This window comes from Streptomyces sp. NPDC101132 (genome assembly GCF_044759225.1).
Lineage (GTDB): Bacteria > Actinomycetota > Actinomycetes > Streptomycetales > Streptomycetaceae > Streptomyces.
This window is the reverse complement of the sequence record NZ_JBIVYX010000005.1, coordinates 326,075-373,749: the sequence shown is the minus strand read 5'-3', so window position 1 is coordinate 373,749 and position 47,675 is coordinate 326,075. Positions and strand designations below refer to the sequence as shown.

General features: G+C 70.8%; 42 protein-coding genes and 4 tRNA genes. 37 read left to right on the top strand and 9 right to left on the bottom strand.

The genetic code is table 11. From position 1 onward, the window contains the following. Nucleotides 1-89: 89 nt before the first annotated feature. Nucleotides 90-1,391: a sensor histidine kinase gene (locus ACIQUR_RS14650; RefSeq protein WP_403663589.1), complete on the bottom strand. Its 1,302-nt coding sequence runs from the start codon at nucleotides 1,389-1,391 to the stop codon at nucleotides 90-92. Between the two features lie 187 nt (nucleotides 1,392-1,578). Continuing rightward, nucleotides 1,579-2,745, bottom strand: a complete 1,167-nt coding sequence (locus ACIQUR_RS14645) for a sensor histidine kinase (RefSeq protein WP_403663586.1) — start codon at nucleotides 2,743-2,745, stop codon at nucleotides 1,579-1,581. A gap of 147 nt (nucleotides 2,746-2,892) precedes the next feature. Here ACIQUR_RS14645 and ACIQUR_RS14640 point away from each other — a divergent pair, with 147 nt between their 5' ends. The 13 genes from ACIQUR_RS14640 (at nucleotide 2,893) to ACIQUR_RS14580 (ending at nucleotide 14,968) form a co-directional block, all read left to right on the top strand. Then, a complete protein-coding gene (locus ACIQUR_RS14640; RefSeq protein WP_399945914.1) occupies nucleotides 2,893-3,300 on the top strand; it encodes an NADH-quinone oxidoreductase subunit A in 408 nt (135 codons plus the stop codon). Further along, nucleotides 3,291-3,998 carry an NADH-quinone oxidoreductase subunit B gene (locus ACIQUR_RS14635; protein ID WP_403663582.1) on the top strand — a complete coding sequence of 236 codons (708 nt, stop codon included), beginning with the start codon at nucleotides 3,291-3,293 and terminating at the stop codon, nucleotides 3,996-3,998. Before ACIQUR_RS14640 ends, ACIQUR_RS14635 begins: the two co-directional genes overlap by 10 nt. Continuing rightward, nucleotides 3,995-5,185 (top strand): NADH-quinone oxidoreductase subunit C, encoded by a 1,191-nt coding sequence (locus tag ACIQUR_RS14630; protein ID WP_403663579.1) that lies wholly within the window; start codon nucleotides 3,995-3,997, stop codon nucleotides 5,183-5,185. Before ACIQUR_RS14635 ends, ACIQUR_RS14630 begins: the two co-directional genes overlap by 4 nt. After that, entirely contained in the window at nucleotides 5,182-6,150 is a 969-nt protein-coding gene (locus tag ACIQUR_RS14625) for an NADH-quinone oxidoreductase subunit H (RefSeq protein ID WP_403663576.1), read from the top strand. The genes ACIQUR_RS14630 and ACIQUR_RS14625 overlap by 4 nt, the downstream gene beginning before the upstream one ends. Continuing rightward, nucleotides 6,150-6,764: a NuoI/complex I 23 kDa subunit family protein gene (locus ACIQUR_RS14620; protein WP_403663573.1), complete on the top strand. Its 615-nt coding sequence runs from the start codon at nucleotides 6,150-6,152 to the stop codon at nucleotides 6,762-6,764. Before ACIQUR_RS14625 ends, ACIQUR_RS14620 begins: the two co-directional genes overlap by 1 nt. Next, entirely contained in the window at nucleotides 6,761-7,351 is a 591-nt protein-coding gene (locus ACIQUR_RS14615; RefSeq protein WP_403663570.1) for an NADH-quinone oxidoreductase subunit J, read from the top strand. Before ACIQUR_RS14620 ends, ACIQUR_RS14615 begins: the two co-directional genes overlap by 4 nt. Further along, nucleotides 7,351-7,725, top strand: coding sequence for an NADH-quinone oxidoreductase subunit NuoK (gene nuoK / locus ACIQUR_RS14610; RefSeq protein ID WP_403663567.1), 375 nt, complete (start codon nucleotides 7,351-7,353; stop codon nucleotides 7,723-7,725). Before ACIQUR_RS14615 ends, nuoK begins: the two co-directional genes overlap by 1 nt. Continuing rightward, a complete protein-coding gene (locus ACIQUR_RS14605) occupies nucleotides 7,722-9,752 on the top strand; it encodes an NADH-quinone oxidoreductase subunit L (protein WP_403663565.1) in 2,031 nt (676 codons plus the stop codon). The genes nuoK and ACIQUR_RS14605 overlap by 4 nt, the downstream gene beginning before the upstream one ends. 14 nt (nucleotides 9,753-9,766) lie before the next feature. Beyond that, nucleotides 9,767-11,347: a NuoM family protein gene (locus tag ACIQUR_RS14600; protein WP_403663562.1), complete on the top strand. Its 1,581-nt coding sequence runs from the start codon at nucleotides 9,767-9,769 to the stop codon at nucleotides 11,345-11,347. Beyond that, the gene (locus ACIQUR_RS14595) at nucleotides 11,347-12,897 is read left to right on the top strand and encodes an NADH-quinone oxidoreductase subunit N (protein WP_403663559.1); all 1,551 of its coding nucleotides are present in this window, start codon (nucleotides 11,347-11,349) and stop codon (nucleotides 12,895-12,897) included. The genes ACIQUR_RS14600 and ACIQUR_RS14595 overlap by 1 nt, the downstream gene beginning before the upstream one ends. 193 nt (nucleotides 12,898-13,090) lie before the next feature. Further along, nucleotides 13,091-13,954, top strand: a complete 864-nt coding sequence (htpX, locus tag ACIQUR_RS14590) for a zinc metalloprotease HtpX (RefSeq protein ID WP_403663556.1) — start codon at nucleotides 13,091-13,093, stop codon at nucleotides 13,952-13,954. Then, the gene (locus ACIQUR_RS14585; protein ID WP_403663553.1) at nucleotides 13,951-14,343 is read left to right on the top strand and encodes a YccF domain-containing protein; all 393 of its coding nucleotides are present in this window, start codon (nucleotides 13,951-13,953) and stop codon (nucleotides 14,341-14,343) included. Before htpX ends, ACIQUR_RS14585 begins: the two co-directional genes overlap by 4 nt. A gap of 88 nt (nucleotides 14,344-14,431) precedes the next feature. Continuing rightward, nucleotides 14,432-14,968 (top strand): SMI1/KNR4 family protein, encoded by a 537-nt coding sequence (locus ACIQUR_RS14580; protein ID WP_403663550.1) that lies wholly within the window; start codon nucleotides 14,432-14,434, stop codon nucleotides 14,966-14,968. 308 nt (nucleotides 14,969-15,276) lie between these two features. Here ACIQUR_RS14580 and ACIQUR_RS14575 read toward each other — a convergent pair whose 3' ends face one another. Next, entirely contained in the window at nucleotides 15,277-16,839 is a 1,563-nt protein-coding gene (locus tag ACIQUR_RS14575; RefSeq protein WP_403663547.1) for a SulP family inorganic anion transporter, read from the bottom strand. Between the two features lie 169 nt (nucleotides 16,840-17,008). After that, nucleotides 17,009-17,497 carry a YajQ family cyclic di-GMP-binding protein gene (locus ACIQUR_RS14570; RefSeq protein WP_399945955.1) on the bottom strand — a complete coding sequence of 163 codons (489 nt, stop codon included), beginning with the start codon at nucleotides 17,495-17,497 and terminating at the stop codon, nucleotides 17,009-17,011. A 202-nt stretch (nucleotides 17,498-17,699) separates the two neighbouring features. On the opposite strand from ACIQUR_RS14570, the gene ACIQUR_RS14565 reads away from it, so the two are divergent. Together ACIQUR_RS14565 and ACIQUR_RS14560 are read left to right on the top strand one after the other, a co-directional pair. After that, a tRNA-Tyr gene (locus tag ACIQUR_RS14565) sits at nucleotides 17,700-17,781 on the top strand. Nucleotides 17,782-17,924: 143 nt separating this feature from the next. Then, nucleotides 17,925-18,365 (top strand): DUF3574 domain-containing protein, encoded by a 441-nt coding sequence (locus ACIQUR_RS14560; RefSeq protein ID WP_403663939.1) that lies wholly within the window; start codon nucleotides 17,925-17,927, stop codon nucleotides 18,363-18,365. A gap of 18 nt (nucleotides 18,366-18,383) precedes the next feature. On the opposite strand, the gene ACIQUR_RS14555 is transcribed toward ACIQUR_RS14560, so the two are convergent. Then, nucleotides 18,384-19,040, bottom strand: coding sequence for an NAD(P)H-binding protein (locus tag ACIQUR_RS14555; protein ID WP_403663543.1), 657 nt, complete (start codon nucleotides 19,038-19,040; stop codon nucleotides 18,384-18,386). A gap of 33 nt (nucleotides 19,041-19,073) precedes the next feature. Next, entirely contained in the window at nucleotides 19,074-20,351 is a 1,278-nt protein-coding gene (locus ACIQUR_RS14550) for an amidohydrolase family protein (protein ID WP_403663540.1), read from the bottom strand. A gap of 286 nt (nucleotides 20,352-20,637) precedes the next feature. On the opposite strand from ACIQUR_RS14550, the gene ACIQUR_RS14545 reads away from it, so the two are divergent. From ACIQUR_RS14545 to ACIQUR_RS14505, 9 genes are all read left to right on the top strand, one after another. Beyond that, nucleotides 20,638-20,710 (top strand) — tRNA-Thr (locus ACIQUR_RS14545). Between the two features lie 50 nt (nucleotides 20,711-20,760). Beyond that, a tRNA-Met gene (locus ACIQUR_RS14540) sits at nucleotides 20,761-20,833 on the top strand. 88 nt (nucleotides 20,834-20,921) lie between these two features. Beyond that, nucleotides 20,922-21,086, top strand: a complete 165-nt coding sequence (rpmG, locus tag ACIQUR_RS14535; protein WP_003956487.1) for a 50S ribosomal protein L33 — start codon at nucleotides 20,922-20,924, stop codon at nucleotides 21,084-21,086. Between the two features lie 100 nt (nucleotides 21,087-21,186). Continuing rightward, a complete protein-coding gene (locus tag ACIQUR_RS14530) occupies nucleotides 21,187-21,639 on the top strand; it encodes a MaoC family dehydratase N-terminal domain-containing protein (RefSeq protein ID WP_403663537.1) in 453 nt (150 codons plus the stop codon). A 1-nt stretch (nucleotide 21,640) separates the two neighbouring features. Next, on the top strand, nucleotides 21,641-22,069 hold the full coding sequence (locus ACIQUR_RS14525; RefSeq protein ID WP_403663534.1) for a MaoC family dehydratase: 429 nt from the start codon (nucleotides 21,641-21,643) through the stop codon (nucleotides 22,067-22,069). A gap of 139 nt (nucleotides 22,070-22,208) precedes the next feature. Further along, entirely contained in the window at nucleotides 22,209-22,778 is a 570-nt protein-coding gene (locus ACIQUR_RS14520; protein ID WP_403663531.1) for a TetR/AcrR family transcriptional regulator, read from the top strand. Nucleotides 22,779-22,886: 108 nt separating this feature from the next. Next, on the top strand, nucleotides 22,887-24,407 hold the full coding sequence (locus ACIQUR_RS14515) for a DHA2 family efflux MFS transporter permease subunit (RefSeq protein ID WP_403663528.1): 1,521 nt from the start codon (nucleotides 22,887-22,889) through the stop codon (nucleotides 24,405-24,407). Nucleotides 24,408-24,484: 77 nt separating this feature from the next. After that, nucleotides 24,485-25,540: a UDP-N-acetylmuramate dehydrogenase gene (locus ACIQUR_RS14510; protein WP_403663525.1), complete on the top strand. Its 1,056-nt coding sequence runs from the start codon at nucleotides 24,485-24,487 to the stop codon at nucleotides 25,538-25,540. Between the two features lie 16 nt (nucleotides 25,541-25,556). Next, nucleotides 25,557-26,102 carry a hypothetical protein gene (locus ACIQUR_RS14505; RefSeq protein WP_403663522.1) on the top strand — a complete coding sequence of 182 codons (546 nt, stop codon included), beginning with the start codon at nucleotides 25,557-25,559 and terminating at the stop codon, nucleotides 26,100-26,102. Here the strand turns inward: ACIQUR_RS14505 and ACIQUR_RS14500 are convergent. Then, the gene (locus ACIQUR_RS14500; RefSeq protein WP_403663519.1) at nucleotides 26,015-27,040 is read right to left on the bottom strand and encodes an adenosine deaminase; all 1,026 of its coding nucleotides are present in this window, start codon (nucleotides 27,038-27,040) and stop codon (nucleotides 26,015-26,017) included. The genes ACIQUR_RS14505 and ACIQUR_RS14500 overlap by 88 nt on opposite strands. A gap of 187 nt (nucleotides 27,041-27,227) precedes the next feature. Further along, nucleotides 27,228-28,454: a pyridoxal phosphate-dependent aminotransferase gene (locus ACIQUR_RS14495; protein WP_403663516.1), complete on the bottom strand. Its 1,227-nt coding sequence runs from the start codon at nucleotides 28,452-28,454 to the stop codon at nucleotides 27,228-27,230. A 197-nt stretch (nucleotides 28,455-28,651) separates the two neighbouring features. Between ACIQUR_RS14495 and ACIQUR_RS14490 the strand changes: the two genes are divergently transcribed. The 9 genes from ACIQUR_RS14490 (at nucleotide 28,652) to ACIQUR_RS14450 (ending at nucleotide 40,913) form a co-directional block, all read left to right on the top strand. Further along, nucleotides 28,652-28,724 (top strand) — tRNA-Trp (locus ACIQUR_RS14490). A gap of 103 nt (nucleotides 28,725-28,827) precedes the next feature. After that, nucleotides 28,828-29,109: a preprotein translocase subunit SecE gene (gene secE / locus ACIQUR_RS14485; RefSeq protein ID WP_399945985.1), complete on the top strand. Its 282-nt coding sequence runs from the start codon at nucleotides 28,828-28,830 to the stop codon at nucleotides 29,107-29,109. A gap of 86 nt (nucleotides 29,110-29,195) precedes the next feature. Continuing rightward, nucleotides 29,196-30,089, top strand: coding sequence for a transcription termination/antitermination protein NusG (gene nusG / locus ACIQUR_RS14480; protein ID WP_403663512.1), 894 nt, complete (start codon nucleotides 29,196-29,198; stop codon nucleotides 30,087-30,089). Nucleotides 30,090-30,258: 169 nt separating this feature from the next. Further along, the gene (rplK, locus tag ACIQUR_RS14475) at nucleotides 30,259-30,693 is read left to right on the top strand and encodes a 50S ribosomal protein L11 (protein WP_399945990.1); all 435 of its coding nucleotides are present in this window, start codon (nucleotides 30,259-30,261) and stop codon (nucleotides 30,691-30,693) included. Between the two features lie 110 nt (nucleotides 30,694-30,803). Then, nucleotides 30,804-31,532: a 50S ribosomal protein L1 gene (gene rplA, locus ACIQUR_RS14470; protein ID WP_399945992.1), complete on the top strand. Its 729-nt coding sequence runs from the start codon at nucleotides 30,804-30,806 to the stop codon at nucleotides 31,530-31,532. A gap of 304 nt (nucleotides 31,533-31,836) precedes the next feature. Beyond that, on the top strand, nucleotides 31,837-32,367 hold the full coding sequence (rplJ, locus tag ACIQUR_RS14465; RefSeq protein WP_403663508.1) for a 50S ribosomal protein L10: 531 nt from the start codon (nucleotides 31,837-31,839) through the stop codon (nucleotides 32,365-32,367). A gap of 114 nt (nucleotides 32,368-32,481) precedes the next feature. Next, nucleotides 32,482-32,868 carry a 50S ribosomal protein L7/L12 gene (rplL, locus tag ACIQUR_RS14460; RefSeq protein WP_403663505.1) on the top strand — a complete coding sequence of 129 codons (387 nt, stop codon included), beginning with the start codon at nucleotides 32,482-32,484 and terminating at the stop codon, nucleotides 32,866-32,868. 565 nt (nucleotides 32,869-33,433) lie between these two features. After that, on the top strand, nucleotides 33,434-36,916 hold the full coding sequence (gene rpoB, locus ACIQUR_RS14455; protein WP_403663502.1) for a DNA-directed RNA polymerase subunit beta: 3,483 nt from the start codon (nucleotides 33,434-33,436) through the stop codon (nucleotides 36,914-36,916). Nucleotides 36,917-37,013: 97 nt separating this feature from the next. After that, nucleotides 37,014-40,913, top strand: coding sequence for a DNA-directed RNA polymerase subunit beta' (locus ACIQUR_RS14450; RefSeq protein ID WP_403663499.1), 3,900 nt, complete (start codon nucleotides 37,014-37,016; stop codon nucleotides 40,911-40,913). Nucleotides 40,914-41,020: 107 nt separating this feature from the next. Here ACIQUR_RS14450 and ACIQUR_RS14445 read toward each other — a convergent pair whose 3' ends face one another. After that, nucleotides 41,021-42,496, bottom strand: coding sequence for a DUF6056 family protein (locus tag ACIQUR_RS14445; RefSeq protein ID WP_403663496.1), 1,476 nt, complete (start codon nucleotides 42,494-42,496; stop codon nucleotides 41,021-41,023). A 327-nt stretch (nucleotides 42,497-42,823) separates the two neighbouring features. Here ACIQUR_RS14445 and rpsL point away from each other — a divergent pair, with 327 nt between their 5' ends. The 4 genes from rpsL to tuf all read left to right on the top strand — a co-directional run bounded on the left by rpsL (nucleotide 42,824) and on the right by tuf (nucleotide 47,176). Continuing rightward, a complete protein-coding gene (rpsL, locus tag ACIQUR_RS14440; RefSeq protein WP_007265893.1) occupies nucleotides 42,824-43,195 on the top strand; it encodes a 30S ribosomal protein S12 in 372 nt (123 codons plus the stop codon). A gap of 2 nt (nucleotides 43,196-43,197) precedes the next feature. After that, complete coding sequence (gene rpsG, locus ACIQUR_RS14435) at nucleotides 43,198-43,668, top strand: 30S ribosomal protein S7 (protein ID WP_352193902.1); 471 nt, start codon at nucleotides 43,198-43,200, stop codon at nucleotides 43,666-43,668. 39 nt (nucleotides 43,669-43,707) lie between these two features. Beyond that, nucleotides 43,708-45,834: an elongation factor G gene (gene fusA / locus ACIQUR_RS14430; protein WP_399946010.1), complete on the top strand. Its 2,127-nt coding sequence runs from the start codon at nucleotides 43,708-43,710 to the stop codon at nucleotides 45,832-45,834. A gap of 148 nt (nucleotides 45,835-45,982) precedes the next feature. Beyond that, nucleotides 45,983-47,176, top strand: coding sequence for an elongation factor Tu (gene tuf / locus ACIQUR_RS14425; protein ID WP_403663491.1), 1,194 nt, complete (start codon nucleotides 45,983-45,985; stop codon nucleotides 47,174-47,176). The last annotated feature ends 499 nt before the right edge of the window (nucleotides 47,177-47,675 follow it).

The following is a 47,675-nucleotide window of genomic DNA, read 5'->3' as shown; positions in this document are numbered from 1 at the left end:
TCTCCGCACCGGGCCCGCCGCGCGGCGCCCCGGTGGCGGGGGCCCCCCCCCCGCCCGGGCGGAGGGTCCGCCTCCGTAGGCGCGGCGGGTCAGCCCCGCCAGGGCAGCTCGGCCGTGACCGTCGTACCGCCGCCCTCCGCCGAGTCGACGACCAGGACGCCGTCCACCGCGTCCAGCCGCTCCGTCAGCCCCGCGAGCCCGCCGCCCGCGCCGGCCCGCGCCCCGCCGGCGCCGTCGTCGGCCACCTGGAGCAGCAGCCGGTCGCCCGACCGCCACACGTCCACGCTCGCCGTGCGGGCCCTGGCGTGCTTGCTGACGTTCTGCAGCAGCTCGGAGACCGTGAAGTACGCGATGCCCTCGATCGCGGCGGCGGGCCGGCCGGGGAGGTCCACCCGTACCCGGACCGGCACGGTGCAGCGGGCGGCCACCGCGGAGAGCGCGGCGTCGAGACCGCGGTCGGTGAGGACCGCCGGGTGGATCCCGCGGGCCAGGTCCCGCAGCTCCTGGAGGGCGATCTTCACCTCGCCGTGCGCCTCGTCGACCATCCGCGCCGCGGCACCCGGGTCCTCCGCCAGCTTCTCCTTGGCCAGGCCGAGGTCCATGGCCAGCGCGACCAGCCGGGCCTGGGCGCCGTCGTGCAGGTCCCGCTCGATGCGCCGCAGGTCGGCGGCGGCGGTGTCGACCACCACGCCCCGGTCCGACTCCAGCTCGGTCACCCGCGTGGCCAGCCGGGACGGCCCGAGCAGCCCGGCCACCAGCATCCGGTCGACGGCGGTCAGGCCCCGCACCACCCAGGGCGTGACCAGCACGAGCACGATGCCGATCAGGGACGCGCCGGCGATCCGGAGCGGGCCCTCCAGGTAGAGGCCGTTGCCGTGGCCGTCACCGTAGAGCTGGAGGCCGGGCTGGTCGGTGAAGGTGGGGAAGACCCAGTACCAGGCGGGGTACAGCGCCATCGACCAGCCGTAGGCCATGAGCGTCAGGGCCAGGCAGAAGGAGAAGACCGTCCACGGGAAGTGGATCACCATGTAGAGGGCGTGGCGCCAGTTCGCACCGCTCCTGAGCATCGCGCCCATCCAGGAGAGCGCCCCCGCCCTGCGCCGCGGTTCCGGCTCCGGGTCGGCGACGTCCAGGCCCAGCATGGTCCGCGCCCGGGCCCGCTCGACGGCCCCGAAGCCCCGGAAGACCCCGAGGGAGGCGGCGAGCAGCGGGACGCCGAGGAAGGTCACCAGCAGGCCGGCGCCCGCGGAGAGCAGTGTGATCGCGACGCAGAAGTACAGGGTGGCGAACGGGAAGCCGATCATGACGTACCCGAACTCGCGCCAGGTGCGCCCCTCGAAGGGGGCGGTCAGCACGGTGGACCGCCCGGGCCGCCGCTGATCGATGTCCATGGGAACCATCCGTCCTGTCGTGGCCGGGCCCGTCCCGGCCCGCCGGGCCGCCGCTGCCGCCGCTTCCGTTCGTACCCACAGCCTCGTCGTCACGGCCCCGCCGGGACCATGCGGCGCGTCGGTCTCCTCGACGGGGGGTTAACCCCACCCCGTGCCGTCCGGGGCAGGCCACCCGTACCCGTCCGGGTCAGCCCACCCGGTCCCGCCACGGCAGCTCCGCCGTGACCGTCGTACCGGCGCCCTCGGGGGACTCCACGACGAAGACGCCGTCCACCGCGCCCAGCCGCTCCGCCAGACCGGCGAGCCCGCTGCCCCGGTCCTGCCGGGCCCCGCCCGCGCCGTCGTCGGTGACCCGCAGCAGCAGCCGGTTCCCCGACCGCCACACGTCGACGCCTGCCGTGCGGGCCCTGGCGTGCTTGCTGACGTTCTGCAGCAGCTCGGACACCGTGAAGTACGCGATGCCCTCGATCGCCTCCGCGGGGCGGGCCGGCAGGTCCACCGACACCCTCACGGGCACCGTGCAGCGGGCGGCCACCGAGGAGAGCGCGGCGTCGAGACCCCGGTCGGTGAGGACCGCCGGGTGGATCCCGCGGGCCAGGTCCCGCAGCTCCTGGAGGGCCAGCTTCACCTCGCCGTGCGCCTCGTCGACCATCGCCGCGGCCGCGTCCGGGTCCTCCAGCAGCTTCTCCTTGGCCAGGCCGAGGCCCATGGCCAGCGCCACCAGCCGGGCCTGGGCCCCGTCGTGCAGGTCCCGCTCGATCCGCCGCAGGTCGGCCGCGGCCGTGTCCACGACCACGCCCCGGTCCGACTCCAGCTCGGCGATCCGCCGTTCCAGCTCGTCGGAGGGCGAGAGCAGCCCCCGCACCATCGCGCGGTCGGCGTTCGTCAGCGCCCGGGCGAGGTACGGGAGCACCGGCCAGAGCACGAAGAGCCCGATCAGCGCGACGGAGAAGGTCAGCACGCCCCACGGCAGCCGGATGGCGCCGTACAGCACGCTGCGCCAGCCGACCGGGTCCTTCAGGCTCGTCCACAGCCAGGGGAAGAAGCCGGGCCTGGTGGGGATGGGGGTCGGCTCGTCCACGTGCGTGCCCAGCAGCAGCCGGGCGCGTATCCGCTCCGCCTTGCCGAGCTGGCGCGAGCCGAGCAGGCCGGCCGCCATCAGGGGGAGCCCGATCGCGGTGACGGCCAGGCCGCCCGATACGCCGATCATGAACACCACGTAAACAAATCCGATGAGCGCCATCGGGAGGTTCCCGAGCAGGTATCCGATCTCCCGCCAGGTCACCGCGTCGAAGGCGGGGCGTACGGGCGGGGGCCGGTCGTCGCCGGCGGGAGTGAAGGCGCTCGTGGTCATGGAGCACAGCCTGCCGTGTGCCCGGCGGCCGCTGCCATGGGGTGGCCGGGCCTGGTGAACGGGGGATAACCCCACCCCGCATTTGGCAGGCCCTAGACTCCCGTGCGTAACAGAACGTCGACAGTGGTCACAGAACGAGGAGCGGACGTGCCCGAACGGACGGTAACGACCGTGACCGTGCTCGCGGCCGACTATTTCGAGAGCTATTCGGTCGTCGGCCTGCTCGCCGTGATCGGCGTGCTCTTCGTCGCCGTGGCCTTCGGGGCGGGGCGGCTGCTGCGCCCGGTGGTCCCGACCCCCGAGAAGCTCCTGACGTACGAATGCGGCGTCGACCCGGTCGGCGAGGGCTGGGCCCACACCCAGGTCCGGTACTACGTGTACGCGTTCCTCTACGTCATCTTCGCCGTCGACTCGATCTTCCTCTTCCCGTGGGCGACGGTGTTCGCCGCGCCCGGCTACGGGGCCACGACCCTGGTCGAGATGTTCATCTTCCTGGGCTTCCTGGCCGTCGGTCTGCTCTACGCATACAAGAAGGGCGTCCTCGAATGGACGTGACGAGCCCCGCCCCCGACGCCGGGGGCGCCCGCACCCCTGAGCTGCTCCCAGAGCCCAAGAGGCTGGGAGCACTCGCCCGTCTGGCCCCCGAGCCGATGAAGGTGGTCCTCAACTGGGGACGCCGCTACAGCCTCTGGGTCTTCAACTTCGGGCTCGCCTGCTGCGCGATCGAGTTCATCGCCGCGTCCATGGCGCGGCACGACTTCATCCGGCTCGGCGTGATCCCCTTCGCGCCCGGACCGCGCCAGGCCGACCTGATGATCGTCTCGGGCACGGTGACGGACAAGATGGCCCCGGCCGTCAAGCGGCTGTACGAGCAGATGCCGGAGCCGAAGTACGTCATCTCCTTCGGCGCGTGCTCCAACTGCGGCGGCCCGTACTGGGACTCGTACTCCGTCACCAAGGGCGTGGACCAGATCATCCCCGTCGACGTCTACGTGCCGGGCTGCCCGCCGCGGCCTGAGGCGCTGCTCCAGGGCATCCTCAAGCTCCAGGAGAAGATCGCCCGCGAGTCGCTCGACGAGCGGTACGGCGTCGGGTCCGGGCGGCCCTCGGCCGGCGCGCTGACCAGCGGGCTGGTCACGCCGCCGCCGGCGCCCGGGGCCGGTGCGCCGGCCGCTCCGCCCGCGGAGCCGCCGGCCTCCTCGCCCGCGGAGCCGCCGGCCGACGGCGAGCGGAACGCCGGAGGTGCCGCATGACGCACCCCTACGACCAGCTGCCGGACGGCGCCGCGGAGATCTTCGGCGCCGAGGCCACCGCGGAGACGGCGTACGACCTGCTCACAGTCGACGTGCCGGTCGGGTCCTGGATCGCCTCGCTGGAGATCGCCCGCGACAAGCTGGGCTGCACCTACTTCGACTGGCTGAGCGCGGTCGACGAGCCGGGCACCGGCTTCCGGGTGTGCGCGCACGTCGTCGCCCTGGAGGGCGGCCGGGTGCGCCGCCTGCTGCTGCGCACCACCGTCCCGCACGCGGCCGCCGCGCTGCCGTCGGCGATCGACGTCTACGCGGGCGCGGCCTGGCACGAGCGCGAGACGTACGAGATGTTCGGCGTCACCTTCACCGGCCACCCCAACCTCGTGCCGCTGCTGCTCCCGGAGAACTTCGAGGGCCACCCGCTGCGCAAGGACTTCGTCCTGGCCGCCCGGGTCGTGAAGGCCTGGCCCGGCGCCAAGGAGCCGGGTGAGGGCGCCGACCACGGCGGCCCGAAGCGGCGCACGATGCTGCCGCCGGGCGTCCCCGACCCGAACGACTGGGGCCCGCTCAAGGGCCAGCTGCCCCCGGCTCCGGCCCGGCCCGCCCGTACCCCGCGTGCCGCGGGCGACGCCCCGGCCCGCCGGGCGCGTACCGCGGCGGCCGGCTCCGCGAGCCAGGCCGGCGAGGCGGGGGAGGCCCCGGCGCGTCCGGTACGCCGGGCCCGCTCGGCGGCGGAGGGATCGGCGAGCCAGGCCGCCGCGGCCCCGGAGGCCCCCGCGGCCCCCGGCACCGAGGGCGCGCCCGCGGCTCCGGCCGAGCGTCCGGCCCGGCCGCCGCGCCGCACCCGCAGCGCGTCCGAGGGTTCCGCGAGCCAGGCGGCCGCCCCGGCGGAGCCCGCGGCCGGCACCGGCGCCGCCCCGGCGGAGTCCCCGGCTGCCCGCAGTGCGGACGCCCCCTGGCACAACCCCCGCCCGGCGTTCGACGATGCACCGGCGGACCGCCCGGCCGACCCCACCCCGGCAGCCGGACCCGAGGCGGCCCCGGCCCAGGCCCCGGCCCCGGAGGCGTCACCCGCACCGGACCGGACCCCCGAGCCGGCCCCCGCGGCGGAACCGGCCCCGGAGGCCGAGCCCGCCGCCGGGCCGGCCACCCCCGAAACCGACCCCGACACCACCGGAGGCGACGCGTGAACGACGTCCTCGACGTCGCGCTGCGACTGATCGTCGTCTTCGCGGTCTTCCTCGTGCTGCCCCTCGTCATCGGGCAGACCGAGCACAAGGTGATGGCCCACATGCAGGGCCGCCTCGGCCCCATGTACGCCGGCGGCTTCCACGGCTGGGCCCAGCTCGTCGCCGACGGCGTGAAGTTCGCGCAGAAGGAGGACGTGGTCCCGGCCAACGCCGACCGCCGCATCTTCCAGCTCGCCCCCGCCGTCGCGCTGCTGCCCTACCTCCTCGTGCTGGTCGCCGTCCCGATCGGCCCCGGCGAGGGCGCGGTCGGCCAGCTCATCGACGCCGGCCTGTTCTTCGTCCTGGCCGTGATGGGCGTCGGCGTCCTCGGCAGCCTGATGGCCGGCTGGGCCTCCGCCAACAAGTTCTCCCTCCTCGGCGGCCTGCGCACCGCCGCCCAGCTCCTCGCCTACGAGCTGCCGATGCTGCTGGCCGCCGCCTCCGTGGCGATGGCCGCCGGCACCGTCTCGCTGCCCGGCATCGTGAGCGCCTTCGAGTGGTGGTGGCTGCCCTGGCAGATCGTCGGCGGCCTGGTGTTCTTCACCGCCGGCCTCGCCGAACTCCAGCGCCCCCCGTTCGACATGCCCGTCGCCGACTCCGAGATCATCTTCGGCGCGTACACCGAGTACACCGGCCTGCGCTTCGCGCTGTTCCTGCTCGCCGAGTACGCCGGCATCGTCGTCCTGTGCGCCCTGACCACCGTCCTCTTCCTCGGCGGCTGGCACGGCCCGTTCGGCGGCGACGGCCTCGGCTGGTTCTGGACGCTGCTCAAGACCGCGGTCCTCGCCTTCGGCGTGATCTGGCTCCGGGTGACCTACCCCCGGCTGCGCGAGGACCAGCTCCAGAAGCTCGCCTGGACCACACTCATCCCGCTCGCGCTCGCCCAGATCGCGCTCACCGGCATCGTGAAGGTGGCGATCCAGTAATGCCCCCCATCCCCGGCTCCGGCCTCGCCAAGGGCCTCGCGGTCACGCTGAAGACGATGACCAGGCGCGCCCACACCGCGCAGTACCCCGACGTGCAGCCCGCCCTGCCCCCGCGCACCCGCGGGGTCATCGGCCTGTTCGAGGAGAACTGCACCGTGTGCATGCTCTGCGCGCGCGAGTGCCCCGACTGGTGCATCTACATCGACTCCCACAAGGAGACGGTCCCGGCCGCCACCCCCGGCGGCCGCGAGCGCAGCCGCAACGTGCTGGACCGCTTCGCCATCGACTTCTCGCTCTGCATGTACTGCGGCATCTGCATCGAGGTGTGCCCCTTCGACGCCCTCTTCTGGTCGCCGGAGTTCGAGTACGCGGAGACGGACATCCACGAGCTGACCCACGAGCGCGACAAGCTGCGCGAGTGGATGTGGACGGTCCCGGCCCCGCCGGCCCTCGACCCCCGGGCCGAGGAGCCCAAGGAGGTCGCGGCCGCCCGCAAGGCCGTCGAGAAGGCCGAGGCCCAGGCCGCCGCGGCGGCCGCCGCGGCCGCCCCCGAGGCCGGCGCCCCGGCCGAGGACAGCCCCCGGCCCCCGGCCGCCCCGGAGGGAGACGCGTGAGCACCGCAGCCGCCGCCCTGGCCGCCAGCGGCCACCCCGGCTTCCTCTCGCCCACCGGCGTGGAGATCGCCTTCCTGCTCGTCGGCATCGCCACCCTCGGCGCCGCCGTCGTCACCGTCACCACCAGGCAGCTCGTGCACGCCGCCCTCTGGCTGGTCGTCGCGCTCGGCGGCATCGCCGTCGAGTACCTGCTGCTGACGGCCGAGTTCATCGCCTGGGTCCAGGTGCTGATCTACGTCGGCTCCGTGGTCGTCCTCCTGCTCTTCGGCCTGATGCTCACCAAGGCACCCATCGGCCGCTCCCCGGACGCCGACTCGGGCAACCGGTGGGCCGCGCTCGCCGTGGCCGCGGCCGCCGCCGCGGCCCTGGTCTGGGTGGTCGTCGACGCCTTCCGCACCACCTGGATCGACCTCGACGGCCCCGTCCAGGGCTCGACGAAGGTGTCCGGCGAGATCCTCTTCCAGCACTGGGTGCTGCCCTTCGAGGCGCTGTCGGTGCTGCTGCTCGCGGCCCTCGTCGGCGCCATCGTGCTGTCCCGCAAGAACGGCCCGGAGAACGGCCCGAACGACGGTAAGGAGCAGCGCTGATGCACCTGGCCTATCCCGCCGTCCTCGCGGCACTCCTGTTCTGCACGGGCGTGTACGGCGTGCTCGCCCGCCGCAACGCGATCCTGGTGCTGATGTCCGTCGAGCTGATGCTCAACGCCGTCAACCTCAACCTCGTCGCCTTCGACGTCTGGCTGCGCGACCGGCTCCACGCCGGCCAGGCGCTGACCCTCTTCACCATCGCCATCGCCGCCGCCGAGATCGGCATCGGCCTGGCCATCGTGCTGATGGTCTACCGCAACCGCGGCACGGCCGACGTCGACCGGCTGCGCGACACCGCCGAGGCCACCGGGCCCGCCGGGACCGACCCGACCACCGCCCAGCCCGCGGACAGCGTGACCGGAGCCGCCGCGTGACCACCACGACCCTCGCCGTCCTCGTCCCCGTACTGCCCTTCCTGGGCGCGGTGGCCGGACTGCTGCTCGGCCGCACGGCCCCCGGATTCGTCCGGCCGCTGGCCGTCCTGCCCACCCTGGCCGCCGCGGCGCTGGCCGTCCTGGTCGCCGTCCGGCAGGGCGGCGGCAAGCCCGTCGTCGCCGCGACGGAGCTGACGCCCACCGGCTCGGTCCCGATCGACCTGGCCCTGTACCTCGACGGCTTCGCCGTGCTGGCCGCGGTGCTGGTCGGACTGGTCGCCACCTGCGTCCAGCTCTACTCGACCGCGTACCTCCGCGAGGACCCGCGCTACCCGTCGTACGCGGCCCTGGTGTCCCTGTTCACCTCCGCCATGCTCCTCGTCGTCTACTCCGGCGACCTGATGGTGCTGCTGGTCGGCTGGGAGATCATGGGCATCTGCTCGTACTTCCTGGTCGGCCACTACTGGGAGACCGAAGCGGCCCGCTCCGCCTCCCTCAAGGCCTTCCTCGTCACCAAGCTCGGCGACGTGCCCTTCCTCTTCGGCCTGTTCGCGCTCGCCGTCGACGCCGGCTCCTTCCAGATCACCAGGATCCTCGGTGCCGTCGCCTCCGGCGGGCTCGACCACCCGACGCTGATCGCCCTCCTGCTCCTCGCGGGCGTCGCGGGCAAGTCGGCGCAGTTCCCGCTGCACACCTGGCTCCCGGACGCCATGGCGGGCCCGACCCCGGTCTCCGCCCTGATCCACGCCGCGACGATGGTCGCGGCCGGCGTCTACTTCATCGCCCGGCTCCTCCCGGTCTTCACGGCCTCCCAGGCCGCGCTGGTCGTGATGGCCGTCATGGCCGCGGTGACGATGATCGGGTCCGCCCTCGCCGCCCTGGCCCAGGACGACATCAAGCGCGTCCTCGCCTACTCGACGATCGGCCAGCTCGGCTACATGGTCGGCGCCCTCGCCGTCGCCGACCGCGGTGCCGCCGTCTTCCACCTCCTGTCCCACGGTGCCTTCAAGGCGCTCCTCTTCCTCGGCGCCGGCGTGATCATCCACGCCGCGGGGACGAACTCGCTGTCCGCCATGGCCCGCATGGACGGCCTGGCCAAGCGCATCCCCGACGCCTACTGGACGATGACCGTCGCGCTCCTCGCGCTCGCGGCCCTCCCGCCCTTCGCCGGCTTCTTCTCCAAGGAGGCCGTGCTGGTCGCCGCAGAGCACGCCGCCGTCGGAGACACCGAGCTGGCGCCCACCGCGGCCGGCTGGACGGTCCTGGTCGCCGGACTGGTCACCGCCCTGATCACCGCCGCGTACGCCACCCGCCTCTGGCTGATGGCCTTCCGCGGCCGGGGCGCCGCCGCCCCGGACCACGGCAGGGAGCCGCTCGCCATGACCGGCGTGCTGTGGCTGCTGGCCGTCCCGTCGATCACCTTCGGCCTCGCCGGCTACGTCCTCGACGACTGGTTCGACGGCCACCCGCTCACCCCCACGGTGGCCACCTCCGTGCTGGGCATCGGTGCCGCGCTGATCGGCGCCCTCGTCACGTACGGCCTGTGGCAGCGCGCCTCCACGGCCCTGGCCCGCCAGGCCGCCGGAGCCCGCCCGGCCCCCGCCCCCGGCACCGAACCGGCCTCCGTCGCCGCCGCCGAGGAGGTCGCGTCCGCCGCCCAGGCCCCCGAGGTCGCCGAGGTCACCCACGAGCACCCCGGCGTGCCGACGGCCCCCGCCGCCGACCCCGGCCGCGCCCTGCTGGGTCCGCTGCACCGGCACGCCGAGGCGGGCTTCCACCTCGACGCGGTCTACGCCGCCCTGTTCGTACGGCCCGTGCTGGCCGCCGCCGGACTGGTCCGCTTCCTCGACCGCGAGGTCGTGGACACGTACGTACGCGGCGCGGGCGCCGCACCCCGGCTGCTCGGCACCCTGGTCCGCCGCGCCCAGACCGGCAACGTGCAGACCTACCTCAGCGCGCTGCTGGGCGGTTCCGTGGTCCTGGCGGTCGCCGTCGCAGTCCTTGCCAACGTCAACGCCGGATCGTGAGCCGTGAGTCAGCCGTGATTGATATCAGCGCATCCGTGATGCAGTTCCTCCTGGCGTTCATCGTGGCCGTCCCCCTGATCGGCGCGGCCGCCGCCCTGCTCCCGGCCCCGCCCGGGCTCAAGGGCCGGAGCCCCGAACAGGCGGTCCTGCGCCACGGCGTGACCGTCACCGGCGCCGTCCTGGCCGCCGCCGTGGTCCTCGCCCTCGGCTTCGACCACGACGCCCCCTCGACCATGCAGGCCACGACCGACATCAGCTGGATCCAGGCGCTGAACGTCCGGATCCACCTCGGCGTCGACGGCATCTCGCTCCCCCTCCTGCTGATGACCGCGCTGCTGTTCTTCCTCTGCGCGCTCTACTCGTACTTCAAGCTCCCCGCGGGCCCCTCCGCGAAGGCCTTCACCGCCCTGCTGCTCGTGCTGGAGTGCGGCACCCTCGCGACCTTCGCCGTACTCGACCTGCTGCTGTTCTTCCTGGCGTTCGAGATGGTGCTCATCCCGATGTACTTCCTCATCGCCCGCTGGGGCGGTGACCAGCGGCAGCCCGCCGCCTGGAAGTTCATCCTCTACACGCTGCTCGGTTCCGTGGTCATGCTGCTCGGCCTGCTGCTCATCGGACTGAACAGCGGCACCTTCGACATGGTGGCACTCGCCGCCGACAACGGCCGCGGACTGACCCACACCACCCAGCTGCTGGCGGTCCTCGCCATCGGCACCGGCCTCGCCGTGAAGACCCCGATGTGGCCGCTGCACAGCTGGCTGCCGGCCGCGCACACCGCCGCCCCGACCGTGGGCTCCGTGCTCCTCGCCGGGGTCCTGCTCAAGATGGGCACCTACGGTTTCGTCCGCATCCTCCTCCCGGTCGCGCCCGGCGGCATGCGGACCTTCGCCCCCTACCTGGCGGGCTTCGCGGTCGTCGGCATCATCTACGGGTCCCTCGCCTGCCTCGCGCTCGCGAGGAAGGGCGCCAAGGGCGACCTCAAGCGCCTGATCGCCTACTCCTCCGTGGGCCACATGGGCTTCGTCCTGCTCGGCATCGCGACCATGACCCCCACCGGCGTCAACGGCGCGCTCTTCGCCAACATCGGCCACGGACTCATCACCGGCCTCCTCTTCTTCCTGGTCGGCGCCCTGAAGGACCGCTACGGCAGCACCGACCTCGACACCCTCGCCGGGGCCACCGGCGCCGCCCTCTACGGCCGCGCCCCCCGCCTCGGCGCGCTGCTCGCCTTCGCCGCCGTGGCCTCGCTCGGCCTGCCCGGGCTCGCCGGGTTCTGGGGCGAGATGCTGGCCCTGTTCGGCGCGTTCGACCCGGCCGAGGGCCTCAGCCGCCCCGCCTTCCTGACGTTCATGGTCATCGGTGGCCTGGGCACCCTGCTCACCGCCGCGTACCTGCTGCTCGTCGTGCGCCGCGTCTGCATGGGCGACCCCGCCGCCCAGCCGGCCCGCCCGGCGGCCCTCGCGGACGTCCAGACGTACGAGTTCGCCGCCTGGACCCCGCTCGTCGCCCTCACCGTCCTCGCCGGCCTCTGGCCCGCGGTCCTCCTCGGCCTCACCGACCCGGCCGTCCAGAAGCTCCTCGCAGGAGGCAATTGATGACGGCCACCCCCGCCGCCGACAGCGCCACCGTCCTGACGGCCGCGCAGAACCTGGTGCAGAACGTCGACTGGCTCGCGATCGCGCCGCCCACCATCGCGGCCGTCGTCGGCCTCGCCGTCCTGGTCGCCGACCTCTTCGTGCCGGAGCGGAACAAGGCGCTCCTCGGCTGGGTCTCCGTCGCCGGCCTCGCCGCCGCGACCCTGGCCCTGCTGCCGCTGCGCGCGGCCGACCGCTCCACCTTCTGCGTGGTCGGCGACCCGGGCGCGTGCAGCTACACCGTGGACCGCTTCACGCTCGTGATCCAGTTCCTGGTCCTCGCGGGTGCCCTGCTCACCGCCCTGCTCTCGGTGACGGCCGTGAAGGAGACCAGGCTCCCCGCGGGCGAGTTCTGGTTCCTGCTGCTCTCCTCGGCCGCGGGCGCCGCGCTGCTGCCGGCCTCCCGTGACCTGGCCACCCTGATCGTGGCCCTGGAGGTCGCCTCGCTGCCGGCCTTCGCGCTGGTCGGCCTCCGCCGCGGCGACCGCCTCTCCTCCGAGGCGGCCCTGAAGTTCTTCCTCTCGTCGGTCGCCGCCACCGCCGTCTCCCTGATGGGCGTCAGCTTCGTCTACGCCGCCACGGGCACCCTGCACCTGACGCGGGTGGCCGAGGAGCTGGCGCAGCTGCCGGGCCAGTTCGACGGCCTCGCCACGGCGGGCGTCGCGCTGACCCTGGTCGGCTTCGCCTTCAAGACGGCCGCGGTGCCCTTCCACTTCTGGGTGCCCGACACCTACATCGGCGCCCCGCTGCCCATCGCCGGCTACCTCTCGGTGATCGGCAAGGCCGTCGGATTCACCGGCCTCGTCCTCGTCACGGTGATCGCCTTCCCGGCGTACTCCGACGTCTGGGGCCCCGCCCTGGCGGTGCTCGCCGCCCTGACGATGACGATCGGCAACGCCGCCGCGCTGCGCCAGTCCCCGGACCGCGACCACAGCGCCGTGCGCCTGCTGGCCTGGTCCTCCGTGGGCCAGGCCGGGTACCTGCTGGTGCCGATCGCCGCGGCCGCGTACTCCGACCGCGACCAGATCGGCTCGACCGTCGCGTACGCCCTGATGTACGCCGCGGTGAACCTGGGCGCCTTCGCGGTGGCCGCGCTGGTCGGCCGTACGACCCCCCGGCACCGGATCAGCGACTACCGCGGGCTGTACGCGCGCCGGCCGCTCGCCGCGCTGTCGATGGCCTTCTTCCTGCTCTGCCTGGCCGGCCTGCCGCCGGGCGTCATCGGCCTCTTCGCCAAGGTCACCGTCTTCCAGTCCGCGGTCGACGCGGGCCTGGGCTGGCTGGCCGTGGTCATGGCGGTCAACGTCGTCATCGCCCTCTACTACTACCTCCAGTGGACGGCGCTGCTGTTCCGGGCCCCCGAGGGCGAGGAGGCCGGCGCGGCCGTCGCCCCCGGCCGCGTCCCGGCCCCCGTCACCGTCGCGATCGCCCTCACCGGCCTGGTCGCCGTGGTCACCTCGGGAGCCCCGCAGATCGTGCTGCGGTTCGCGTCCACCGCCCTGTTCCAGTAGGCCCGGCCTCGCCCGTACGGAGCAACGGCCCCGCCCGGCGTACCGGGCGGGGCCGCTGCGTTCCCGCGGGTCCCCGGCGGCCGGCGGCCCGGGAACCAGGCGCCCTCGCATGGCGTTGACCAGGAAGGGAGGGTCCACTGGACCGTAGACCCCCTCGCCGGGTCCCCCTGCCGCACCACTTGGAGGGCGTACCGTGCACCGCCGGCACAACGGGCTGAAGACCGCCGTACTCCTCGGCGGACTGTCCGCCCTGATCATCCTCATCGGCAGCTTCTTCGGACGCACCGGCCTGATCGTGGCCCTGTTCGTGGCCCTGGCCACCAACGCGTACGCGTACTGGAACAGCGACAAACTGGCTCTACGCGCGATGCGCGCGCGCCCGGTCAGCGAGTTCGAGGCGCCCGAGCTCTACCGCATGGTGCGCGAGCTCTCCACGTCCGCGCGCCAGCCGATGCCGCGCCTCTACATCTCGCCCACCGAGGCCCCCAACGCCTTCGCGACCGGCCGCAACCCGCGCAACGCCGCGGTCTGCTGCACCGAGGGCATCCTGCGGATCCTGGACGAGCGCGAGCTGCGCGGGGTCATCGGACACGAGCTGAGCCACGTCTACAACCGCGACATCCTCATCTCGTCGGTCGCCGGAGCCCTCGCCTCCGTGATCATGTTCCTGGTCAACTTCGCCTGGCTGATCCCCGTCGGCCGCTCCAACGACGACGAGGGCCCGGGCCTGTTCGGCATGCTGCTGATCATGATCCTCGGGCCGCTCGCCGCCTCCGTGATCCAGCTGGCCATCAGCCGCTCCCGCGAGTACGAGGCGGACGCCTCCGGCGCCCAGCTGACCGGCGACCCGCTCGCCCTGGCCAGTGCCCTGCGCAAGCTCGACGCGGGCACCAAGCAGCTCCCGCTGCCGCCCGAGCCCCGGCTGGAGACCGCCAGCCACATGATGATCGCGAACCCGTTCCGGCCCGGCGAGGGCCTGTCGAAGATGTTCTCCACCCACCCGCCCATGGCCGAGCGCATCGCCCGGCTCGAACAGATGGCAGGACGCCACCAGTGAAGACCATCCTGAACGTCATATGGCTCGTCCTCAGCGGCTTCTGGCTGTTCCTCGGCTACTGCCTCGCGGGCCTGATCCTCTGCATCACGATCATCGGCATCCCCTTCGGGATCGCGGCCTTCCGCATCGCGCTCTACGCCCTCTGGCCCTTCGGCCAGACCACGGTGGAGCGCCACGACGCCGGCGCCGGCTCGTGCGTGGGCAACGTCCTGTGGCTGATCCTCGCGGGCTGGTGGCTGGCCCTCGGCCACATCGCCACCGGCATCGCCCTGTGCATCACGATCATCGGGATCCCGTTCGGCATCGCCAACTTCAAGATGATCCCGATCTCGCTCTTCCCGCTGGGCCGCGAAATCGTTCCCACGGACGCCCCCTTCGCCTCCCGCTGAGGCACCGCCGCGGCGACGCGCGGGAGCTGCCGCGCCGCTCCGTGCGCAGGTCGGGTGGATTGTCAGTGGGGTGGTCCACCATGAACGCATGAACGAGACCGAGCAGTTGCTGGAGCAAGTCGCCGCCCACGCGCGCGCCTCCCGCGCGGCGCACGACGGGCCGCTCCCGGGGGTCCTGGGCCCCGGGGACCTGGACCGCGCGGAGGCCATACTCGGCTTCCCGCTGCCGCCCCTGCTCGCCGGTCTCCACACCCGTGTCGCGGACGGCGGGATCGGCCCCGGGTACGGCCTGCTGCCCCTGCTCGACGGACCGTCCGCCGCCGTGACGGCGTACCGCGACATGCGGCGCTCCGGCTGGCGCTGGCCCGAGGGCGTGCTGCCGGTGCTCGACTGGGGCTGCGGGATGTACGCGTGCGTGGACTGCCGCAGCCCGGACGCCCAAGTCCTGCTGTTCGAGCCGAACCTGGGCGATCCGGAGGTGGCCTGGTTCGTGGACGCGCCCAGCCTCGCCCAGTGGCTGCGCGGCTGGCTCGACGGCACCGCCTGGTACTGCGAGGACGGCGACGCGGGCGAGGCGGAGGACCTCGACCCGCTGCCGTGGGAGCGGATCAGGACGCGGGCGTGAACCGCCGCCGGGCGCCGTGGACGGCGGCCCCGGAGCCGGCACCGCTGCCTCCGCCGGCACCGGCACCGTGAGCAGCGCGAAGGCCGGCACGACGTACCCGGACAGGCCCGGGCCGGTCATGACCCGCCCCTTGACACCTGAATCGAGCGCCCACGCCGACGCGTTCGCGATCGCGTAGTGGCCGGCACGCCGAAGGACGGGAAACCGATCGCGCCCCGTACGTCCACGGCCGCGGCCGGCACCGCCACCACCGCGGCCGGTCCGGTCACGACCGGGTCGAACACACCCCAGGGACCGCCTCGGCTCCGTCACGAGGCGGGACCCCATCCGCCGCCCGCGGCACTTCTCCCGTCGGCCAGCAGGTCCTCGTCCCCCGTTCGCGCGGCACGTTCCCGCTGCCGCTCGCGCTGCCGCTCCCAGCCCTCCAGCGCGGTCAGGCACGCGTGGTCCAGGTGCCGCAGCCCCGTCAGGTCCAGCCGCACCTCCCGGCCGGCGGGCAGCCGCTCCAGCGCGTCCAGCAGCTTCGGCAGCCGCAGGAAGGTGGCGTTGCCCAGCACCCGTACCCGCAGCCCGGATCCCTCCGGCACCGTCTCGACGTGTACGTGCGAGGTCTCCCAGGCCGACTTGGCCACCGCGAGCCCCAGCCCGATCAGCACCCCCTCGAAGAGGTTGGTCGCCACGACCGCGCCCGCCGTGACCACCAGCACCACCGCCTCGCCCCGGTGCCCCCGCCACAACGTCAGCACCGCCCGGCCCGGCAGCAGCTTCCAGCCCGCGTACAGCAGCACGCCGGCCAGCGAGGCGAGCGGCACCACCGACAGCACCTGCGGCAGCAGCACGGCGAACAGCAGCAGCCAGCACCCGTGCAGCACCCGCGACGCCCGGGTCCGCGCCCCCGCCTCCACGTTCGCCGCGCTCCGCACGATCACGGCGGTCATCGGCAGCGCCCCGAGCAGCCCGCAGACGGCGTTCCCCGCCCCCTGCGCCACCAGCTCCCGGTCGTACTCCGTCCGCGGCCCGTCGTGCAGCCGGTCCACCGCCGCCGCGCTGAACAGCGTTTCCGCCGAGGCGATCAGAGCCAGCGCCAGTACGGTCCCCAGCGCCCCCGGCGACCACAGCGCCGCGACCTCCCGGAGACCCGGCGGCGCCACCGCCGCCAGCACGCCCGTGACCTCCACCTTCGCCACCGGCAGCGCCAGCAGCCAGGCCGCGGCGGTCGCCAGCGCCACCCCGGCCAGCGCCCCCGGCACGGCACGCGCCGCGGCCGGCATCCGCCGCCACAGCACCATCACCGCGACCGTCCCCGCGCCCAGCGCCACGGCGGCCACCTCCGCCTCACCCGCCAGCGGCACCAGCCCGGCCAGCTTCTCCCCGGTCCCCCCGGGCGCCCGCACGTCGCCCACCGCGTACAGCTGCCCGGTGATCAGCACCAGGCCGATGCCGGCCAGCATGCCCTGCACCACGGCCACCGAGATGGCCCGGAACCAGCGCCCCAGCCCCAGCACCCCCATGGCCACCTGGACCACCCCCGCGGCGCACACCAGCACCCCGAGCACCCCGACGCCGAAGCGGTCCACCGCCTCGTACACCAGCACCGTCAGCCCCGCCGCCGGTCCGCTGACCTGCAGGGCGCTGCTCCGGAACCAGCCGGTGACCAGCCCCCCGACGACCCCGGTGATCAGCCCCAGCTCGGCCGGCACCCCCGAGGCCACGGCCACGCCCACACACAGCGGCAGCGCGACCAGCGCCACCACCACCGAGGCGGCGACATCGGCGCGCAGGGCGTCACGCCGGCCGGAGCGGCGGGGCGGTGTGCCCCCTGACGTGCCCGAAGGGCCGGAAGAGCCCCTCGAAGAGCCGGGCCAAGGCATGCGAAAGCCCCCTGTCCACGAAGTGACGTACGTCACCCAGCGTGGTGGGCGCACGGGCCGGGACCCAAGTCGCCACAGGGGGCCGTCGTGGAGCGCACGCCGCACGCGCGCGGCGCACGGCCACCCCGCGCCGAGGGCGTACCCGGGGGGCGCGGGGCGGCCTGAAGAACTACCGGTAGTTCACGAACTGGATCGCGAAGTCCAGGTCCTTGCCCTTGAGGAGCTGCTGTACGGCCTGGAGGTCGTCACGGCTCTTGGAGCTGACGCGCAGCTCGTCGCCCTGCACCTGGGCCTTCACGCCCTTGGGGCCCTCGTCGCGGATCATCTTCGCGACCTTCTTGGCGTTCTCCTGGGAGATGCCCTCCTCGATGGTCGCGAAGATCTTGTACTCCTTGCCGGAGAGCTGCGGCTCACCGGCGTCCAGCGCCTTGAGCGAGATGCCTCGCTTGACCAGCTTGGTCTCGAAGACGTCGAGGACGGCCTTGACGCGGTCCTCGGAGTTCGCCTCCATCAGGATCTTCTCGCCCGACCAGGCGATGGAGGCGCCGGTGCCCTTGAAGTCGTAGCGCTGCGAGAGCTCCTTGGCGGCCTGGTTGAGGGCGTTGTCGACCTCCTGCCGCTCGACCTTCGAGACGATGTCGAAACTGGAGTCGGCCATGTCCTGTGGCTCCTTGAAGTCGCGGGGATTGCTCAAACGGTCGCGGAACCGGACACCTCCGGACCGCTCCGCAAAGCCTAGCCACCGCACCCGGCCGAGGTGCTGATCAATCCGGTGGCGAAGCACCCCCGAGCATCAGGTATCGTTTACGTCGTTGCCAGGGAGCACCGCCGAAAAGCGGAAATCCGAGGCGACATCCCATGGCGGTGTGCCCGAGTGGCCAATGGGAGCGGACTGTAAATCCGTCGGCTTAGCCTACCCAGGTTCGAATCCTGGCGCCGCCACGCGAAGCAAGACCCCCGTACCCTGCGCAAGCGCAGGGTACGGGGGTCTTCTCGTATGGCCGGAACCCCGCGGGCCGGTTCTTCCCGTACGGAGCGGCGCAGGTCCGCATCCCGCCGGGCGGTGCCGTCGTTGACCTCGCATGATGCGATTGACGAAGGGCCGGGCCCTCGCCGTTGGCGGCGCGCTGGCCGGGCTGCTGGCGGGCGGACCCGCCGCGTACGCGACGCTGCAGGGCGCGGAGGCCGGCCGCGGGACCCCGTACTCCGAGACCCGGCTGTACTTCGGCACGGAGCGGCCGGACGGCGGCCCGGCCGTGACGGACGAGCAGTTCATGGACTTCATCGACCGGAAGGTCACGCCCGCCTTCCCCGAGGGGCTCACCCTCCACCAGGGCGTGGGCCAGTGGCGCGACAGCACCGGCACCATCGAGCGCGAGCGCTCGTACGAGCTGACCCTGCTCTACCCGGCCGGCCAGGCCGACGACCGCGACGTGCGGATCGAGGCGATCAGGGACGCCTACGAGAAGGAGTTCGCCCAGGACTCGGTCGGCCGCGCCGACGACACGGCCCGCGTGGACTTCTGAGGCACGGTCAGCGGGCCGTCAGTTGCCCGCGACCGCCTTCACCGCCACCTCCACCGGGGTCGAGCCGGAGACCAGCTCCAGCGTGAGCCCGGCGGTGGCCGGCGTCTCGAGGAGTTCCGCGAGGACGGCCGCCACGTCGTCGCGCGGCACCGGTCCGCGGCCCGTCGAGGCCTCCAGGCGGACCAGGCCCGTGCCCGGCTCGTCGGTCAGCTGCCCCGGCCGCAGGATCGTCCACTGCAGGCCCAGCCGGGTCTGCACGTAGGTGTCGGCCTCGCCCTTGGCCCGCAGGTAGGCGTCGAAGACCGCATCCCCCTCGTGGTGCGGGTCGGCGCCCATCGAGGAGACCACCACGAACCGCCGTACGCGGGCGCGTTCGGCCGCGTCGGCGAAGAGCACCGCGGCGCCCCGGTCCACCGTCTCCTTGCGCGCGACGCCGCTGCCCGGCCCCGCGCCGGCCGCGAAGACCGCCGCCCCGGCACCCTGGAGCACCGCGGCGACCTGCTCCAGCGAGGCGGACTCCAGGTCGCACAGGACCGGTTCGGCCCCGACGGCGCGCAGGTCGTCCCCCTGCGCCGGGTTGCGGATGATGCCCGCCACCTCGTAGCCGCGCAGGGCGAGCAGCCGCTCCAGCCGCAGCGCGATCCGACCGTGTCCACCAGCGATGACGATGCGCATGCCCCGACCGTACGACGGCACGCGCGCCGCCGCTCAGGGACCGGGCTCCATCCGGCCCTGCCGGGGCAGGTCGAGCGCCACCGCCACCGCCGAGTCGCAGTACTCGCGCACCGCGCTGGTCCGCGCCACCACCCGGCCCCGGTGGACGACGATCCGGCTGTAGGCCAGGGAGAGCACCCCGGAGATGCGGTCCCCGCGTACGGCGAGCAGCTCGGCCGGGAAGCCGGCCTCCACCCGCACCTCCGGCAGCCCCATCGCCGCCCGCGCCGCGCCGCTCACCGCGTCGTACGCCTCGGGGGCCCGCAGCCCCGCCTGCGAGGCCAGCAGGTAGGCGGCCTCCAGCGGGTCGCCCCGGCCCACCGGGTTCCCGGCGTCGCGCAGCGCGCCGCTGCCGGCGGCCACCCGCACCCCCGCGGCCCGCAGCAGCCGGACCGGCGCCGTCCGCAGCCCCCGCCGCTCCAGCGCCGCGCAGTCGCCCTGCGGCAGGCACACCACGGTCACCCCGGCGGCGGCCAAGCCGTCGGCGGCACGGGTGGCGACGTCGAGCGGCAGCCGCGACAGCCCGCCGCACGGGCCGATGCTCACGCCCGGGCGCAGGCCGCCGATCATGGCGGTGAGCCGGGCCAGCCGGGCCGGGTCGTCGGCGTCGGTGTGCAGGTCGACCGGGCAGCCGTGCTCGGCCGCCAGCTCCAGGACGGCCTCGGTGTAACCGGTGGGGTCGGGGTCCAGGTCGGGGCAGCCCCCGATGACGGAGGCGCCCATCTTGACCGCGTCCCGCAGCATCGACAGCCCGTCCGCGCCCGCCACCCCCGTGAGCAGCCGCGGGACCGCCACGGCGGTCAGGTCGGCGAGGCCGCGCAGGGAGCGTCTCGCCTGGAGCACCGCCTCGATGGGGCCCAGCCCGTGCACGTCGCCGATGCGCACGTGGGAGCGGACGGCGGTGGCGCCGTGGCCCAGCTGGAGCAGGGCGGCCTCGGTGGCGCGCCGCTGCACCTCGTCGACCGTGTACGAGACGGGGCCCTCGCCGTCCGCGGTGAGCGCGGTGTCGCCGTGGGCGTGCGGCTCGGCCGGGGCGGGCAGCAGGAGGTACCCGCTGAGGTCGACGCGGGAGGAGGCGTGGGCCGGGAGGCTGCCCGCGGTGCCGACGGCCTCGATGCGGCCGCCGCTGAGCCGGACGTCCACGGTCCGGCCGTCGGTGAGGCGGGCCCCGGACAGGAGCAGGGAGTTGATGTCGGCGGGGGCGCCGGAGCCACCGCCCGCGCCGCCGCTGCGGGGGGAGTGGGGTGGCTGCTGCGGCTGGCTGTCGGGCATCGCGCTCCTGCGGGGGCTCTGGCGGTTCCTGGACCGGCGGTGCCCGGGGGCGAGGGCCCAAGATCACGCAGCGTGGTCCGAGCCTAGGGGCCCATGGGGGGAGCTTCACGGAGGAGCCGAATAGTCATACCGGTGTGGTGCCCCGCTCCCCGCGGGACGGGCGGCCCGTACGGGGCGGACGCGTCGCGGGAGACGGCCGGGATACGGGCCGGGAACGCCCCGGCGACGGCCGCCGCACAACGGATTTGGGCGATCGGCGGAAGGCCGTGTAATGTCTTCCCTGCTCGCCCCAATAGCTCAGTCGGTAGAGCGTCTCCATGGTAAGGAGAAGGTCTGCGGTTCGATTCCGCATTGGGGCTCTGGTGAGAAAGGTTCCCCCGCCTCCGGGCGGGGGAGCTGCTCTCATCAAAGCGGTGTAGCTCAGTCGGTAGAGCAAGCGGCTCATAATCGCTGTGTCACCGGTTCAAGTCCGGTCACCGCTACACACAGTAGCCGATTGTGGGGTCGGTCTCCCGATCGGCTACTCTTTTCTGCGTTCATCCGTCCATCCGTCCGTCAAGGAGCACTCACGTGGCTGCCACCGACGTCCGCCCGAAGATCACGCTGGCCTGCGTGGAGTGCAAGGAGCGGAACTACATCACCAAGAAGAACCGGCGCAACAACCCGGACCGTCTTGAGATGAAGAAGCACTGCCCGCGCTGCAACTCGCACACCGCGCACCGCGAGACCCGCTAACCAGCGAGTCTTCGGACCAAAAGGCACAGTCATGAGGTCGTCCCCTTCCGGGGGACGGCCTCATGTCGTTTCCGCTGTTTCTACCAGGAGGTAGTGAGCCATGGCGCTCGACCAGTCCTTCGTGGGGCGCACCTATCCGCCCACCGAGCCCTACGAGGTCGGCCGGGAGAAGATCCGGGAATTCGCGGTCGCGGTGGGTGACGACAATCCCGCGTACCGCGACCCGGAGGCCGCCAAGGCGCTCGGGCACCAGGACGTGATCGCGCCGCCGACCTTCGTGTTCGCCATCACCTTCAAGGCGGCCGGGCTCGTGATCGAGGACCCGCAGCTGGGCCTGGACTACAGCCGCGTCGTCCACGGCGACCAGAAGTTCTCGTACACCCGCCCGGTGCGCGCCGGCGACCGGCTCTCCGTCACCTCCACCATCGAGGCGATCAAGTCGCTGGCCGGGAACGACATCCTGGACATCCGCGGCGAGGTCCACGACGAGACCGGTGAGCACGTCGTGACGGCGTGGACGAAGCTGGTCGCGCGTGCGGCCGAGGAGGCCTGAGATGACTGCGAAGATCGCGTACGCCGACGTCGAGGTCGGCACCGAGCTGCCCGCGCAGAGCTTCCCCGTGACGCGCGCCACGCTCGTCCAGTACGCCGGCGCCTCCGGCGACTTCAACCCGATCCACTGGAACGAGAAGTTCGCCAAGGAGGTCGGGCTGCCGGACGTGATCGCGCACGGCATGTTCACCATGGCCGAGGCGATCCGCGTCGTCACCGACTGGGCCGGCGACCCGGCCGCGGTCGTGGAGTACGGCGTCCGCTTCACCAAGCCGGTGGTGGTCCCCAATGACGACCTGGGCGCGCTGATCGAGGTCAGCGCCAAGGTCGCGGCGCTGCTGGACGACAACCAGGTGCGCGTCGACCTCACCGCCACCAGCGCCGGCCAGAAGGTGCTGGGCATGTCCCGCGCGGTGGTCCGCCTCGCCTGAGTGTGGCACGCGTCCGGAGGGGGCCGGGGTTTTCCCGGCCCCCTCCGTCGTACCCCGGCCCGTCGTGCCCGGCCCCTCCGTCGTACCCGGCCGCCCCACCCCCTTGACTTAGTTAGTTATTAACCACTAACTTGAACTCATGGTCAGGATGAGTGCGGAGGAGCGGCGCGAGAGCGTGATCCGGGCCGCCATGGGTGAGTTCGCCCGCGGCGGGTACTACGGCACGTCCACGGAGGCCATCGCCAAGCGCGTGGGTGTCTCGCAGCCCTACCTCTTCCGGCTCTTCCCCAACAAGCAGGCCATCTTCCTGGCGGCGGCCGCCCGCTGCCTGGAAGGGATGCAGCGGCTGTTCACCGAGGCCGCCGAAGGGCTGGAGGGCCACGAGGCCCTGGCCGCCATGGCCAACGCCTACACGCGGCTGATCACGGAGGACCCCGAGAAGCTCCAGCTCCAGCTCCAGGTCTACGTCACCGTCGCGGCCGCCGAGGCCGCGGGGGAGCACGAGTTCGGCGAGATGGTCCGCACCGGCTGGATGGAGCTCTGGGACACGGTCGGCGTGCCGCTCGGCGGCGACGTCGGCGAGACCACCAGCTTCATGGCGCACGGAATGCTCATCAACACCCTCGCCGCCATGGGCTTCCCGCCCGAGCACCGCGTCTGGGAAGCCCTCTACCCCTCCGCCCGCGCCAAGGGCCGGCTGGAGAAGTAACCCCCGCGCACCGGGGCTCCGGAGCAGGTCCGGGCGCCCCGCGGTCCCGGGCCCACCTCTGTCCACGAAAGTTAGTCATCAATAACTAACTCACTCTCTGGGGAAGCCATGAGCGAGAGCACCCACAGCACCGAGAGCCCGAAGAGGCCCGAGAGCCCGAAGGGCACGACGGCCACCACGGGCACGAAGGACTCCGACGGCGGCACCGGCCTCCGCGGCCCGGCCGTCTGGGCCCTCGTCATCACCAGCGTCGCCGGGTTCATGGCGGCCCTGGACAACCTGGTCGTCACCACCGCGCTCCCCGCCATCCGCACCGACCTCGGCGGAAAGCTGGAGGACCTGGAGTGGACGGTGAACGCCTACACGCTCACCTTCGCCGTCCTGCTCATGCTCGGCTCCGCGCTCGGCGACCGCTTCGGCCGCCGCCGGCTCTTCATCGCCGGCCTCGCCGTCTTCACCGGCGCCTCCGCCGCGGCCGCCCTCTCGCCCGGCATCGACGCCCTGATCGCCGCCCGCGCCGTCCAGGGCGTCGGCGCCGCCGTGATGATGCCGATCACCCTCACCCTGCTCACCACCGCCGTCCCCGCCGCCCGCCGCGGCATGGCCCTCGGCATCTTCGGCGCCGTCACCGGCCTCGCCGTCGCCAGCGGACCCCTCATCGGCGGCAGCCTCACCGAGCACTTCTCCTGGCAGTGGATCTTCTGGCTCAACGTGCCCGTCGGCCTGGCCCTGCTGGTCCTCGCCCGGCTCCGCCTCGCCGAGTCCCAGGCGCCCACCGCACGCCTCGACGTCCCCGGCACCCTGATGATCAGCGCCGGACTCTTCGGCATCGTCTACGCCCTGGTCAACGCCAACGCCGAGGGCTGGACCAGCGCCCCCGTCCTCACCGGCCTGATCGCCGGCAGCGCCCTCACCCTCGCCTTCGTCGTCCACGGCATGCGCGCCAGGAACCCCATGCTGCCCATGCGGCTCTTCCGCGACCGCGGCTTCCTCGGCATCAACATCGCCAGCCTGCTGATGTTCCTCGGCATGTTCGGCTCGATCTTCCTGCTGAGCCAGTTCCTCCAGGGGGTCGCCGGCTACTCGCCCACCGAGGCCGGCCTGCGGATGCTCCCCTGGACCGGCATGCCCATGCTGGTCGCCCCCTTCGCCGGAGCCCTCTCCGACCGCATCGGCGGCCGCCCCGTCGTCGCCGCGGGCCTCGCGCTCCAGGCCGCCGGCCTCGCCTGGTTCGCCCTGATCCTCGAACCCGACGTGCCGTACGCCGCCCAGCTCCCGGCACTGATCATCAGCGGCATCGGCATGGCCATGTACTTCGCCCCCGCCGCGAACGTCCTGATGTCCACCGTCTCCCACGCCGACCAGGGCAAGGCCTCCGGCGCCAACAACGCCCTCCGCGAGGTCGGCGGCGCCCTCGGCGTCGCGGTCCTGGCCTCGGTGTTCTCCGCCCAGGGCGGCTACGAGAGCCCCACCGCCTTCGTCGACGGCACCGTCCCCGCCCTGTGGATAGGCGCCGCGGCCGTCGCGGTCGCCGCAGCCTTCGCCCTGCTGATCCCCGGCCGCCGGCGCACCCCCGCCCCGGCCCCCGCGCAGGCCCCGGCCGAGCAGGCCGTCCCGGCCCGGGTGTGACACGTACGACACCACGTGCCGCGATGCGGTCCGTGGCCACGCCGGTCCGGCGGGCCACGGACCGTACTCTTGTCCACGTGCAGGAACTCCACGACGCCCCGCTCGCCCCGCTGACCACCTTCCGCCTCGGCGGTCCGGCCACCCGGCTGGTCACCGCGACCACCGACGCCGAGGTGGTCTCCGCCGTCCGCGCCGCCGACGAGAGCGGCACTCCGCTGCTGGTCATCGGCGGGGGCAGCAACCTGGTCATCGGAGACGGGGGCTTCGCCGGAACCGCGCTGCGCATCGCCACCACCGGCTTCACCCTCGACGGCACCGCCCTCGAACTCGCCGCCGGCGAGAACTGGAGCGACGCCGTCGCCCGCACCGTGGAGGCCGGCCTGGCCGGCATCGAGTGCCTCGCCGGCATCCCCGGCTCCGCCGGCGCCACCCCGATCCAGAACGTCGGCGCCTACGGCCAGGAAGTCTCCAGCACCATCACCGAGGTCGTCGCCTACGACCGCGTCCTCGGCGAAACGGTCACCCTGACCAACGCCGAGTGCGCCTTCTCGTACCGCCACAGCCTCTTCAAGGACCACCCCGACCGGTACGTCGTGCTCCGGGTCCGGTTCCTCCTGGAGGACGCCGGCGGGCTCTCCGCGCCCATCAAGTACCCCGAGACCGCGCGCGCCCTCGGCGTCGAGGCCGGCGACCGCGTCCCGGCCGCCCAGGCGCGCGAGACCGTCCTGCGCCTGCGCGCCGGCAAGGGCATGGTCCTCGACCCCGCCGACCACGACACCTGGTCCGCCGGATCCTTCTTCACCAACCCGATCCTCACCGACGAGGCGTACGCCGACTTCCTCGCCCGCGTCCAGGACCGCCTCGGCCCCGACACCGTGCCGCCCGCCTACCCCGCGGGCGAGGGCCGGACCAAGACCTCCGCGGCCTGGCTGATCGACAAGGCCGGCTTCACCAAGGGCTACGGCACCGGCCCCGCCCGCATCTCCACCAAGCACACCCTCGCCCTGACCAACCGGGGCCAGGCCACCACCGAGGACCTCCTCACGCTCGCCCGCGAGGTCGTCGCCGGCGTCCACGAGGCCTTCGGCGTGACCCTCGTCAACGAGCCGGTCACGGTCGGCGTCCGCATCTGACAGGTCCCCGCCACCGATGCGCTGTCCTCTGCACGGGTCCGGCGCGGACCCCACACGCCTGGTCGGGCGTGCCGTCGAAAAGGTCGTCGCCTCCTGGCACGTCAGCGACGGCGAGCGCTCCGAGCTGCCCCTCGACGTCTGGCTGACGGACAGCGAGGGCGAGATCACCCGCATCACCACCGGGTCCGACCACTGCCTGATCGTCGAGTGCGCCCCGCCCCACGAGCCGTACGACCTGGGGGAGTGGGGGCGCGTCGAGGTCGGCGAGGACCTCGGCGACCACCCGTTCCTGCGCCACCTCGGCGAGACCGTCGCCTCGGTGGCCGAGTTCGCCCTGCCCGACCACGGCCGCAGCCGACTGGAGATCGTCTTCCCGGCCGGCCGGGTGATCTGCGACTGCCACGAGGGCGACCTCCGGCTCACCCGCGCCCCCGCCCAGGGCGTGCCCGCCCAGGGCGTCACCCACGGCCCCGCTCAGCCGTCCGCGGTCAGCCAGTCGTCGATCCCGGCGAGCAGCTTCGTACGGACGTCCTCCGGCGCCGCGGAACCGCGCACCGACTGACGTGCCAGCTCGGCCAGCTCCGCGTCCGTGAAGCCGTGGTGCCGGCGCGCGATCTCGTACTGCGCGGCCAGCCGGGATCCGAAGAGCAGCGGGTCGTCCGCGCCCAGCGCCAGCGGCACGCCCGCCTCGAAGAGGGTGCGCAGCGGGACGTCCTCGGGCTTCTCGTACACGCCCAGTGCCACGTTCGAGGCCGGGCAGACCTCGCAGGTCACCTGCCGGTCCGCCAGCCGCTGGAGCAGCCGCGGGTCCTCCGCGGCGCGCACCCCGTGCCCGATCCGGGCCGCGTGCAGGTCGTCCAGGCAGTCCCGGACGGACGCCGGTCCGGTCAGCTCGCCGCCGTGCGGGGCCGCCAGCAGGCCGCCCTCCCGGGCGATGGCGAAGGCCCGGTCGAAGTCGCGGGCCATGCCGCGACGCTCGTCGTTGGAGAGGCCGAAGCCCACCACGCCGCGGTCGGCGTAGCGCACCGCGAGCCGGGCGAGGGTCCGGGCGTCCAGCGGGTGCTTCATCCGGTTCGCGGCGATCAGCACCCGCATCCCGAGCCCGGTCTCACGGGAAGCGGAATCCACCGCGTCCAGGATCACCTCCACCGCGGGGATCAGTCCGCCGAGGTGAGGGGCGTACGAGGTGGGGTCGACCTGGATCTCCAGCCAGCCGCCGCCGTCGCGTACGTCCTCCTCGGCGGCCTCGCGGACCAGCCGCTGGATGTCCTCCGGCTCCCGCAGACAGGAGCGCGCCGCGTCGTAGAGCCGCTGGAAGCGGAACCAGCCGCGCTCGTCGGTGGCGCGGAGCCGGGGTGGCTCGCCGGCGGTCAGGGCGTCGGGCAGCCGGACGCCGTACTTGTCGGCGAGGTCGAGCAGCGTCGAGGGCCGCATGGACCCGGTGAAGTGCAGGTGCAGGTGGGCCTTCGGCAGAAGCGTGAGATCGCGTGCGTGCTCCATTTGGTGATCCTGCCGTACGCACGCGCCGAGCGGGAGTGCGTTTTCCCGATCGGGCGCCGCTCCGAACGCAGAAGCGGGAGCTCCGACGGCCCCCCGGAGGCGCCGCCCCAGACCCGCCGGGCCCCAAACGCCTGAGCGGCGCCTCCCGGAAGGGAGGGCGCCGCTCAGGGGGTGGCTGCGGGCAGCTCTAGGCCTTGGCCTCGGCCAGGAGCTTCTGGATGCGCGAGACGCCCTCGACGAGGTCCTCGTCGCCCAGCGCGTACGACAGGCGCAGGTAGCCCGGCGTGCCGAAGGCCTCGCCCGGGACGACCGCGACCTCGGCCTCGTCCAGGATCAGCGCGGCGAGCTCGACGGAGGTCTGCGGGCGCTTGCCGCGGATCTCCTTGCCCAGCAGGCCCTTCACCGACGGGTACGCGTAGAAGGCGCCCTCGGGCGTCGGGCAGACCACGCCGTCGATCTCGTTCAGCATCCGGACCATGGTCTGGCGGCGGCGGTCGAAGGACTTCCGCATCTCCGCGACGGCGTCCAGGTCGCCCGAGACGGCGGCCAGCGCGGCGATCTGCGCGACGTTGGAGACGTTGGACGTGGCGTGCGACTGCAGGTTGGTCGCGGCCTTGATGACGTCCTGGGGGCCGATGACCCACCCGACGCGCCAGCCCGTCATCGCGTACGTCTTGGCGACGCCGTTGACGATGATGCACTTGTCGCGCAGGGCGGGGACCAGCACCGGCAGCGAGGTGAAGGTCGCGTCGCCGTAGACGAGGTGCTCGTAGATCTCGTCGGTGAGGACCCACAGGCCGTGCTCGGCGGCCCACTCGCCGATCGCCTTCGCGTCCTCCTCGCTGTAGACCGCACCGGTCGGGTTCGAGGGGGAGACGAACAGGACGACCTTGGTGCGCTCGGTGCGCGCGGCCTCCAGCTGCTCGACGGAGACGCGGTAGCCGGTGGTCTCGTCGGCGACGACCTCGACCGGGACACCGCCGGCGAGCTGGATCGACTCCGGGTAGGTGGTCCAGTACGGGGCAGGGACGATGACCTCGTCACCCGGGTCCAGGATCGTGGCGAAGGCGTTGTAGATCGCCTGCTTGCCACCGTTGGTCACCAGCACCTGGGAGGCGTCGACCTCGTAGCCGGAGTCGCGGAGCGTCTTCTCCGCGATGGCCTTCTTCAGCTCCGGCAGACCGCCGGCCGGCGTGTAGCGGTGGAACTTCGGGTCGCGGCAGGCCTCCACCGCGGCCTCGACGATGTAGTCGGGGGTCGGGAAGTCGGGCTCGCCGGCACCGAAGCCGATGACCGGTCGCCCGGCGGCCTTGAGGGCCTTGGCCTTGGCGTCGACGGCGAGGGTGGCGGACTCGGAGATGGCGCCGATGCGGGCAGACACCCGGCGCTCGGTGGGAGGCGTTGCAGAGGTCATGCGGCCAATCGTCCCAGACCTCGTACGGCCCCGGCACACCGTTTCAGGGACCGGACGGCACCCGTCCGGTCCTTTCTGTTCGACGCGGCGACCAAGACCACGTACACTCACCTGTCGTTGGTCCTCACCAGCCGCAGATCCGGGACGCGGGCACACCCCGCACCCGCTCGGATGCTGTAGGTTGGGGGACGCAGCAAAGGGTCGTAGCTCAATTGGTAGAGCACTGGTCTCCAAAACCAGGGGTTGGGGGTTCGAGTCCCTCCGGCCCTGCTCCACACTCCTTACCGGATGTGTGCGCAGGTACGTACTTCGATGAACGCCGTGCGGCTCAACCGGGCGCGGCACGGCCATGACCCGGATTCAGGTGAGAGACGTGACGGACGCCCTTGGCTCCATCGACATGCCTGACGCCGAGGACGAGACCCGCGAGAAGAAGGCCCGCAAGGGCGGCAAGCGCGGAAAGAAGGGCCCTCTGGGCCGCCTCGCGCTCTTCTACCGCCAGATCGTTGCGGAACTCCGCAAGGTCGTCTGGCCGACTCGCAGCCAGCTGACGACGTACACCACTGTGGTGATTGTCTTCGTTGTCATCATGATTGCCCTGGTTACCGTGATTGACTATGGGTTCCAGGAAGCCATCAAGTACGTCTTCGGCTGATCCCCGCGGAGGGCGGCGCCTTGATGAGGCGACCGCCCGTTTTCGCATGTTCCACCCCTCTTTGTATCCAGGAAGAAGCAGCCACCGTGTCTGACCCGAACCTGAACGTGAGCCACGACTCCGTCGAGTCCGTCGAGGACGAGCTCGACATCGTCGAGGGCGCGGACGCTGTGGACCCTGACGAGGCCGAGTTCGCGGACGACGAGGCCGGCGACGCCGCCGAGGAGGCCGCGCTGCACGTCGAGGACGACGAGGACGCCGACGAGGCCGCCGACGCCTTCGAGGCCGGCGACGCCGACGAGACCGCCGAGGTCGAGGCCGTCGAGGCCGAGGCCGAGGAGGAGGCCGCTCCGGCCGAGCCCGTCGACCCGATCGAGGCCCTCCGCGACGAGCTCCGCCTGCTCCCGGGCGAGTGGTACGTGATCCACACCTACGCGGGCTACGAGAAGCGCGTGAAGGCCAACCTGGAGCAGCGCGCCGTCTCGCTGAACGTCGAGGAGTTCATCTACCAGGCCGAGGTGCCCGAGGAAGAGATCGTCCAGATCAAGAACGGCGAGCGCAAGAACGTCCGGCAGAACAAGCTGCCCGGCTACGTGCTCGTCCGCATGGACCTGACGAACGAGTCCTGGGGCGTCGTCCGCAACACCCCCGGTGTCACCGGCTTCGTGGGCAACGCGTACGACCCGTACCCGCTGACCCTGGACGAGATCGTCAAGATGCTCGCCCCGGAGGCCAAGGAGAAGGCCGACAAGGCCGCCGCCGAGGCCGCGGGCCTGCCGGCCCCCGCCGTCAAGCGCACCATCGAGGTCCTGGACTTCGAGGTCGGCGACTCGGTCACCGTCACCGACGGCCCGTTCGCCACGCTCCAGGCGACGATCAACGAGATCAACCCGGACTCGAAGAAGGTCAAGGGCCTCGTCGAGATCTTCGGTCGCGAGACCCCGGTCGAGCTGAGCTTCGACCAGATCCAGAAGAACTGATCACAGCTTCTGGGCGAAAGCTTCGGACAGGTCAGACCGGCCCGTGAAGGGCGGTCTGACCTGCTCGGTTTTAAGCCCCGCACCGATACCCGTTATCGTGGTGCGGTATGCCTCCATCCGGATGACCGGGTGGCGGCTGGAAAACTCTCACTAGGACCCGGAGAGAGCAATGCCTCCCAAGAAGAAGAAGGTCACGGGGCTTATCAAGCTCCAGATCCAGGCCGGTGCGGCCAACCCGGCTCCGCCGGTCGGTCCCGCGCTGGGTCAGCACGGCGTCAACATCATGGAGTTCTGCAAGGCCTACAACGCCGCGACCGAGTCGCAGCGTGGCATGGTCGTGCCGGTGGAGATCACGGTCTACGAGGACCGTTCCTTCACCTTCGTCACCAAGACTCCGCCGGCCGCCCGTCTGATCCTCAAGGCCGCGGGTGTGGACAAGGGCTCCGGCGAGCCGCACAAGACCAAGGTCGCCAAGCTGACGCGCGACCAGGTCCGCGAGATCGCCACCACCAAGATGCCCGACCTGAACGCCAACGACCTGGACGCCGCCGAGAAGATCATCGCCGGCACCGCCCGTTCCATGGGCATCACGGTCGAGGGCTGATCAGCCTCTCGCACGGCGGAGCCGCATCTGCGGCGCCGTGTCCCCAGTGGTAGGGCCCGCGCTGGCCCGCACCACGACTCCACACCTGAAGCAAAAAAACAGGAGCAGAAGTGAAGCGCAGCAAGACTCTCCGCGCTGCGGACGCCAAGGTCGACCGGGAGAAGCTGTACGCCCCGCTCGAGGCCGTCCGTCTCGCCAAGGAGACCTCGTCCGTCAAGTTCGACGCGACCGTCGAGGTGGCCTTCCGCCTGGGTGTCGACCCGCGCAAGGCCGACCAGATGGTCCGTGGCACCGTGAACCTCCCGCACGGCACCGGTAAGACCGCCCGGGTCCTGGTCTTCGCGACCGGTGACCGTGCTGCGGCCGCGGAGGCCGCTGGCGCCGACATCGTCGGCTCCGACGAGCTGATCGACGAGATCGCCAAGGGCAACCGCCTGAACGAGTTCGACGCGGTCGTCGCGACCCCGGACCTCATGGGCAAGGTCGGCCGCCTCGGCCGCGTGCTCGGTCCGCGTGGTCTGATGCCGAACCCGAAGACGGGCACCGTCACCATGGACGTGGCCAAGGCCGTCACGGACATCAAGGGCGGCAAGATCGAGTTCCGCGTCGACAAGCACTCGAACCTCCACTTCATCATCGGCAAGGTCTCCTTCTCCGATGACAAGCTGGTCGAGAACTACGGCGCGGCCCTGGAGGAGATCCTCCGTCTGAAGCCGTCCGCCGCGAAGGGCCGCTACATCAAGAAGGCCGCCCTGAGCACCACCATGGGCCCCGGCATCCAGCTGGACCCGAACCGCACCCGCAACCTCCTCGTCGAGGAGGACCCGGCCGCGGTCTGAGCCTGAGCGCTCGCAAAGTGGCAGTCGGGCCCCGCACCTCTCCGGAGGTGCGGGGCCCGATTTGTATTTCCGCGCCCCCTTCCCGTACTCTTTCGAGGAAGCCAAAGACCGCTGGTCGTTGCTGTGCCCGACAGGGTGCGGCGGCCGAAGGATCCGTTGCATGACGGACGACCCGCGCAGGTGACAGTGGAGATGCTCCCGGACTCGTCTGGTCGAGCAAAGCCCCGTGCGCCTGCGCCGGGGCGTTTTGTTTGTTCAGCCCCTTCTGAGCGGTCCTCATCACCCGGAAGGAGGCCGACGCTCTATGGCAAGGCCCGACAAGGCTGCCGACGTAGCCGAGCTCAAGGACATGTTCCAGAGCTCGTCTGCCGCCGTGCTGACCGAGTACCGGGGTCTCACCGTGGCGCAGCTCAAGACGCTGCGTCGTTCGCTCGGTGAGAACGCCCAGTACGCCGTGGTGAAGAACACGCTGACCAAGATTGCGGCCAACGAGGCTGGGATCACCGCACTGGACGAGCACTTCGCTGGTCCGACCGCGGTCGCCTTCGTCACCGGGGACCCGGTGGAGTCGGCGAAGGCTCTGCGTGACTTCGCCAAGGAGAACCCGAACCTGATCATCAAGGCCGGTGTCCTTGATGGCAAGGCTCTCTCCGCCGACGACATCAAGAAGCTTGCGGACCTCGAGTCCCGCGAGGTTCTGCTCAGCAAGCTGGCCGGCGCGTTCAAGGGCAAGCAGTCTCAGGCTGCTCAGCTCTTCCAGGCGCTGCCGTCGAAGCTCGTCCGCACCGTGGACGCCCTTCGCGCCAAGCAGGCCGAGCAGGGCGGTGCCGAGTAATTCGGCTCGCGCATTGATCCGCGCCGCCTAGTGCGCGGGTCGTAGCGGGCCGTAAGTACGCCCGCCTCTCGATACATACGGCACCTGCCGGAATTAGTGGAAGGATCGCCCATCATGGCGAAGCTGTCTCAGGAAGACCTGCTCGCGCAGTTCGAGGAGATGACCCTCATCGAGCTCTCCGAGTTCGTGAAGGCGTTCGAGGAGAAGTTCGACGTCACCGCCGCCGCGGCCGTCGCCGTTGCCGCCCCGGCCGCCGGTGGTGGCGACGCGGGTGCCGCCGTTGAGGAGAAGGACGAGTTCGACGTCATCCTCACCGGCGCCGGCGACAAGAAGATCCAGGTCATCAAGGTCGTCCGCGAGCTGACCTCCCTGGGCCTCAAGGAGGCCAAGGACCTGGTCGACGGCACCCCGAAGCCGGTCCTCGAGAAGGTCAACAAGGAGGCCGCTGACAAGGCCGCCGAGGCCCTCAAGGCCGCCGGTGCCGCGGTTGAGGTCAAGTAAGACCGCTCCGCAGGTCCGCTGACCGCAGAGCGCCCCTGAGGGGCCGCTGCGGGAGCTGCTTGTGACGAAGGGCGATCACCCGTAAGGGTGGTCGCCCTTCGGCGTTCCCGTGACGCTTGGCTTGCTGTGGGGCCTTTGGGGGGTATGGTGATCTTCGTTGCCCCGCGGCAGGGGTCCGGTGATGATCCGCACGGGGCCGGGGGCCTTGACGAACGGCACGCGGCGCGCAATTCTCAGGACGCGTCGCTACGTCGGTCCAGATTCGAGGCATGGATCGACTACGAAGAGGGCAGTACTGATACGCGCTCTGCACACGAGGGCCGCAGCGTTGAACAACAAGGGGAAGGCCTGTTGCCGGACTCCAGAAACCTGGTCTGGACATCAGTGAGCCAAGTGGCTACACTGACCCTTTGCGCTGCCTGTTAGCTGCCCCCTGCCCGTCGCCAGGGGCATGCCCACGCTCGAGCACACCTGATAGATCCTCCCTGACCTGGGGTTTCTCATCTTTGTGTCGGCTGGGACCGGTACGCGCGTAGTGAGTCCGAGCCCTCGGAAGGACCCCCTCTTGGCCGCCTCGCGCAACGCCTCGACCAATACGAACAACGGCGCCAGCACTGCCCCGCTGCGCATCTCCTTTGCAAAGATCAAGGAGCCCCTCGAGGTTCCGAACCTCCTGGCGCTGCAGACCGAGAGCTTTGACTGGCTGCTCGGCAACGCCGCCTGGAAGGCTCGCGTCGAGTCGGCTCTCGAGAGTGGACAGGACGTCCCCACCAAGTCCGGTCTGGAAGAGATCTTCGAGGAGATCTCGCCGATCGAGGACTTCTCCGGGTCGATGTCGCTGACCTTCCGCGACCACCGCTTCGAGCCGGCGAAGAACTCCGTCGACGAGTGCAAGGAGCGCGACTTCACGTACGCCGCGCCGCTCTTCGTCACCGCCGAGTTCACCAACAACGAGACCGGGGAGATCAAGTCCCAGACGGTCTTCATGGGCGACTTCCCGCTCATGACGAACAAGGGCACCTTCGTCATCAACGGCACCGAGCGTGTCGTGGTGTCGCAGCTCGTCCGTTCGCCCGGTGTCTACTTCGACTCCTCCATCGACAAGACGTCCGACAAGGACATCTTCTCCGCCAAGATCATCCCGTCCCGGGGTGCCTGGCTGGAGATGGAGGTCGACAAGCGCGACATGGTCGGTGTCCGCATCGACCGCAAGCGCAAGCAGTCCGTGACCGTCCTCCTGAAGGCGCTCGGCTGGACGACCGAGCAGATCCTCGAGGAGTTCGGCGAGTACGAGTCCATGCGCGCCACCCTGGAGAAGGACCACACCCAGGGCCAGGACGACGCGCTGCTCGACATCTACCGCAAGCTGCGTCCGGGCGAGCCGCCGACCCGCGAGGCCGCGCAGACGCTGCTCGAGAACCTGTACTTCAACCCGAAGCGCTACGACCTCGCGAAGGTCGGCCGCTACAAGGTCAACAAGAAGCTCGGGGCCGACGAGCCGCTCGACGCCGGTGTGCTGACCACCGACGACATCATCGCCACGATCAAGTACCTCGTGAAGCTCCACGCGGGCGAGGTCGAGACCGTCGGCGAGAACGGCACGAACATCGTCGTCGAGGTCGATGACATCGACCACTTCGGCAACCGTCGTCTGCGCAACGTCGGCGAGCTCATCCAGAACCAGGTCCGCACGGGTCTGGCTCGTATGGAGCGCGTCGTCCGCGAGCGCATGACCACCCAGGACGTCGAGGCGATCACGCCGCAGACCCTGATCAACATCCGGCCGGTCGTCGCCTCCATCAAGGAGTTCTTCGGCACCAGCCAGCTGTCGCAGTTCATGGACCAGAACAACCCGCTGTCCGGTCTGACGCACAAGCGGCGTCTCTCCGCGCTGGGCCCCGGTGGTCTGAGCCGTGAGCGGGCCGGCTTCGAGGTCCGTGACGTGCACCCGTCCCACTACGGACGCATGTGCCCGATCGAGACCCCCGAAGGCCCGAACATCGGTCTGATCGGTTCGCTCGCCTCGTACGGCCGCGTCAACGCGTTCGGCTTCATCGAGACGCCGTACCGCAAGGTCGTCGACGGCCAGGTCACCGACGAGGTCGACTACGTCACCGCCGACGAGGAGGACCGCTTCGTCATCGCGCAGGCCAACGCCAAGCTCGACGACGACCTGCGTTTCACCGAGAACCGCGTCCTGGTCCGCAAGCGTGGCGGCGAGGTCGACTACGTCGAGCCGTCGGACGTGGACTACATGGACGTCTCGCCGCGCCAGATGGTGTCCGTCGCCACCGCGATGATCCCCTTCCTGGAGCACGACGACGCCAACCGTGCCCTCATGGGCGCGAACATGATGCGCCAGGCCGTTCCGCTCATCAAGGCGGAGGCCCCGCTGGTCGGCACCGGCATGGAGTACCGCTGTGCGGTCGACGCCGGTGACGTCATCAAGGCGGAGAAGGACGGTGTGGTCCAGGAGGTCTCGGCCGACTACGTCACCGTCGCCAACGACGACGGCACGTACACCACGTACCGCGTCGCGAAGTTCTCCCGCTCCAACCAGGGCACCTCGGTCAACCAGAAGGTCGTCGTCAACGAGGGCGACCGCGTGATCGAGGGCCAGGTCCTGGCCGACGGTCCGGCGACCGAAGAGGGCGAGATGGCCCTCGGCAAGAACCTGCTCGTGGCGTTCATGCCGTGGGAGGGTCACAACTACGAGGACGCGATCATCCTGTCGCAGCGCCTCGTGCAGGACGACGTCCTCTCCTCGATCCACATCGAGGAGCACGAGGTCGACGCCCGTGACACCAAGCTCGGCCCCGAGGAGATCACCCGGGACATCCCGAACGTCTCCGAGGAGGTCCTCGCGGACCTCGACGAGCGCGGCATCATCCGTATCGGTGCCGAGGTCGTCGCCGGCGACATCCTCGTCGGCAAGGTCACCCCGAAGGGTGAGACCGAGCTGACCCCCGAGGAGCGCCTGCTCCGCGCGATCTTCGGTGAGAAGGCCCGTGAGGTCCGTGACACCTCGCTGAAGGTGCCGCACGGCGAGACCGGCAAGGTCATCGGCGTCCGCGTCTTCGACCGCGAGGAGGGTGACGAGCTTCCCCCGGGCGTGAACCAGCTGGTCCGCGTCTACGTCGCCCAGAAGCGCAAGATCACCGACGGTGACAAGCTCGCCGGCCGTCACGGCAACAAGGGCGTCATCTCGAAGATCCTTCCGATCGAGGACATGCCGTTCCTCGAGGACGGAACTCCGGTCGACATCATCCTGAACCCGCTGGGTGTCCCGTCCCGAATGAACCCGGGACAGGTCCTCGAGATCCACCTCGGCTGGCTCGCCAGCCGCGGCTGGGACGTCTCGGGTCTCTCGGAGGAGTGGGCCCAGCGCCTGCAGGCCATCGGCGCCGACCAGGTCGCCCCCGGCACCAACGTCGCGACCCCGGTCTTCGACGGTGCCCGTGAGGACGAGCTCGCCGGCCTCCTGCAGCACACGATCCCGAACCGGGACGGGGAGCGCATGGTGCTCCCGACCGGTAAGGCGCGCCTGTTCGACGGCCGCTCCGGCGAGCCGTTCCCGGACCCGATCTCGGTCGGGTACATGTACATCCTCAAGCTCCACCACCTGGTCGACGACAAGCTCCACGCCCGCTCGACCGGTCCGTACTCGATGATCACGCAGCAGCCGCTGGGTGGTAAGGCGCAGTTCGGTGGCCAGCGCTTCGGTGAGATGGAGGTGTGGGCGCTGGAGGCTTACGGCGCCGCGTACGCCCTCCAGGAGCTGCTGACCATCAAGTCCGACGACGTCACCGGCCGCGTGAAGGTCTACGAGGCCATCGTCAAGGGCGAGAACATCCCCGAGCCGGGCATTCCCGAGTCCTTCAAGGTGCTCATCAAGGAAATGCAGTCGCTCTGCCTCAACGTGGAGGTGCTGTCCTCGGACGGCATGTCCATCGAGATGCGCGACACCGACGAGGACGTCTTCCGCGCGGCGGAGGAGCTCGGTATCGACCTGTCCCGGCGCGAGCCGAGCAGCGTCGAAGAGGTCTGACGGGCCCGGCGGGGGCTCCACAAGAGCCCCCGCCGCCCCGGGACCGTTTCAGACCACTGATCAAGAGACACGACCCCGAAAGAGGGATTGACGCACAGTGCTCGACGTCAACTTCTTCGACGAGCTGCGGATCGGCCTTGCCACCGCGGACGACATCCGTACCTGGTCCCACGGCGAGGTAAAGAAGCCGGAGACCATCAACTACCGCACCCTGAAGCCCGAAAAGGACGGACTCTTCTGCGAGAAGATCTTCGGTCCGACCCGGGACTGGGAGTGCTACTGCGGCAAGTACAAGCGTGTCCGCTTCAAGGGCATCATCTGTGAGCGCTGTGGCGTCGAGGTCACCCGCGCCAAGGTGCGCCGTGAGCGGATGGGCCACATCGAGCTGGCCGCTCCCGTCACCCACATCTGGTACTTCAAGGGCGTCCCGTCGCGCCTGGGCTACCTGCTGGACCTGGCGCCGAAGGACCTCGAGAAGGTCATCTACTTCGCCGCGTACATGATCACGTTCGTGGACGAGGAGCGTCGTACCCGCGACCTGCCGTCCCTGGAGGCCCACGTCTCCGTCGAGCGCCAGCAGATCGAGAACCGCCGTGACGCGGACCTCGAGGCCCGCGCCAAGAAGCTCGAGTCCGACCTCGGCGAGCTCGAGGCCGAGGGTGCCAAGGCCGACGTGCGCCGCAAGGTGCGCGAGGGTGCCGAGCGCGAGATGAAGCAGCTGCGCGACCGTGCGCAGCGCGAGATCGACCGCCTGGACGAGGTCTGGAACCGCTTCAAGAACCTCAAGGTCCAGGACCTGGAGGGCGACGAGCTCCTCTACCGCGAGCTGCGTGACCGCTTCGGCACGTACTTCGACGGCTCGATGGGTGCCGCGGCGCTGCAGAAGCGCCTGGAGTCCTTCGACCTGGAGGAGGAGGCCGAGCGCCTCCGCGAGATCATCCGGACCGGCAAGGGCCAGAAGAAGACCCGCGCGCTGAAGCGTCTGAAGGTCGTCTCCGCGTTCCTGCAGACCAGCAACAGCCCCAAGGGCATGGTCCTGGACTGCGTCCCGGTCATCCCGCCGGACCTGCGTCCGATGGTGCAGCTGGACGGTGGCCGCTTCGCGACCTCCGACCTGAACGACCTGTACCGCCGTGTCATCAACCGCAACAACCGTCTGAAGCGTCTGCTCGACCTCGGTGCCCCCGAGATCATCGTGAACAACGAGAAGCGGATGCTCCAGGAGGCGGTCGACGCCCTCTTCGACAACGGCCGCCGCGGCCGCCCGGTCACGGGCCCCGGCAACCGTCCGCTGAAGTCCCTCAGCGACATGCTGAAGGGCAAGCAGGGTCGATTCCGTCAGAACCTGCTCGGCAAGCGAGTCGACTACTCGGCGCGTTCCGTCATCGTCGTCGGCCCGCAGCTCAAGCTGCACCAGTGCGGTCTGCCCAAGGCCATGGCGCTGGAGCTCTTCAAGCCGTTCGTGATGAAGCGCCTGGTCGACCTGAACCACGCGCAGAACATCAAGTCGGCCAAGCGCATGGTCGAGCGCGGCCGCACCGTCGTGTACGACGTCCTCGAAGAGGTCATCGCCGAGCACCCGGTGCTGCTGAACCGTGCGCCCACGCTGCACCGCCTCGGCATCCAGGCCTTCGAGCCCCAGCTGGTCGAGGGCAAGGCCATCCAGATCCACCCGCTCGTCTGCACCGCGTTCAACGCGGACTTCGACGGTGACCAGATGGCCGTCCACCTGCCGCTCTCCGCGGAGGCGCAGGCCGAGGCCCGCATCCTGATGCTGTCCTCGAACAACATCCTCAAGCCGGCCGACGGCCGCCCGGTGACGATGCCGACCCAGGACATGGTCCTCGGTCTGTTCTTCCTCACCACCGACGGCGAGCTGCGCGACGTCAAGGGCGAGGGCCGCTCCTTCGGCTCCACCGCCGAGGCGATCATGGCGTTCGACGCGGGCGAGCTCTCGCTCCAGTCGTCCGTCGACATCCGCTTCCCGGTGGGCACCATCCCGCCGCGCGGCTGGGTCCCCCCGGTCGCCGAGGAGGGTGAGGCCGAGTTCCAGCCGGGCGACAGCTTCCGCCTGAAGACCTCGCTGGGCCGTGCGCTCTTCAACGAGCTGCTGCCCGAGGACTACCCGTTCGTCGACTACTCGGTGGGCAAGAAGCAGCTCTCCGAGATCGTCAACGACCTGGCGGAGCGCTACCCCAAGGTCATCGTGGCGGCGACGCTCGACAACCTGAAGGCGGCCGGCTTCCACTGGGCGACCCGTTCCGGCGTCACCGTGGCCATCTCCGACGTCGTCGTCCCCGACGCGAAGAAGGAGATCGTCGCGGGCTACGAGGCCCAGGACGAGAAGGTCCAGAAGCAGTACGAGCGCGGTCTGATCACCAAGGACGAGCGCACGCAGGAGCTCATCGCGATCTGGACCAAGGCGACCAACGAGGTCGCCGAGGCGATGAACGCGAACTTCCCCAAGACGAACCCCATCTTCATGATGGTTGACTCGGGTGCCCGAGGAAACATGATGCAGATGCGGCAGATCGCCGGTATGCGTGGTCTGGTGTCGAACGCGAAGAACGAGACCATCCCGCGTCCGATCAAGGCCTCGTTCCGCGAGGGCCTCTCCGTGCTGGAGTACTTCATCTCCACCCACGGTGCCCGTAAGGGTCTCGCCGACACCGCCCTGCGTACCGCCGACTCGGGTTACCTGACCCGTCGTCTCGTGGACGTCTCGCAGGACGTGATCATCCGCGAGGAGGACTGCGGCACCGAGCGCGGCCTGAAGCTGAAGATCGCCGTCCGCGGCGAGGACGGCGTCCTGCGCAAGGCCGACGACGTCGAGACCTCCGTGTACGCCCGCATGCTGGCCGAGGACGTCGTCATCGACGGCAAGGTCATCGCGCCGGCCAACGTGGACCTCGGCGACGTGCTGATCGACGCCCTCGTCGCCAACGGCGTCGAGGAGGTCAAGACCCGCTCGGTCCTGACCTGTGAGTCCGCCGTCGGCACCTGTGCCTTCTGCTACGGCCGCTCGCTGGCCACCGGCAAGCTGGTCGACATCGGTGAGGCGGTCGGCATCATCGCCGCCCAGTCCATCGGTGAGCCCGGTACCCAGCTGACGATGCGTACCTTCCACACCGGTGGTGTGGCCGGTGACGACATCACCCAGGGTCTGCCGCGTGTCGTCGAGCTCTTCGAGGCCCGTACCCCGAAGGGTGTCGCCCCGATCTCCGAGGCCGCCGGCCGCGTGCGGATCGAGGAGACCGAGAAGACCAAGAAGATCGTCATCACGCCGGACGACGGCTCCGACGAGACCGCCTTCCCGATCTCGAAGCGTGCGCGCGTCGAGGTCTCCGAGGGCGACCACGTCGAGGTCGGCCAGAAGCTGACCGCCGGTGCCACCAACCCGCACGACGTGCTGCGCATCCTCGGCCAGCGTGCGGTCCAGGTCCACCTGGTCGGCGAGGTCCAGAAGGTCTACAACTCGCAGGGCGTGTCGATCCACGACAAGCACATCGAGATCATCATCCGGCAGATGCTGCGCCGCGTGACGATCATCGAGTCCGGCGACGCCGAGCTGCTCCCGGGCGAGCTCGTCGAGCGCTCGCGCTTCGAGTCCGAGAACCGTCGTGTGGTCACCGAGGGCGGTCACCCCGCCTCCGGCCGTCCGCAGCTGATGGGTATCACCAAGGCCTCGCTGGCGACGGAGTCCTGGCTGTCGGCCGCCTCCTTCCAGGAGACGACCCGAGTCCTGACGGACGCGGCGATCAACGCCAAGTCCGACAGCCTCATCGGCCTCAAGGAGAACGTCATCATCGGTAAGCTCATCCCGGCCGGTACGGGTCTGTCCCGCTACCGCAACATCCGGGTCGAGCCCACCGAGGAGGCGAAGGCCGCGATGTACTCGGCCGTCGGCTACGACGACATCGACTACTCGCCCTTCGGCACCGGCTCCGGCCAGGCCGTCCCGCTCGAGGACTACGACTACGGCCCGTACAACGGCTAAGGGTCACCGAGAAGCCCCCCGCCGCTCCGAGAGGAGCGGCGGGGGGCTCCTCCGTTTCCGGGGTGCCCCTCCGGAGTCCGTTTCCGCGGGGTCAGGTGTTCGGTGGGTTACAGCCGGTGGATGCGGTCCACACCGTAGAACTCGGATACGCACCGGGCGGCCCAGTCGCTGCGGTACACCCGGGTGTAGAAGGGCTCGGCCAGGTTCCCGATCGGCAGCGGCCGGTAGCCGACGTCCCGGGCCCCGGCGGCCACCTGGGCGCGGATCCGGGCGTTCTGCCGGTCCCAGGCCAGGCCCCGGTCCACCGTGTCGGAGGTCAGCTGGCGCAGCGCCGGCACCAGCGCGGCGAGGGCGACCAGCGCCACCGCGGTGACGGCCGTCACCGCCAGGGCGGGGGCCGCGGGGCCGCCGGCCCGCAGGCGCAGCCCGGCCCACCGGCCCAGCCAGGCCCCGTACAGGCAGAGCGTGAGCAGCAGCGGGGTCATGAAGCTGGTCCACGTACGGGCGTACGTCCAGCCGGTCGGCCCGTACCCGCTGCGCAGGCCGAGCGCCACCAGGAACACGGAGGCCAGCACCAGCAGGGGCGGCAGCACGAACAGCGCCCAGCGGGCCCAGCGCGGGGCGGAGCCGAGGGTGCCCGGGCCGGTGGGGCCGCAGAGGGCGACGGCCAGTCCCAGCAGGAGGCCCAGGGCCGCGGCGGCCAGGTAGGCCTCCTGGGCGGCGATGGTGCGCAGGATCCGCAGCGCGTCGCCCACGGTGGCCGACAGCTCCCCGGGGGAGAGGAGGGAGGCCTTCTCGGGCTGCTGGGCGCGCCGCCAGCGGGCGCCGGGGGAGGTGTAGAGGATGGCCAGGCCCAGGGGCACGCCGAGGCACCAGGCGGTGCACCAGGCGAGCGGGTAGCGGTCCCGCGCCAGCCCGAGGCGGGGGACCGCCAGTACGCCGGCGGTCGCCGCGAAGGCCCAGCTGACCATGGAGAACGGCTCGCTGAGCATCCCCATCGCGACGGCCGTGCAGAAGGTTCCGGCCAGCGCCGCCCGGCGGGCGGTGGTGCCCCCGCGGCGGGCGGCGCGGATGCCGAGGAGCAGGGTCCCGGCCCCGAGGACGGTGGGCAGGGTGTGGGAGATGGTGGCGGGCGCCCAGAGCAGTGCCTGGTACGTACGGGTGCCCGCGAAGAACAGCAGCGCCTCCAGGACCGCGGCCACCGCCACCACGACCGGCAGGGGCACGCCGCCGAAGCCGAGCAGGTGCAGGGCCTCGCGGAGCAGCAGCACCAGGCACAGGCCGAGGGCGAGTGCGAGGAGGGAGGGCAGCAGGCGGGGGCCGGCGAGCCCGTCGGCGTAGACGACACCGGTGACGAGGGCGTTGGTGACCCGGCCGTTCTGGGTCAGGTAGAAGTCCTTGGCGAGGCCGAGGACACCCAGGTCACGGGCCTTGTAGGCGGCGCACCAGTCGTCCGACGTGGGCCGGACGTACAGCTGCAGGAAGATGCCCACGGACAGCAGCGCGCCGGCCGCGGCCACCAGGACGGCACCGCAGCGGACGAGCAGCCGCCGAGCGGCGCCGGGGACGGAATCGCGGCTCATGCGTCGACTTCCTGGAGGGGGAGGAAAGACCTGTCATCCAGTACCTTGACGGGTTCTTCCGCCGTGGCCGGGGACCTTGCCACCAGGACGGCCGGGCGTGGGCATTTGTTTTGACCGGAGTGGATGCGATAGGTACGCTCAGACCTTGTGCCTGGGGTGTGCCTGGGCTCCCGTGCGTGTCCATCACCGCACGCGAGCGTCATCGGCCACCGCAATCCGTACGTTTCCGCGTCTCGCGGAGGTCTGCCGGATTCGACACACCCGACCGCGTGGGTCGGAGTTGTTTCAGGTTAGTTTCACCAACGGCACACAGAAACCGGAGAAGTAGTGCCTACGATCCAGCAGCTGGTCCGCAAGGGCCGGCAGGACAAGGTCGAGAAGACGAAGACGCCCGCGCTTGAGGCCTCGCCCCAGCGCCGTGGCGTCTGCACGCGTGTGTTCACGACCACCCCGAAGAAGCCGAACTCGGCGCTCCGTAAGGTCGCGCGTGTGCGTCTGACCTCCGGCATCGAGGTCACCGCTTACATTCCGGGTGAGGGACACAACCTGCAGGAGCACTCGATCGTGCTCGTGCGTGGTGGCCGTGTGAAGGACCTGCCGGGTGTTCGTTACAAGATCATCCGCGGTGCGCTTGACACCCAGGCTGTCAAGAACCGCAAGCAGGCCCGCAGCCGCTACGGCGCCAAGAAGGAGAAGTAAGAATGCCTCGTAAGGGCCCCGCCCCGAAGCGCCCGGTCATCATCGACCCGGTCTACGGTTCTCCTCTGGTGACCTCGCTCATCAACAAGATCCTCCTGGACGGCAAGCGCTCCACCGCCGAGCGCATCGTCTACGGCGCCATGGAAGGCCTCCGCGAGAAGACCGGCAACGACCCGGTCATCACGCTGAAGCGCGCGCTGGAGAACGTCAAGCCCTCCCTCGAGGTCAAGTCCCGCCGCGTCGGTGGCGCGACCTACCAGGTCCCCGTCGAGGTCAAGCCGGGTCGTCAGTCGACCCTGGCCCTCCGCTGGCTCGTGGGCTACTCCCGCGCCCGCCGCGAGAAGACCATGACCGAGCGCCTCATGAACGAGCTGCTCGACGCCTCCAACGGCCTCGGTGCGGCCGTGAAGAAGCGCGAGGACACGCACAAGATGGCCGAGTCCAACAAGGCCTTCGCGCACTACCGCTGGTAGTCGCAACCCACATCGAGACCGAGAGAAGACTGAAGCCTTATGGCTACCACTTCGCTTGACCTGGCCAAGGTGCGCAACATCGGCATCATGGCCCACATCGACGCGGGCAAGACGACCACCACCGAGCGCATCCTGTTCTACACCGGTGTGTCGTACAAGATCGGTGAGGTCCACGACGGCGCCGCCACGATGGACTGGATGGAGCAGGAGCAGGAGCGCGGCATCACGATCACGTCCGCCGCGACGACCTGCCACTGGCCGCTCGAGGACGTCGACCACACGATCAACATCATCGACACCCCGGGTCACGTGGACTTCACGGTCGAGGTGGAGCGTTCGCTCCGCGTCCTCGACGGTGCCGTCACCGTGTTCGACGGCGTTGCCGGTGTTGAGCCGCAGTCCGAGACGGTGTGGCGCCAGGCCGACCGTTACGGCGTCCCGCGCATCTGCTTCGTCAACAAGCTGGACCGTACCGGCGCCGAGTTCCACCGCTGCGTCGACATGATCAAGGACCGCCTGGGCGCGGTTCCGATCGTCATGCAGCTCCCGATCGGTGCCGAGGCGGACTTCCAGGGCGTTGTCGACCTGGTCCGCATGAAGGCGCTCGTCTGGTCCGCCGAGGCGACCAAGGGCGAGATGTACGACGTCGTCGACATCCCGGCCTCCCACGCCGAGGCGGCCGAGGAGTGGCGCGGCAAGCTGGTCGAGACCGTCGCCGAGAACGACGACGAGATCATGGAGCTGTACCTGGGCGGCGAGGAGCCGACCGAGGAGCAGCTGCACGCCGCCGTCCGCCGCATCATCCTCGGCTCCGGCAAGGGCCAGGGCTCCACGGTCACCGCGGTGTTCTGTGGCACGGCGTTCAAGAACAAGGGCGTCCAGCCCCTGCTCGACGCCGTCGTCCGCTACCTGCCGTCGCCGCTCGACATCGAGGCCATCGAGGGCCACGACGTCAAGGACGCCGAGACCGTCGTGAAGCGCAAGCCGTCCGACGAGGAGCCCCTCTCGGCGCTGGCGTTCAAGATCATGAGCGACCCGCACCTCGGCAAGCTCACCTTCGTCCGGGTTTACTCGGGCCGCCTGGAGTCCGGCTCTTCGGTGCTGAACTCCGTCAAGGGCAAGAAGGAGCGCATCGGCAAGATCTACCGCATGCACGCGAACAAGCGTGAGGAGATCGACTCGGTGGGCGCCGGCGACATCGTCGCCGTCATGGGCCTGAAGCAGACCACCACCGGTGAGACGCTGTGCGACGAGAAGTCCCCGGTCATCCTGGAGTCCATGGACTTCCCGGCGCCGGTGATCCAGGTCGCGATCGAGCCCAAGTCCAAGGGTGACCAGGAGAAGCTGGGTGTCGCCATCCAGCGTCTCGCGGAGGAGGACCCCTCCTTCCAGGTCCACTCGGACGAGGAGACCGGCCAGACCATCATCGGCGGTATGGGCGAGCTGCACCTCGAGGTGCTGGTCGACCGCATGCGCCGTGAGTTCAAGGTCGAGGCCAACGTCGGCAAGCCGCAGGTGGCCTACCGCGAGACGATCCGCAAGGCCGTCGAGCGCGTCGACTACACGCACAAGAAGCAGACCGGTGGTACGGGTCAGTTCGCCAAGGTCCAGATCGGCATCGAGCCGATCGAGGGCGGCGACTCCTCGTACGAGTTCGTGAACAAGGTCACCGGTGGCCGCATCCCCAAGGAGTACATCCCCTCGGTGGACGCGGGTGCGCAGGAGGCCATGCAGTTCGGCATCCTGGCCGGCTACGAGATGACCGGCGTCCGCGTCATCCTCCACGACGGTGCGTACCACGAGGTCGACTCCTCCGAGCTCGCCTTCAAGATCGCCGGTTCGCAGGCCTTCAAGGAGGCCGCGCGCAAGGCCAGCCCCGTGCTGCTCGAGCCGATGATGGCCGTCGAGGTCACCACGCCCGAGGACTACATGGGTGAGGTCATCGGCGACATCAACTCCCGCCGTGGCCAGATCCAGGCCATGGAGGAGCGCCACGGTGCTCGCATCGTGAAGGGCCTCGTGCCGCTTTCGGAGATGTTCGGCTACGTCGGAGACCTCCGCAGCAAGACCTCGGGTCGCGCAAGCTACTCGATGCAGTTCGACTCCTACGCCGAGGTTCCGCGGAACGTCGCCGAGGAGATCATCGCGAAGGCCAAGGGCGAGTAACTCTCCCGAGTTCACGCTTTAGGCTTGTCACCGGATCCCTGGGGCAGTCGGGCAACCGCATCGGTTGCCCCGGGGGGCCGGCATTCCAGCAAAGATCACCTGGCGCCGATGAGTAAGGCGTACAGAACCACTCCACAGGAGGACCCCAGTGGCGAAGGCGAAGTTCGAGCGGACTAAGCCGCACGTCAACATCGGCACCATCGGTCACATTGACCACGGTAAGACGACCCTCACGGCCGCCATTACCAAGGTGCTGCACGACGCGTACCCGGACCTGAACGAGGCCTCGGCCTTCGACCAGATCGACAAGGCTCCCGAGGAGCGCCAGCGCGGTATCACCATCTCCATCGCGCACGTCGAGTACCAGACCGAGGCGCGTCACTACGCCCACGTCGACTGCCCGGGTCACGCGGACTACATCAAGAACATGATCACCGGTGCCGCGCAGATGGACGGCGCCATCCTCGTGGTCGCCGCCACCGACGGCCCGATGCCGCAGACCAAGGAGCACGTGCTCCTGGCCCGCCAGGTCGGCGTTCCGTACATCGTCGTCGCCCTGAACAAGGCCGACATGGTGGACGACGAGGAGATCCTGGAGCTCGTCGAGCTCGAGGTCCGCGAGCTCCTCTCCGAGTACGACTTCCCGGGCGACGAGCTCCCCGTCGTGCAGGTCTCGGCGCTCAAGGCGCTCGAGGGCGACAAGGAGTGGGGCGAGAAGCTCCTCGGCCTCATGAAGGCCGTCGACGAGTCGATCCCGACCCCGCCGCGTGAGACCGACAAGCCGTTCCTCATGCCCGTCGAGGACGTCTTCACGATCACCGGTCGTGGCACCGTCGTCACCGGTCGTATCGAGCGTGGTGTCCTGAAGGTCAACGAGACCGTCGACATCATCGGCATCCGCCCGGAGAAGACCACCACCACGGTCACCGGCATCGAGATGTTCCGCAAGCTGCTCGACGAGGGCCAGGCCGGTGAGAACGTCGGTCTGCTCCTCCGTGGCATCAAGCGCGAGGACGTCGAGCGCGGCCAGGTCATCATCAAGCCCGGTTCGGTCACGCCGCACACCGAGTTCGAGGCCACCGCGTACATCCTGTCGAAGGACGAGGGTGGCCGTCACACCCCGTTCTTCAACAACTACCGCCCGCAGTTCTACTTCCGTACCACGGACGTGACCGGCGTCGTGACCCTCCCCGAGGGCACCGAGATGGTCATGCCGGGCGACAACACCGACATGACCGTCGCGCTGATCCAGCCCGTCGCCATGGAGGAGGGCCTGAAGTTCGCCATCCGTGAGGGTGGCCGGACCGTCGGCGCCGGCCAGGTCACCAAGATCACGAAGTAATTCGTGTTCTGACCTGGTAGCTCTCCAGAGCTGCTGAGAAGGGCCCCGGCCCGCCGCGTGAGCGGTGGACCGGGGCCCTTCCGTCCGTCCGGCGGGTTCTCCCGCGTGGCGGATGCGCCTGCGAAATGTGAGATGGGGTACGCTCCCCGCTTGCGATTGGCGCCCTCTGCGTCATGTATGGCAGACTGTTCAAGTTGCTCGGTTGAGTACCGATGCTGCGCGCCTCCCGCCGGGAGGACCGGAAGCGAGTCCCACAGTACTCGTCGCCTTTATCTGCCCTCCGGGGCAGCAATGGGGCGGACGTACGGGAATCTTCCGGGAAGCGTCAGCGGGGTGCCGGCCAGGCACTCGGTGGGTGTTCTTCCCCCGAAGCGCGGTCTCGGACCGCACCCCCTCTGGCAGGGAATTTCCGTATGGGAATTTTCAGAAGCGGGAGTGCGACACGCCCGACCGCGTGGGTCGGAGGAGAGCGGCGCGGAAACGCGCAGCCGACCGAGTT

Excerpts from the sequence above, each read along its gene's own strand:
- ACIQUR_RS14555 (WP_403663543.1), bottom strand. The coding sequence starts at position 19,040 with ATGCGCATCGTCATCGCTGGTGGACACGGTCGGATCGCGCTGCGGCTG.
- nuoK (WP_403663567.1), top strand. The coding sequence starts at position 7,351 with ATGCACCTGGCCTATCCCGCCGTCCTCGCGGCACTCCTGTTCTGCACG.
- ACIQUR_RS14550 (WP_403663540.1), bottom strand. The coding sequence starts at position 20,351 with ATGCCCGACAGCCAGCCGCAGCAGCCACCCCACTCCCCCCGCAGCGGC.
- ACIQUR_RS14650 (WP_403663589.1), bottom strand. The coding sequence starts at position 1,391 with ATGGACATCGATCAGCGGCGGCCCGGGCGGTCCACCGTGCTGACCGCC.
- fusA (WP_399946010.1), top strand. The coding sequence starts at position 43,708 with ATGGCTACCACTTCGCTTGACCTGGCCAAGGTGCGCAACATCGGCATC.
- ACIQUR_RS14445 (WP_403663496.1), bottom strand. The coding sequence starts at position 42,496 with ATGAGCCGCGATTCCGTCCCCGGCGCCGCTCGGCGGCTGCTCGTCCGC.
- ACIQUR_RS14620 (WP_403663573.1), top strand. The coding sequence starts at position 6,150 with ATGCCCCCCATCCCCGGCTCCGGCCTCGCCAAGGGCCTCGCGGTCACG.
- ACIQUR_RS14495 (WP_403663516.1), bottom strand. The coding sequence starts at position 28,454 with ATGACCTCTGCAACGCCTCCCACCGAGCGCCGGGTGTCTGCCCGCATC.
- ACIQUR_RS14595 (WP_403663559.1), top strand. The coding sequence starts at position 11,347 with ATGACGGCCACCCCCGCCGCCGACAGCGCCACCGTCCTGACGGCCGCG.
- ACIQUR_RS14520 (WP_403663531.1), top strand. The coding sequence starts at position 22,209 with ATGGTCAGGATGAGTGCGGAGGAGCGGCGCGAGAGCGTGATCCGGGCC.
- ACIQUR_RS14500 (WP_403663519.1), bottom strand. The coding sequence starts at position 27,040 with ATGGAGCACGCACGCGATCTCACGCTTCTGCCGAAGGCCCACCTGCAC.
- ACIQUR_RS14635 (WP_403663582.1), top strand. The coding sequence starts at position 3,291 with ATGGACGTGACGAGCCCCGCCCCCGACGCCGGGGGCGCCCGCACCCCT.
- rplJ (WP_403663508.1), top strand. The coding sequence starts at position 31,837 with ATGGCAAGGCCCGACAAGGCTGCCGACGTAGCCGAGCTCAAGGACATG.
- rplL (WP_403663505.1), top strand. The coding sequence starts at position 32,482 with ATGGCGAAGCTGTCTCAGGAAGACCTGCTCGCGCAGTTCGAGGAGATG.
- ACIQUR_RS14575 (WP_403663547.1), bottom strand. The coding sequence starts at position 16,839 with ATGCCTTGGCCCGGCTCTTCGAGGGGCTCTTCCGGCCCTTCGGGCACG.
- ACIQUR_RS14515 (WP_403663528.1), top strand. The coding sequence starts at position 22,887 with ATGAGCGAGAGCACCCACAGCACCGAGAGCCCGAAGAGGCCCGAGAGC.
- ACIQUR_RS14630 (WP_403663579.1), top strand. The coding sequence starts at position 3,995 with ATGACGCACCCCTACGACCAGCTGCCGGACGGCGCCGCGGAGATCTTC.
- ACIQUR_RS14645 (WP_403663586.1), bottom strand. The coding sequence starts at position 2,745 with ATGACCACGAGCGCCTTCACTCCCGCCGGCGACGACCGGCCCCCGCCC.
- ACIQUR_RS14530 (WP_403663537.1), top strand. The coding sequence starts at position 21,187 with ATGGCGCTCGACCAGTCCTTCGTGGGGCGCACCTATCCGCCCACCGAG.
- ACIQUR_RS14505 (WP_403663522.1), top strand. The coding sequence starts at position 25,557 with ATGCGCTGTCCTCTGCACGGGTCCGGCGCGGACCCCACACGCCTGGTC.
- rpsG (WP_352193902.1), top strand. The coding sequence starts at position 43,198 with ATGCCTCGTAAGGGCCCCGCCCCGAAGCGCCCGGTCATCATCGACCCG.
- rplK (WP_399945990.1), top strand. The coding sequence starts at position 30,259 with ATGCCTCCCAAGAAGAAGAAGGTCACGGGGCTTATCAAGCTCCAGATC.
- ACIQUR_RS14560 (WP_403663939.1), top strand. The coding sequence starts at position 17,925 with ATGCGATTGACGAAGGGCCGGGCCCTCGCCGTTGGCGGCGCGCTGGCC.
- ACIQUR_RS14525 (WP_403663534.1), top strand. The coding sequence starts at position 21,641 with ATGACTGCGAAGATCGCGTACGCCGACGTCGAGGTCGGCACCGAGCTG.
- ACIQUR_RS14570 (WP_399945955.1), bottom strand. The coding sequence starts at position 17,497 with ATGGCCGACTCCAGTTTCGACATCGTCTCGAAGGTCGAGCGGCAGGAG.
- ACIQUR_RS14580 (WP_403663550.1), top strand. The coding sequence starts at position 14,432 with ATGAACGAGACCGAGCAGTTGCTGGAGCAAGTCGCCGCCCACGCGCGC.